At 55.0% G+C, this 57671-nt stretch carries 52 protein-coding genes, 1 tRNA gene and 4 pseudogenes (2 of these 57 cut by a window edge); 29 read left to right on the top strand and 28 right to left on the bottom strand.

The features are described from left to right. On the top strand, positions 1–686 hold the 3' portion of the coding sequence (locus IPM58_09390; protein ID MBK9307279.1) for a glycosyltransferase family 4 protein. The gene continues 403 nt to the left of window position 1, outside the view; the window shows 686 of its 1089 coding nt (coding positions 404–1089); its start codon lies beyond the left edge, outside the window; its stop codon occupies positions 684–686. A gap of 269 nt (positions 687–955) precedes the next feature. Here IPM58_09390 and IPM58_09385 read toward each other — a convergent pair whose 3' ends face one another. From IPM58_09385 to pyrF, 3 genes are all read right to left on the bottom strand, one after another. After that, the gene (locus tag IPM58_09385) at positions 956–1234 is read right to left on the bottom strand and encodes a hypothetical protein (GenBank protein MBK9307278.1); all 279 of its coding nucleotides are present in this window, start codon (positions 1232–1234) and stop codon (positions 956–958) included. 441 nt (positions 1235–1675) lie between these two features. After that, positions 1676–1752, bottom strand: a tRNA-His gene (locus tag IPM58_09380). Positions 1753–1815: 63 nt separating this feature from the next. After that, complete coding sequence (gene pyrF / locus IPM58_09375) at positions 1816–2529, bottom strand: orotidine-5'-phosphate decarboxylase (protein MBK9307277.1); 714 nt, start codon at positions 2527–2529, stop codon at positions 1816–1818. A gap of 85 nt (positions 2530–2614) precedes the next feature. Between pyrF and rpsT the strand changes: the two genes are divergently transcribed. Continuing rightward, positions 2615–2893, top strand: a complete 279-nt coding sequence (rpsT, locus tag IPM58_09370; GenBank protein ID MBK9307276.1) for a 30S ribosomal protein S20 — start codon at positions 2615–2617, stop codon at positions 2891–2893. Here the strand turns inward: rpsT and holA are convergent. The 3 genes from holA to IPM58_09355 are packed head-to-tail and all read right to left on the bottom strand — an operon-like array spanning position 2865 to position 7088. Further along, on the bottom strand, positions 2865–3968 hold the full coding sequence (gene holA, locus IPM58_09365) for a DNA polymerase III subunit delta (GenBank protein ID MBK9307275.1): 1104 nt from the start codon (positions 3966–3968) through the stop codon (positions 2865–2867). The genes rpsT and holA overlap by 29 nt on opposite strands. Positions 3969–3995: 27 nt before the next feature. Continuing rightward, positions 3996–4643, bottom strand: coding sequence for a hypothetical protein (locus IPM58_09360; GenBank protein MBK9307274.1), 648 nt, complete (start codon positions 4641–4643; stop codon positions 3996–3998). Positions 4644–4652: 9 nt separating this feature from the next. Then, positions 4653–7088 (bottom strand): leucine--tRNA ligase, encoded by a 2436-nt coding sequence (locus IPM58_09355; GenBank protein MBK9307273.1) that lies wholly within the window; start codon positions 7086–7088, stop codon positions 4653–4655. A 29-nt stretch (positions 7089–7117) separates the two neighbouring features. Here IPM58_09355 and IPM58_09350 point away from each other — a divergent pair, with 29 nt between their 5' ends. Next, the gene (locus tag IPM58_09350; protein ID MBK9307272.1) at positions 7118–7816 is read left to right on the top strand and encodes a class I SAM-dependent methyltransferase; all 699 of its coding nucleotides are present in this window, start codon (positions 7118–7120) and stop codon (positions 7814–7816) included. On the opposite strand, the gene IPM58_09345 is transcribed toward IPM58_09350, so the two are convergent. Continuing rightward, positions 7813–8490: an HAD hydrolase-like protein gene (locus IPM58_09345; GenBank protein MBK9307271.1), complete on the bottom strand. Its 678-nt coding sequence runs from the start codon at positions 8488–8490 to the stop codon at positions 7813–7815. The two genes, IPM58_09350 and IPM58_09345, sit on opposite strands and share 4 nt — an antisense overlap. Before the next feature lie 83 nt (positions 8491–8573). On the opposite strand from IPM58_09345, the gene der reads away from it, so the two are divergent. The 9 genes from der (at position 8574) to IPM58_09300 (ending at position 20097) form a co-directional block, all read left to right on the top strand. Next, positions 8574–9956, top strand: coding sequence for a ribosome biogenesis GTPase Der (der, locus tag IPM58_09340; protein MBK9307270.1), 1383 nt, complete (start codon positions 8574–8576; stop codon positions 9954–9956). A gap of 167 nt (positions 9957–10123) precedes the next feature. Then, entirely contained in the window at positions 10124–11278 is a 1155-nt protein-coding gene (locus IPM58_09335) for a hypothetical protein (protein MBK9307269.1), read from the top strand. A gap of 61 nt (positions 11279–11339) precedes the next feature. Beyond that, on the top strand, positions 11340–11966 hold the full coding sequence (locus tag IPM58_09330) for a sigma-70 family RNA polymerase sigma factor (protein MBK9307268.1): 627 nt from the start codon (positions 11340–11342) through the stop codon (positions 11964–11966). 16 nt (positions 11967–11982) lie between these two features. Continuing rightward, on the top strand, positions 11983–12288 hold the full coding sequence (locus IPM58_09325) for a zf-HC2 domain-containing protein (protein ID MBK9307267.1): 306 nt from the start codon (positions 11983–11985) through the stop codon (positions 12286–12288). A 33-nt stretch (positions 12289–12321) separates the two neighbouring features. Then, the gene (locus IPM58_09320; GenBank protein MBK9307266.1) at positions 12322–14022 is read left to right on the top strand and encodes a hypothetical protein; all 1701 of its coding nucleotides are present in this window, start codon (positions 12322–12324) and stop codon (positions 14020–14022) included. Between the two features lie 253 nt (positions 14023–14275). Further along, on the top strand, positions 14276–15544 hold the full coding sequence (locus tag IPM58_09315) for a helix-turn-helix transcriptional regulator (GenBank protein ID MBK9307265.1): 1269 nt from the start codon (positions 14276–14278) through the stop codon (positions 15542–15544). Between the two features lie 513 nt (positions 15545–16057). Next, on the top strand, positions 16058–16891 hold the full coding sequence (locus IPM58_09310; protein ID MBK9307264.1) for a thioredoxin domain-containing protein: 834 nt from the start codon (positions 16058–16060) through the stop codon (positions 16889–16891). 32 nt (positions 16892–16923) lie between these two features. Further along, positions 16924–18402: a hypothetical protein gene (locus tag IPM58_09305; protein MBK9307263.1), complete on the top strand. Its 1479-nt coding sequence runs from the start codon at positions 16924–16926 to the stop codon at positions 18400–18402. 48 nt (positions 18403–18450) lie between these two features. Next, positions 18451–20097 (top strand): M23 family metallopeptidase, encoded by a 1647-nt coding sequence (locus IPM58_09300; GenBank protein ID MBK9307262.1) that lies wholly within the window; start codon positions 18451–18453, stop codon positions 20095–20097. A gap of 198 nt (positions 20098–20295) precedes the next feature. Here IPM58_09300 and IPM58_09295 read toward each other — a convergent pair whose 3' ends face one another. Together IPM58_09295 and IPM58_09290 are read right to left on the bottom strand one after the other, a co-directional pair. Further along, entirely contained in the window at positions 20296–20763 is a 468-nt protein-coding gene (locus tag IPM58_09295) for a hypothetical protein (protein ID MBK9307261.1), read from the bottom strand. Between the two features lie 438 nt (positions 20764–21201). Then, positions 21202–22047 (bottom strand): GIY-YIG nuclease family protein, encoded by an 846-nt coding sequence (locus IPM58_09290; GenBank protein ID MBK9307260.1) that lies wholly within the window; start codon positions 22045–22047, stop codon positions 21202–21204. Between the two features lie 614 nt (positions 22048–22661). Between IPM58_09290 and IPM58_09285 the strand changes: the two genes are divergently transcribed. Both IPM58_09285 and IPM58_09280 read left to right on the top strand, forming a co-directional pair. Then, a complete protein-coding gene (locus IPM58_09285) occupies positions 22662–23411 on the top strand; it encodes a leucyl/phenylalanyl-tRNA--protein transferase (protein MBK9307259.1) in 750 nt (249 codons plus the stop codon). A gap of 53 nt (positions 23412–23464) precedes the next feature. Further along, positions 23465–23785, top strand: a complete 321-nt coding sequence (locus tag IPM58_09280) for a rhodanese (protein ID MBK9307258.1) — start codon at positions 23465–23467, stop codon at positions 23783–23785. Between the two features lie 107 nt (positions 23786–23892). Here the strand turns inward: IPM58_09280 and IPM58_09275 are convergent, their stop codons facing one another. From IPM58_09275 to IPM58_09235, 9 genes are all read right to left on the bottom strand, one after another. Beyond that, the gene (locus IPM58_09275; protein MBK9307257.1) at positions 23893–24813 is read right to left on the bottom strand and encodes an SDR family oxidoreductase; all 921 of its coding nucleotides are present in this window, start codon (positions 24811–24813) and stop codon (positions 23893–23895) included. A 36-nt stretch (positions 24814–24849) separates the two neighbouring features. Continuing rightward, the gene (locus IPM58_09270) at positions 24850–25623 is read right to left on the bottom strand and encodes a TlyA family RNA methyltransferase (GenBank protein MBK9307256.1); all 774 of its coding nucleotides are present in this window, start codon (positions 25621–25623) and stop codon (positions 24850–24852) included. Positions 25624–25678: 55 nt separating this feature from the next. Beyond that, positions 25679–25936: an exodeoxyribonuclease VII small subunit gene (gene xseB / locus IPM58_09265; protein MBK9307255.1), complete on the bottom strand. Its 258-nt coding sequence runs from the start codon at positions 25934–25936 to the stop codon at positions 25679–25681. A 57-nt stretch (positions 25937–25993) separates the two neighbouring features. Beyond that, positions 25994–27295, bottom strand: coding sequence for an exodeoxyribonuclease VII large subunit (locus IPM58_09260; GenBank protein ID MBK9307254.1), 1302 nt, complete (start codon positions 27293–27295; stop codon positions 25994–25996). 161 nt (positions 27296–27456) lie between these two features. Then, a complete protein-coding gene (locus IPM58_09255) occupies positions 27457–28236 on the bottom strand; it encodes a TIGR00282 family metallophosphoesterase (protein ID MBK9307253.1) in 780 nt (259 codons plus the stop codon). Beyond that, positions 28233–29813, bottom strand: coding sequence for a ribonuclease Y (rny, locus tag IPM58_09250; GenBank protein ID MBK9307252.1), 1581 nt, complete (start codon positions 29811–29813; stop codon positions 28233–28235). Before rny ends, IPM58_09255 begins: the two co-directional genes overlap by 4 nt. Positions 29814–30350: 537 nt before the next feature. Then, on the bottom strand, positions 30351–30647 hold the full coding sequence (locus IPM58_09245) for a cell division protein ZapA (protein ID MBK9307251.1): 297 nt from the start codon (positions 30645–30647) through the stop codon (positions 30351–30353). Continuing rightward, positions 30640–30894, bottom strand: coding sequence for a cell division protein ZapB (gene zapB / locus IPM58_09240; GenBank protein ID MBK9307250.1), 255 nt, complete (start codon positions 30892–30894; stop codon positions 30640–30642). Before zapB ends, IPM58_09245 begins: the two co-directional genes overlap by 8 nt. Before the next feature lie 66 nt (positions 30895–30960). After that, positions 30961–33267, bottom strand: a complete 2307-nt coding sequence (locus IPM58_09235; protein ID MBK9307249.1) for a transglycosylase SLT domain-containing protein — start codon at positions 33265–33267, stop codon at positions 30961–30963. A gap of 155 nt (positions 33268–33422) precedes the next feature. Here IPM58_09235 and rlmN point away from each other — a divergent pair, with 155 nt between their 5' ends. The 4 genes from rlmN to larE all read left to right on the top strand — a co-directional run bounded on the left by rlmN (position 33423) and on the right by larE (position 38147). Next, complete coding sequence (rlmN, locus tag IPM58_09230; protein ID MBK9307248.1) at positions 33423–34484, top strand: 23S rRNA (adenine(2503)-C(2))-methyltransferase RlmN; 1062 nt, start codon at positions 33423–33425, stop codon at positions 34482–34484. Between the two features lie 42 nt (positions 34485–34526). Then, positions 34527–35909 carry an insulinase family protein gene (locus IPM58_09225; GenBank protein MBK9307247.1) on the top strand — a complete coding sequence of 461 codons (1383 nt, stop codon included), beginning with the start codon at positions 34527–34529 and terminating at the stop codon, positions 35907–35909. Between the two features lie 81 nt (positions 35910–35990). Next, positions 35991–37313: an insulinase family protein gene (locus tag IPM58_09220; GenBank protein ID MBK9307246.1), complete on the top strand. Its 1323-nt coding sequence runs from the start codon at positions 35991–35993 to the stop codon at positions 37311–37313. Positions 37314–37337: 24 nt separating this feature from the next. Beyond that, complete coding sequence (gene larE / locus IPM58_09215) at positions 37338–38147, top strand: ATP-dependent sacrificial sulfur transferase LarE (protein MBK9307245.1); 810 nt, start codon at positions 37338–37340, stop codon at positions 38145–38147. Positions 38148–38170: 23 nt separating this feature from the next. Here the strand turns inward: larE and atpF are convergent, their stop codons facing one another. The 4 genes from atpF to IPM58_09195 all read right to left on the bottom strand — a co-directional run bounded on the left by atpF (position 38171) and on the right by IPM58_09195 (position 40027). Further along, entirely contained in the window at positions 38171–38677 is a 507-nt protein-coding gene (atpF, locus tag IPM58_09210; protein ID MBK9307244.1) for a F0F1 ATP synthase subunit B, read from the bottom strand. 76 nt (positions 38678–38753) lie between these two features. Further along, the gene (gene atpE / locus IPM58_09205) at positions 38754–38987 is read right to left on the bottom strand and encodes an ATP synthase F0 subunit C (GenBank protein ID MBK9307243.1); all 234 of its coding nucleotides are present in this window, start codon (positions 38985–38987) and stop codon (positions 38754–38756) included. A gap of 37 nt (positions 38988–39024) precedes the next feature. Next, positions 39025–39774: a F0F1 ATP synthase subunit A gene (locus tag IPM58_09200; GenBank protein ID MBK9307242.1), complete on the bottom strand. Its 750-nt coding sequence runs from the start codon at positions 39772–39774 to the stop codon at positions 39025–39027. Positions 39775–39805: 31 nt separating this feature from the next. After that, the gene (locus IPM58_09195) at positions 39806–40027 is read right to left on the bottom strand and encodes an AtpZ/AtpI family protein (GenBank protein MBK9307241.1); all 222 of its coding nucleotides are present in this window, start codon (positions 40025–40027) and stop codon (positions 39806–39808) included. Positions 40028–40255: 228 nt separating this feature from the next. Between IPM58_09195 and IPM58_09190 the strand changes: the two genes are divergently transcribed. The 3 genes from IPM58_09190 to IPM58_09180 all read left to right on the top strand — a co-directional run bounded on the left by IPM58_09190 (position 40256) and on the right by IPM58_09180 (position 43372). Then, a complete protein-coding gene (locus IPM58_09190; GenBank protein ID MBK9307240.1) occupies positions 40256–41671 on the top strand; it encodes an anthranilate synthase component I family protein in 1416 nt (471 codons plus the stop codon). A 4-nt stretch (positions 41672–41675) separates the two neighbouring features. Continuing rightward, positions 41676–42563: an aminotransferase class IV gene (locus tag IPM58_09185; GenBank protein MBK9307239.1), complete on the top strand. Its 888-nt coding sequence runs from the start codon at positions 41676–41678 to the stop codon at positions 42561–42563. A gap of 173 nt (positions 42564–42736) precedes the next feature. Continuing rightward, positions 42737–43372, top strand: a complete 636-nt coding sequence (locus IPM58_09180) for a lytic transglycosylase domain-containing protein (protein ID MBK9307238.1) — start codon at positions 42737–42739, stop codon at positions 43370–43372. Here the strand turns inward: IPM58_09180 and nadB are convergent. After that, positions 43305–44939 (bottom strand): L-aspartate oxidase, encoded by a 1635-nt coding sequence (gene nadB, locus IPM58_09175; GenBank protein MBK9307237.1) that lies wholly within the window; start codon positions 44937–44939, stop codon positions 43305–43307. The genes IPM58_09180 and nadB overlap by 68 nt on opposite strands. A gap of 2 nt (positions 44940–44941) precedes the next feature. Further along, positions 44942–45403, bottom strand: a complete 462-nt coding sequence (locus tag IPM58_09170; protein MBK9307236.1) for a hypothetical protein — start codon at positions 45401–45403, stop codon at positions 44942–44944. Between the two features lie 147 nt (positions 45404–45550). Here IPM58_09170 and IPM58_09165 point away from each other — a divergent pair, with 147 nt between their 5' ends. The 4 genes and pseudogenes from IPM58_09165 (at position 45551) to IPM58_09150 (ending at position 48218) form a co-directional block, all read left to right on the top strand. Continuing rightward, a complete protein-coding gene (locus IPM58_09165; protein MBK9307235.1) occupies positions 45551–45646 on the top strand; it encodes an AURKAIP1/COX24 domain-containing protein in 96 nt (31 codons plus the stop codon). A gap of 30 nt (positions 45647–45676) precedes the next feature. Further along, positions 45677–45895 carry a hypothetical protein gene (locus tag IPM58_09160; protein MBK9307234.1) on the top strand — a complete coding sequence of 73 codons (219 nt, stop codon included), beginning with the start codon at positions 45677–45679 and terminating at the stop codon, positions 45893–45895. Positions 45896–45989: 94 nt separating this feature from the next. Continuing rightward, a complete protein-coding gene (locus IPM58_09155) occupies positions 45990–47720 on the top strand; it encodes an ABC transporter ATP-binding protein (GenBank protein ID MBK9307233.1) in 1731 nt (576 codons plus the stop codon). A gap of 220 nt (positions 47721–47940) precedes the next feature. After that, positions 47941–48218 (top strand): annotated as a pseudogene (locus tag IPM58_09150) (winged helix-turn-helix transcriptional regulator). Positions 48219–48340: 122 nt separating this feature from the next. Here IPM58_09150 and IPM58_09145 read toward each other — a convergent pair. The 4 genes and pseudogenes from IPM58_09145 to IPM58_09130 form a co-directional block, all read right to left on the bottom strand. Then, positions 48341–48744: pseudogene (locus IPM58_09145) on the bottom strand (arsenate reductase ArsC). Next, a pseudogene (locus IPM58_09140) lies at positions 48741–49562 on the bottom strand (arsenical-resistance protein). The pseudogenes IPM58_09145 and IPM58_09140 overlap by 4 nt, the downstream one beginning before the upstream one ends. A gap of 663 nt (positions 49563–50225) precedes the next feature. Further along, positions 50226–50654 (bottom strand): hypothetical protein, encoded by a 429-nt coding sequence (locus IPM58_09135; GenBank protein MBK9307232.1) that lies wholly within the window; start codon positions 50652–50654, stop codon positions 50226–50228. A gap of 66 nt (positions 50655–50720) precedes the next feature. Continuing rightward, positions 50721–52735, bottom strand: a pseudogene (locus IPM58_09130) (PhoX family phosphatase). A gap of 227 nt (positions 52736–52962) precedes the next feature. Between IPM58_09130 and IPM58_09125 the strand changes: the two are divergent. From IPM58_09125 to IPM58_09110, 4 genes are all read left to right on the top strand, one after another. Then, positions 52963–54066 (top strand): hypothetical protein, encoded by a 1104-nt coding sequence (locus IPM58_09125; protein ID MBK9307231.1) that lies wholly within the window; start codon positions 52963–52965, stop codon positions 54064–54066. 100 nt (positions 54067–54166) lie between these two features. Next, positions 54167–54817, top strand: coding sequence for a hypothetical protein (locus IPM58_09120; protein MBK9307230.1), 651 nt, complete (start codon positions 54167–54169; stop codon positions 54815–54817). 1070 nt (positions 54818–55887) lie between these two features. Then, positions 55888–56271, top strand: a complete 384-nt coding sequence (locus IPM58_09115; GenBank protein MBK9307229.1) for a CBS domain-containing protein — start codon at positions 55888–55890, stop codon at positions 56269–56271. A gap of 175 nt (positions 56272–56446) precedes the next feature. Next, positions 56447–57671, top strand: the 5' portion of a protein-coding gene (locus IPM58_09110) for a CYTH and CHAD domain-containing protein (GenBank protein ID MBK9307228.1). It continues 284 nt past the right edge of the window; the window shows 1225 of its 1509 coding nt (coding positions 1–1225); its start codon is at positions 56447–56449; its stop codon lies off the right edge, out of view.

Raw genomic sequence — 57671 nt, 5'->3', positions numbered from 1 at the left:
CGCTGATCTCGATCTCGGAATCCCAGCGCCGACCACTTCCCTTCTCAAATTGGGTGGGGACCGTACACCACGGCTTACCGGATCTCTATCGTCCACATTACACGCCTGGCCAATACCTGGCCTATCTCGGTCGCATCTCTCCGGAAAAGCGCCCAGACCATGCCATCACGCTGGCCAAACGCGTAGGGATTCCGCTCAAGATGGCGGCGAAGGTCGATCCGGCCGATGAAGCATACTTCCGTGCTGAGATCGAACCCATGATACGCCACCCCTTGATCGAATTCCTGGGTGAGATTACTGATGAGGAAAAGGATGAGTTTATCGGTAATGCGATCGCGCTGGTATGCCCATACGACTGGCCCGAACCGTTCGGGATCGTACTGATCGAAGCACTAGCGTGTGCCACACCGGTGCTCGCATATCGCCGCGGATCAATCCCTGAAATCATCGAGCCCGGAATCACTGGATTCATCAGTGAGACACTCGAGCAGATGATCTCCTCAGTGGCCGACCTGGGAGCAATCGATCGTCGGGCCTGCCGCAAGTCGTTTGACCGCCGCTTTACTGTGAACCGGATGGTACGCGACTACGTGAGGATTTATGAGGAGGTGGCGCGCAATAATCACATCGTCTCTTCTTCACCGCTCCGCAGCGACACGCGAAGCTCCATGCCTCTGGGGAGGTGATGGAGAGACCAATACGGTTGGCCCGCCTCGCGAATAAATACGGCGATGCTTGCATGAGGCCTAGCAAGTGATAGGGACTTCGGGGAACCGAGGAGGATCGATAGCCTTTTCTAACCGATGGGACTCACCCTGTTCGGCTTGTGAAGTCGCTTTGTAGAGCAATTCCAGAATGAATAGCTGATACGGCTCGCGCTGTTCAGCAGTGATCTTCTACCAACGACCAAAATGATATGATCTCGGCTGAATAGAAGATACGGGAGGCGGACTGTTCACCAGTAAAACCATTTGTCCCCTGCTTGCATCATGCGACTTGCCACATCGACATGACCCAACTCTGCTCGAGTTTCTTCTTGTGTGTGGCTACGGTCTGTAAGTCGTGACCACCCCACCCTTAACTTGTAGCCTTTATGGAGCTTCTCATGCCGAACCGTGAAGGTGTGATACAGACTCGGGTGAGATTCCTCCGTAATAACACAACCGGGAAACTTACTCTTGAGATAGGCTCGAATGACGGCAAGATTCTTCTTAATAACCTGTTGCTCCGTCATGAGCTCTAGAGTCGAGTCACTTTGTAGCATGCAGCTAGGCCGAGCAAAAAGAACGGGTCAAAGTATGGAGCCGAACGTGCCTGGTCAAAGTTCTTATGGTCGTCATCGCCATGATGACGGTGTGTATCATCGCATGAGCGATACTTCTAAGCAAGCCGAACCACTTTTCCCATCTTAAGCGAGACCGCGACAACTGCGCGTGTTCATAGCGTATGGAACGAAACGACTATACGGTGCGGTCCGGCAGGGTGCCTACAGGCGACTAGCGAATCAGACCTATTACTACACCGCGCTCACATCAATCAGAGTGATCCTCCCTGGAGCATAATGCAGCTCCTGGGATATTGAAACGAACATAGGTGGGCGCATAGATAGACAAATGCTGGAACCAGCGGGCTTCGAGATATGCGTGATTTGGTAGCCACAGCGGAGGAGATTACATGGGGTGGATGACGGGTTTCGAACCCGCGACCTCCGGATCCACAATCCGGCGCTCTAACCAACTGAGCTACACCCACCACGAGGGATTCGAAGAATCGTGATCTTAACAAAGCGCTGATTGTTACCGCAACCGACTTGCGTCACCCCCTTGTATCAAAAGCGGCCTGCATTTCTGCAAGAATGGCGGCAACGGTCGCCGATGGGTCGGCTGCATCACGAATGGGACGGCCGATTACAAGGTAGTCCGCGCCGGATGCGATCGTTTGCGTAGGGGTGGTCGCCCTGGCATGGTCATCAACGCCTTTGCCGGTCGGTCGGACGCCCGGTGTCACAATCGCGAACTGCGGCCCAACTTTTTTGCGAATAGCTGAAGCTTCTTCACCGGACGCTACGACGCCATCACAGCCTACTTCGGTAGCCAGCAGAGCCCTGGCCGTGACAAGGTCTTGGACTGTCCGCTGAATTCCCATTTCTCGGAGATCCTGACCGTCGAAATTCGTGAGCACGGTCACCGCCAGCAACTTCAGCGATGAGCCCTCCCGCCCTTGCACAGCGGCGGTAAGGGCCTTGCGATTGGCGTGCACGGTCAAGAATTCGACTCCCATCGAAGCGACCCGATTCGTCGCTCGGCGAACCGTCTCCTCGATATCGAGAAACTTCAGATCAAGAAACACCCGCATGCCTCGCTCGACAATCCGCTTGACGATCTCGGGACCTGCCGCCGTGTAGAGCTCAAGGCCGACCTTGACGAAGGAGATGTGCCCTTGGAGCCGGTCTAAGAGCCTATCCGCTTCTGTCATGGAAGGCACATCCAGTGCAAGGATCAGCCTGTCCCGTGCCGCAATCTTCACCATACCCATGTCCCTTCTTCAGAGCCGATCCTTGACGATCAGCGAAGTCTTATGATACAAGCTATCCTCTTTTTTACAGGAGTACTCCATGCCACAGGTTCACAAATCAACCATTCGGCGAGCTCGCCAAGCCGAGCGACGGCATGAGCGGAACCGCTCGACCCTCAACGCAGTAAAGACACTGATCAAGAAGGTCCAATCGGACGTGGCGGGGAAAAAGGCGGACGAAGCTAAGACCAGCCTGCAAGAAGCGGCGTCGGCGATCGGGAAAGCCGCCTCCAAAGGCGTACTTCATCGAAATACCGCATCTCGCCGGATTTCTCGCTTGGCTCATCGCGTCAACGCCCTGTCGGGTTCCGGCTCTTAATCGTTCGAACATTCGATACCACCCGGGTACGTGTTCGTTTTGGCGGAGCCTGGGGCCGCATGTCAGGTTGACTCTGCTTGCCAGCGGTCTCCTCACAGAGTGTCAGCAGCAAGCCTTCCAGCACCATTCGTGGGCGGCTAGTACTCCCTCCTTTAAGTTTCGCATCTGTGTCCAGAAAGCGCCTCAACGCATTCTGAAGATGTGCCTCGGAAAACCGCTCGAGAAAGGGACGCACCTTCCGCGGATCCATGCGCAGACTCCGAGCGGCCTCCCCCTCCCGACCACCCTTGGCGAGCAGATCTTTGACCTTCCAAAGTCGGCGATATTGCCATGCAAGAGATCCCAGAATGCGAAGCGGGGCCTCTCCAGCTTCAAGATTGCGCGCGAGGATCGAGAGAACTCGCCCTCGGCTACCTTCGGCGATCGCCTGCGCCAGGTCAAAGACAGACGCGCCTGGATCTGCCCCTCGGAGCAGGTAGACATCGGCAGCTGTCGCCGAACGAACGGACGGCACATACGACGCAAGCTTTTCCAATTCGCGGCGGAGTCCGTAGAGGGAGGTTCCGGATACTTCTCGCAGTATGTGGACCGCTGATTCCTCAAGCCGTACCCCAACCCGTCGTGCTTCTTGGGTTATCCATGAAGGCAACTGAGCATCACGGAGCGGTGAACAATCAACGACCATCGCGGCCCGCGTGAGGGTTTGAGAGAATTTGAGGCGACCATCCAACTTTGAGCTTACAAAGACCAGTGTCGTGGACTCCACCGGAGTCTGTAGACAGCCGAGTAACAGCTCACCATCCCGAGCCGTCAGCTTCTCCGCCGACTTTACCACGACGAGCCGACGTGGGGAGAAAACAGGTACCGCTGCCACACTGTTTCGAATATCGCCTCCACTCGCTTCATCGCCGTAAAACAGTTCGTAGTTGAACTCGTCTCCGCTGTTCCCAAGCACCGCGTGCTTGAGCACTGCAATCGCATAGTCACGGAGCAGGTCTTCTTCGCCTACGACGAGATAGAGCGATCCCGGTGCCTGTTGGCTGAGCGCCGCCTCCAGTTGTGTATGGGTTACCATCGAGGCCATCGAACGATACATACCATGTTATTGAGGCTTAAGATCCGTCTCAGATGACTGCTTCGTCAGAGCCCCGGTCTCAAGTTGCAATAGAAATCTCGCCGCCAGGTCGGCCGCCACGAATCGGCCCGCCTGCTCTATCGCTCGGTTTTGCAGCGCGCGATTGAATTGAAGGTCAGGCGTCACAAAGAACTCCGAGGATCCTTTTGCCAGCTGCGTCCAGACCACTTTTCTGGATCGGACGTCTTCTACGAGAACCTGGACGACCACCTCGGTTCGACTTTCTAACGTCGCGGTCTGAGAAAAACTCAGCGTCGGCACGATGACCGACAGGATCCGACCGGTCAGCACGAGATCCGCGGTTTCAGGCTCAGAGACGACCTGCGCCCCGCTGCCGGCTGAAAATTCATCGCGAAAATAATTGGTGTATTGCATTTCGAGATTCGGCTCGAAGCTGTTGTTGACCAACGTCCTGATGATGAGACGTGGTGGAGGTTCGGTCAATGTCGAAGCAGTGGCTCCTCCGATGGTCGGCCCGGCTCCGTCTACTCGAAACTGATAGCCGCAGGAGGCGAGCGTCGACAGCAGGAGTGCGGTGATGAACGTGCTGGGAATAAGCACAAACGGTCTGCTTCTCTTTTGAAACCTGCTCTTTTCATAGTCGGCATTCAGCACTCAGCACTCCTAGACGACAAAATTGAGCAATTTCTTGTCGACGTAGATGACTTTCTTTGGTTCTTTTCCCTGGAGCCACTCTGCCGCTTCTGTACGGGCCAACCGTTCAATGTCTTCGCGAACCGCATCGATCGGCACTTCGATCTTGGCTCTCAAGCGGCCATTGACCTGGATGGGGATAGTCACACGCTCGCTGACCGTCAGCGCCGGATCATAGATCGGCCACGGCTGCTGCGAAACACTCGGTTGGTGTCCCAATAGCTCCCACAGTTCTTCTGCCAAATGCGGCGCGAACGGCGAGAGCAGCAAGACCAACGGCTCGATCACCCCACGAGGTCGTTGCTGAGCTTTCGTCATTTCATTGGTAAAAATCATCATTTGCGATATCGCCGTATTGAACCGTAGCGCTTCGATATCTTCGGTCACTTTCTTAATCGTCTGGTTGAGCAGCCGCTCATGGTCGAGGCTGGGGGTGGTTGAGACGACAGCACTGGACAGCCGACCTTGCTCATCAACCATCAGTCGCCAGACCCGTTCCAGAAATCGTGTCACCCCTTCCACACCTCTCGTGCTCCAGGGCTTCATCGCTTCGAGCGGACCCATGAACATTTCGTAGAGCCGCACGGCGTCTGCGCCGAATTGATCGATCATCTCGTCCGGATTGACGACATTCCCACGCGATTTTGACATCTTCTGGTTGTCTTCACCCAAGACAATGCCCTGATGCACCAACTTCGTGAACGGTTCCGGTGTGCTGACGACCCCAATATCGAACAACACCTTGTGCCAGAATCGTGCATACAGGAGATGCAGAACCGCGTGTTCGCTTCCACCGATGTAGAGATCTACCGGCATCCAGTATCGTTCTTTCTCCGGATCAACGAGCTGCATGGAGTTCTTGGGATCGATGAATCGTAAGTAATACCAGCAGGAGCCAGCCCACTGCGGCATGGTGTTGGTTTCTCGTCTTGCCGGTTTGTTCGTGACAGGATCGGTCGTCGTCAGCCACTCGGTCAAATTCGCTAAGGGACTCTCGCCGGAACCAGATGGCTTAAAGTTATGCGTCTCCGGCAACACAAGCGGCAGCCGCTCTTCCGGAAGCGGGCGCGCGTCCCCGTCCACCCACACGATTGGGAACGGTTCACCCCAATACCGCTGTCTGGCAAACAGCCAATCGCGTAGTTTGTAGTTGACCGCTCGCGTACCTTTACCATGCTTTTCCAGCCACTCAGTGATCTTTGGGATCGCCTTGTCCGGTGCAAGTCCGTTCATCGAAAAGGTGTTATCGCTCGTCGCCGAATTCACAACTGTTCCACGATTCGTGCCGGTGAAGGCCGCCTCCTGGACATTTCCTCCGGCAATGACCTCTCGAATCGGCAGCGCGTATTGCCGCGCGAACGCCCAGTCCCGTTCGTCATGGGCGGGCACGGCCATGATCGCGCCAGTCCCATAACTCATCAGGACATAGTCTGCGATCCAGATCGGCAATCGCTCTTGGTTCACAGGGTTGATGGCATACCCTCCGGTAAACACACCGGTCTTCTCTTTTTCCAACTCTTGCCGTTGTAAATCACTTTTCTTCGCCGATGCCTCGCGATAGGTCTGCACGGCGGTTTTCTGCTTGTCGCTCACGATCGCCTCGACCAGTGGGTGTTCCGGTGCAAGCACCATATAGGTTGCGCCGAACAACGTATCGGGTCGTGTCGTGAATACGCGGATCGCGCCCTTCTGATCGGCGAGCGCGAAATCAACCTCTGCGCCGATCGACCGGCCGATCCAATTTTTCTGCATCTCCAACGTGCTGGTGGGCCAATCAACGAGCTTGAGGTCCTCCAGTAATCGATCGGCATACGCGGTGATTTTCAGCATCCATTGACGCATCGGCTTGCGAATGACGTCGAAGCCGCCGACTTCGCTCTTGCCATCGACGATTTCTTCATTCGCCAGCACGGTGCCGAGCGCCGGGCACCAGTTCACGGGAACTTCCGCCACATAAGCCAACCCCCGTTCGAAAAGCTTCAGAAAAATCCACTGTGTCCAACGGTAGTACTGCGGATCGGTCGTGCTCAGCTCTCGCTCCCAGTCGTACGAGAGTCCTACTCTTTGCATCTGGCGTTTAAAGGTGGCGATGTTATCCGCCGTCGTCTTTACCGGATGGATTCCAGTTTTTACGGCATACTGCTCTGCCGGTAGACCAAACGCATCCCACCCCATCGGATGCAGCACGTTGAACCCCCGCATCCGCTTGTACCGAGAGACGATATCGGTGGCGGTGTACCCTTCCAGATGGCCGACATGAAGCCCGGAACCGGACGGATAGGGAAACATGTCGAGGCAGTAAAATTTCGGCCTCGCTAGGTCATCGGAAGCCCTGAATGGGCGGTGCTGTTCCCAATAGGCCTGCCACTTCAATTCAATAGCATGATGGTCGAATCCTTTACTCATCGGCGGCTGATCTTTCCAAGCATTAAAAAATGACGAAGGACTCTAACACAGACCCCCCGGGGTCACAAGATTTCCGACCGGCTGCGGTTTGCTATACTGCACCGTTGATGGGACTCTACGCCTCTCATATCTTCCCTCGCCTCATGGACTATGTGATGCGCGGCGAGAAATTTCAGCGATTGCGGAGGGAGCTGCTGCAGCAGGTGTCCGGCGAGGTGTTGGAAATCGGGATTGGAACTGGGCTCAATCTTGCTCACTACGGCCCCAACGTCGTGCGGGTGCGCGCCGTCGATCCCGCCACTATACTCTCCGCACGTGTCAGGGAACGTCGTGCAACCGTACAGTTTCCGGTGGAGATTACCCATCAACGCGCCGAACAGCTTCCCTATCAAGATCAGATATTCGATACCGTCGTCAGCACATGGACGCTCTGTACGATCCCTGATCCGACACTCGCACTGCGAGAGGTACGGCGTGTCCTTAAACCAGAGGGGAGGCTGTTATTCTTGGAACATGGTCGGAGCAAAGACCAAAAGATCGCGGTGTGGCAGGATAGATTGAACCCCATGCAGAACGTGATCGGCTGCGGCTGCAACCTCAACCGGCAGATTGATCGGATGATCTCTCAATCCGGCCTCACGATCACGCACCTTGATCGATTCAGCATGCAGGGTGTGCCAAGATTAGCCGGCGAGATGTATCAAGGCACGGCCGTCGCACAACGCTAGCCCGTCGACCGACCGTTCATCAGCGGCGAAAACTCCGTGATGGAAAGAAACTGAGGCAACGTAGATGGCGGAAGTCGCGAACTCGACTTGGCGCTGTGAACCAAATACGCCACTCCAAATTCTTTTGCCGCGATCAGACAGCCTTCGTCGTCATCCATAAACAATGAGCGAGATGGATTAAATCCCAACAATCGCTGACAGTTCGGCCAATACTCTGATCGCATCTTGAGAGCGCCGACCTCAAACGCATCCACAATCCGATCGACATGGCGATCCAAGCCCGTCTTGGCGACTTTGATCGACACCCCGGCTTCATGCGCATTCGTCACAATAGTCACGCGTTTCCCTAACCTCCTCAGGTGCCGGAGAAACTCCTCGGCACCGGGCAAAAATCCGATCATGTGATCGAGTTCCTTGTGCATCGCCACCACATCGATGCCGACCTGTGTCGTCCAATAATGGAGATCGGTCCAGGCCAGTTCGCCCTCGACCGACCGGTACATCGACATCAGTCGCTCTCGGGCTTCCGCAAACGAGATGGCGTGGAGCGTGGCATATCGACAGGGTAGTTCCTCCTCAAAAAAGAAGTTGTCAAAATGGCGATCCAGCAACGTGCCGTCCATATCAAGCAGCACATCATCAATTTGGGACCAGTCAGGAGCGTGCTGAGTCATAGGGCATAGTATAGCGGAACGACCAACGGGAAGACGAGGCGAGTTGTGTTTGAGAAAAATCCTATGTTACGGTCCGTCCGATCATGCCGCGCACCAAATCCAACCCCCAGCAGGAGCCAGCCCTTCCGGGACTGCCACCAGAAGGCAGCCCGCCTCCGCTCGTCGCGATCATCGGCCGGCCGAACGTGGGAAAGTCGACGCTGTTCAACAAGATTTTGGGCCAAAAGATCGCCATTGTGGACGATGTTCCAGGCGTGACACGCGATCGCAACTATGCCGACGCCACCTACCGCAATCGAAAGTTTCGTCTGGTCGATACAGGGGGGCTGGATCTCTCCGCTTCGGACAGCATGTTGACCTTGATCCGACGGCAATCAGAACTAGCCATTGCCGAGGCCGATATCCTCATTATGCTCCTCGACGGGCGTTCAGGCTTGACGCCTCCGGACCATGAAGTGGTGAAACTTCTGCGCGGCGTGACCAAGCCGCTGTTCTATGCCATCAACAAGATCGATACGCCAAAATCGGAACCTTTATTGGCCGACTTCTACCGATTGGGGACCGACCAACTCTATCCCATATCCGCCGAACATGGCCTTGGAGTGGCCGAGCTGCTGGATGCCATCTACCCGCTGCTGCCCCCTGCCGAGGAATCGGAGGAGCTGCAGCAATTACCCCGCATTGCGGTCGTGGGACGGCCGAACGTCGGCAAATCCACGCTGGTGAACGCGCTGCTCGGAGAAGACCGTGTCGTCGTTAGTACTGTTCCTGGAACGACCCGTGATCCCATCGACTCACTGGTCACCCACCAGGATCAACGCTATGTTTTCACCGACACGGCAGGGATCAGACGGCGTGGCAAGATCGATCGCGGAGTGGAAGGGTACAGCGTGCTCCGATCGCTCCGTGCCATCGGTCGGTCGGACATTGCGGTCCTGCTTTTGGATGGGCTGGAAGGTGTGACCGAACAGGATACCAAAATTGCCGGAGCCATTCTCAAGCAGGGGCGCGCCTGCATTCTCTTGATCAACAAATGGGACTTGCGCGCCGGCGATGAGACGGCACGGCAGGAGTATGAGCTCGAGCTCCGCCGCCGATTTCCGTTCCTGGTGTGGGCTCCCATCCTCTATGGATCAGCCATCACACCCGAATCACTCCGACGCCTCTTCCCGCTTCTGAGAGACGTGCATGCCATGTTTACGAAACGAGTCCCCACCGGCGCACTGAATACCTGGCTACAAAAGATCCTTGCTATCCACCCCTTGCCGGTGCGTAAACACAAGCCATCGTTGATGACGAAAGCGGCTTTTATCACGCAGGTGGCCACCAAACCGCCGGTCTTCGCCTTATTTGTCGGACATCCGGGAGACATGACGCCTGCCTATCTCCGGTATTTGGAGAATCAACTCCGCGAGACCTACGGCTTCACCGGCACACCGCTCCGGATCATGGTCAGGAAAAAATAGCTGACATCATTTCTCTTAATCAGCACACGCCGTAACCCTCCTTCCAAAACGTTCTTTCGGGTTGACTCCACGGGGAGCACATGTTATTCGCATAATTGAGTAGGATTTTGGGGCGATCGCGATCACCAATGGCGAGTACGACCGAATCAGATTTGAAATCCTGGACGATGATTCGACGGTCATTGATTCCCCAAATAGTCTGCACCTTCATCCTCGTGGGAACACTGACAATGGGAACCACGAGCGTGGCGGAAGATCGCGTCTTTCAGGATCCATTTAACCCCGCTACTGGGCAACCCGAGACATCCGGTAAACCCCGCATACCATCTGATCCAGTGCTGCCTGCTCACCCAGACTCGCCTTCAGCGAAGGAGCCACCACTCGAGTCGGAGATCCCTGATCAGGCAGAGGAATCGGCTGAGCCAGATTCCTCCATCCTGTTCGAGGAAGAAGAAACGGAAGAAATCGAGCCCGAGGTTTCTGCTCCAGAACCTGAGCCCAATCCATCAATCATGCTGACGGGCCGCGTCTGGCGAGCCAAGCCCGGCATCGTCTTCCTCAAGACCCCGGTTGGGCTTTTATCCCTGAGTTCGAAAACCACACTCAAAACCATCCCGGCTTCACAGGAAGTGTCCTTTGTCATCCACAACGACCATCTTGTAGTCGATATTGTGAAACGAACCGACGGGACACTCGTTCACCGCTACCTGAGCGGGCCGCTCAATCTGAGCCCAGACGATGACACGCAACTGTTAGGATGGACACCTGAAGGCGAGCAGGCCTTCCACCTGGGCAACCAAGCACAGGCTCTCGCAAACCGGAAAGACGGCGATTCCATCACCGTAGAAGTTGATGGTAATCATTCGGTTCTCGGTGTCCACGATCTGCAGTTCGACCTTCAGGTCGGGCAGATCGCACCGCGTGGATCTAACACACGCCTCTTGCTGACCGGCACCATCTCCAAACTCAAGTCCAATTTTATTTTCTTTCGGACTCCGATCGGGATCGTCAACGTCAACGCCAAGATCGGCATCAAGAATGTGAAAGTCGGACAGACCATGACCTTGTGGATGCATGACCACCACGTCGTCGCGGATCTCGCTCCATCCAACGATGCGGCTCCCATCCGGCGATTCGTCACCGGCCCTTTGGAATTCGCCACCCCGGATCGATCGAGTGTCCGGCTCTGGACGCCAGAGGGAGACCAGACCTACCCGACCGATCGAGGGAAAGGCGCGCTGATCGGGAAAAAGGAAGGAACACCGATCACCGTAGAGCTCAACGGGGCCGGCGATGTCGTCCAATTCCACCTGGTGAAGTAGCGTCCGCACCTCTTTTCTTCGTCTTGACTCTCTTTTCAATCCCCCCGTAGACTGCCAGGCCATGCGCACATCCACTACTGATCGGTCTTCACCGCCGTCCTCACTTCATGCACGAGCGGCCAAGGTGTTCGATACGCTCTATCGTGATCATGTGGACCTGGTCTATCGGTTTGCGCATCGATTATGCGGCGAGCGGGAGGCGGCGAAAGATTTGGTGCAGGAGACGTTTCTGAATGCCTACCGTGGATTCGAGAAATTCCGTGGTGATGCCCAAGTCTCAACATGGCTCTATACCATCGCTTCCCGGGCCTGTTTACGTATGCGGCGGAGACGAAAGGGCGCTCCTGAGCGAGAATTATCGCTCGAAGAGTTCGTCCCCACATCGGAGGGCGAGTTTCGTCTGCAGATTCCGATCGACGGCCTCAGTCCTGAAGAAGCGCTCCAGAACAAGCAGTTGCGTGACGCGCTCGATACAGCGATCGATCAGCTGCCGAAAAAGTATAAGATGGTCTTAGTGCTTCGAGACATGGAAGGCCTGAGCGCCAAGGAAGTCGGAACCATTATGGGGTTGAATGAGCGAGCGGTAAAATCGCGCTTGCACCGAGCCCGGCTGTTTGTCCGTCGCCATCTCAGCGCCAAAGGGCTCGGCCAGGAGATGACTGACCACGAACACGCGTTATCGGGATAGCGGAGGAAACGGTTCTATGGCAAAGCGCCACACTTCCACCAAGCAGACACGGTCCTCGACAGCTCAGCATCAGCATGACCATGAGAAGGGCCGCTGCTTGAACATTCTCCGCCAGCTGTCGGCCTATATCGATGATGAACTCGCAGGAGACATTTGCAGCGAAATTCGTCGGCATTTGGGCAGCTGTCCCAACTGTGAAGTGTTCGTCTCTTCCCTACGTCAGACCGTCTCGCTCTGTCGCCATCGCCCGAGCCCGAGCTTATCGACGGACGATCGGGCCATGATGCGCCAGAAAATCCTGAAAGCTACCCAGATTCGGTAATCCACAACGTCTCAATTTCATTCCATCATGATCATGAACCCACTCCTTGGAATTCTCATCCTTTCGGGATTATTCACGGCACTCGATACGACCGTGCCGACTCTTGCCACCGCAGCCTCCAAACCCTCGCACCAGGCGAAGAAGGGGGGAACTGCCAGGAAGGCCGTCGTCGATACCGCCCTGCGATATGCCAACGCTATCGCGCAGGGTGACACGGTCACTGCGGGACAACTAGACTTCGCCTGTCAGTACACATTGCTGACCGCTCCCGCTGCTGAGCCAAAACCAGCGGCACCAACCAATGCCTCGTACGACGACTGTTGGCAGGCACTCACTGCGGGTCATGCATCGCTCTTGCAGCGATCTGACATTGGAATGAACGTCCTCTGGCCAAGCACCGGTCCGCTCGTGTTTTACGGCGATGAGCTGTCCCGCGCACCTGCCTCCGCATTTGTGATGGATATTCTCGGGCTCACACCTCCCGGAACGGGCCTGCACCTCGCCGTCACAAACAGCCGTATACTCCCAAATGGATCCTTCCGACTCACATCGAACGGGAACGTCATCGGCGTTCCGACCACACTGGTCGAGCTAACAGTCCAGTATCAGGATCCGCTCACCGCTCCCATCACCTATGGACCAGATACGGTCCAGTGGACAAGTACAATTAAGCGAGAACGGCGTGCAGTTAAATCCATCGTGACGCAATGGGTGGTCTTCAGCGGACTCAAGCGGCACGGATTTCCACACGACACCGCCGTGTTTCATCTCCCAGTAGAAACCGCACCTGAAGCACCAGGCATGGTTGCAGAGAGAATCCCGTTCACGACCGAGACCAGTCGCGGCCTTCCCGACTCCATCGTTTGGTGGGGCCCTGACGACCAACCCGGCACGCTCACCGCCGCTGCCGCTCGCGCCGCTTCATTTCCTGAACTGCGCGACCGTGTCGCCCTGCTCAATCGCATCCTCATCATCGACCCGAATCAAGTGGATGCGCTGACTGTCCTCACCAAGAATCTGTACGGCATCTTGCTACGAGAGGCGGCTCAGAACCATAAATTGGCCGTCAAGGATCCGGCGCTCTCCCTCACAGTCAACGAGTTTTATTGGACCATTGCTGCCGCTTCGACCCGTCTGGATCTCTCCTTAGGGATGGAAGTGGGCGGCTTCTCCCAGCCAACGCCGGCAGACCTGCTCTATCGATTGCTGCCCGCGTTACAGACACTCGCAAAGCTCCATCCTGAACGGTTGGATAACCGGTTTCGCCTAGGCATGGCCTATCGTTGGAATAATGACCAAGTTCCGATGATTGACACATTTGAGGCATTGATCAAAAACATTCCGGCTGAGCGCAAAACACCCAGGGCTGAGGGCCTGCTCCAACTCGCCTGGTCTCGCATCAATAAGGTGGCCTGGAACCGGATTTTGCATGATCCCGACAGCGTCCGCGCCTATGAAGACGCGCTCGCCTCGGCGGAGCTCGCGGAATTGCCGATCGACAAGTTTCTCGCGCACTACACCATGGCCTACAGCATGATTTTTATGCCGGACTATGGGGAAAAAAGTCAGATGCTCCAGCACCTCACCGAGGCCAAACGCTGGTTCGACGAGATACCCGGAAAAGACGAGGCGGTCTGGCGGTATTTCCTCGCGAGCGATGGACTGAAGGCCGTGCTCGACGCCGATCCGATGTTTCAACCCATCTTGGCCTCCACTGAACACCCCTCGGAGTAGTAGCCTACTCGCTCCTCAATTTGATGGACACACGATGACGGTGACCTTGCACCGCCCTTAGCATCACGAACTCGCATCGGATAAACAGCAGTCAGTCCATTGCTGTCCATACGGAAGAGTTGATTACTTGGGAATAGTGACTGAGAAGTGTGGTTTCACCGAATAGGAATTGATGTCAGCGGGTGACACTGAGACGCTGTCCATTGTATACATCACATATTCCGACCTGTAGAGGAACGAACAACTCAAACCCATGAACACGAAGGATTGGGTGGGGCTCATTGAGGAGGTGTACAGGCTCGAGGATGACGACGACACCTGGCTGAACCACGTACTCGAGCATGCCGCATCGCTAGCAAGTCGAGGCTTCTGGCCTACCATCGGTACCTATCAGTACACCCCGAGAAACCTGAAGCTTGTACGAACCGCTGCGTTAGGACCAGAGCATGCACGGGACATTCTCGCAGCAAGCATGCAGGTACAAACTCCCACCGTCAGTCATTTCTTCCGCAGCGGGCCGGCCGTCACCTCTCTCAGCGAAGCCTTATTCACACGTGAACCAGGTTTGGCGGCTGTTGTTCAGCAGATTACGAACGGTGTCGTGCACGACAAGCTGGCAGTCAAGGGGCTTACGGGTCAAGGTAGCGCACTAATCCTGTGCTGGCTGTTCTCGAAACCAATTATACCGACCGTGCAGGAGCGACACCGCTGGCAATGTGCAGCCAGCCATCTGGGCGCCGGGCTTCGGCTGCGAGAATCCGTACAGACCCTAAACCTTGATTCCCTTCTGGTGGAAGCCATTTTTGACACCGCCGGCAAGCTCCACGACGCCCGTCAGGGAGCAGAACGTCAGACGGCACGTGCCGCATTGCAGAGAGCGGTCCGCCGCCTCGACCAGCTTCGAACCCGCCAAGGTCGTAGCAACCCTGACCGTGCGTTGGCAGCCTGGGAGGGCCTTGTGCAAGGCCGCTGGTCGCTCATCGACCATTTCGATTCTGACGGTCGCCGGTTTGTTCTTGCGATCAAGAATGACCCCAGATTTCCTGATCCACGCGGCCTCACCCTGCGCGAGCGCCAAGTCGCGGAATTCATCGGCCAAGGGCATAGCTGCAAGGAGATCGGCTATATGCTCGGGATCTCACCCTCCGCCGTGACGAACTGCACAACGCGTGCAGTTCGCAAACTGCGTTTGTCATCGCTCACCGAGCTTGCGGCATTTTTTTCGCCCAACGGACCACGAGCCACACTGGAAGAATATGGAGTGCATGGCGACAGATTGCTGATCGGCACCTATCCGCTCCTTCCTGCTGATCAGATTATGAACCTGACAGACGCCGAACGAGCGATACTGGCGGCGTTGTTGGCAGGCTCCACAAACCGAGACATTGCCCAACGCCGTAACTGCAGTGAGCACACCGTGGCTAATCAAGTGCAGGCGATCTTTCGCAAAGTCGGAGTGCGTTCACGCAGCGAACTGGCCGTGCGGCTGCATAGCGATGCGCCAGACTGCACCAACGCATAGTGTCGCCTATGGCCTGCATGTGTAAAACTAACTATAGCGTCCTCTCACGTCTCCTCGTATTCTTGCCAGCCTGACAACAGTAAGTCTGGTTCTATTTGTTCTTCTGGCATCTCTAGGAAGGCCAGGCGCAATGTATGCGTGTGCTGAAAAAACTATTCATGGGCTGATCAACAAGATACTCATGTGGGGAGTACAAAGGTAGGTGCTCTCCATTCCACCAAGACAAAGTTCATCAGCCTAATCCTGATTAGGGGGAGGGCTGGTCTATCCAGAACATATTTTTTTAATAACCTGTCAGTATCTGATCAGATACACCCCTGTATCTCATATTTGTAGGTATTAGTGTCATCGAATGTTTCAACCTAACAACCATCGCCATTTTGATAGCGTGACTTTCAGGAATAACTCTTGCTGAGTGTTCGTACCTCGTAGAGGTTCCTGAACCGGTTACCGTAAAGAGCCACATAGAGGACATTCTATCGACGATTATCGGCGGTTAAGGAGGTGCCTATTATGATGTCTATCTGGAGAACGTTTTCACTCTTGGCTTTTAGTCTAACAGCATCAATTGGAATTCTCGCGAGCAGTACCGAACAGACATGGGCGCAGGCGTCTGATCTACAGTCACCGGCCACTGACATCAAAGCTTTGGTCGAAGAGACATTACGACAACATCCAGATCTCATCCTTCACGCGTTGAAACAAGATCCGGTGATGATTGCGGACCTCGTAGAACGCGGAACCGAAATTCGAAAAGCAAAGCTCGAGGAAGCGCAATGGCAGGCAGAAATGGCGAACCCAAAAGTTGCGACGGTTGCGGAAGATCGTCCTATTCGCGGAGCGCGCAACGCGCCGATCACTGTCGTGGAGTACAGCGATTTCGAGTGCCCCTATTGCAGAGCCGTATCCCCGACACTGCAGGAAGTGCTGGTAGCGTATGAAGACAAGGTCCGTCTCGTCTACAAACACAATCCATTGAGCTTCCACGCCACGGCCGAGCCAGCAGCGCGCTATTTTGAGGCCATCGCACTGCAGAACGAAGACGAGGCTTGGCGATTTCATGACCTGGTGTTTCAGCAGCAGCGTAACTTGTCTCGCGGCGTCGAAGCCGTGCAGGAAATTGCTGCGACACTGAACATCGACCACGCACAGCTCGAACGCGATTTACAGAGTGACGCAGTGACGCAACGTATTACAGCTGATCGAGCGGAAGCAGAACGGTTCGGCTTCGACGGCACACCCGCGTTCGTGATCAACGGCGTGTCATTAGTCGGCAATCACCCCAAGCGAGACTTCGATCGTATTATTAGGAAAATGCTGCCAGAACCACAGGCAATGGCACAGTAGGCTTGTCTACTTATACTTAGGAGGGTCCCGTCATGAAAAGGCTGAAGCACGTGGTCAGCATCTGTGCGATCGTAGCGCTTGTCTGGCTCTGCCCGCTTTCATCGGTTTGGGCGGGTAACTTCGATGCGAACATTCACTTTCATATCAACACGCAGCGGTACACTTACGACGAAATCGTAAAGTGGCTGCGGGTCAACATCGAGATGGCCGAGTCGCTCTATAGCAATAACCCGGCTTTGGTCATCCACCCGACGTTTGTGCAGGAGAATCACACCGCAATCAAGATTCAGACGGATTCCAACGGGAAGAATTTTAGTTATCTTGGGTTCGATAATGTATCTGACCTTGAAAAGTTTATGGACGACAACTTCGACAATCAGGCTCGTACAAAAACAGACGGGCATCTCACAGTGCTTGTCGTCGACACGGTCGTAAAGAATGAGGAAAAGAACAAGGGCTTGTGCGGTCGAGCGACCTTTCCTCACTGGGTCAATCCGTTCAACCGAAAGCGGGGCATCATTATAGCTACCTGCGTGGTGGCGGATACCGACCCGAAAGTCCTGACTCAGCGATATCTACTCGCACACGAACTTGGGCACTTTTTCTCACTCAAGCACACCTTCGAGCCTTATGTGAATCTGAATCCCCTTAGTGTGTCGAACTGCAACAAAGAATTCGGTAATCACATAAAGTGTAATTCCTGCCAGGGTCAGGTTAAGCCCGATAGTGCTGGTGATCTCCGTGAATGCAAAGGAATTTCAAATGTCATGGACTATTGTACGTCAGGAATTGGCAAAGAAGTCCTAAACGCCTGTCAATTGAGCCGCGCTGCTAAGCAGCGCGAACGATACCTAACGAGCGACGGGAAGACTGATTATCAGGCTATGGCCGGCTTGCGTGGCGAAGGACAGTGTGAAGCCGATGCTGATTGTGAGGACGACGAGTTCTGTACCGCTGGGGTGTTGGATCTAAAGCGGAATGTCTGCAAAGCAAAGAAACCGTTAGGCAGTAGTTGTACAGATAAACGGCAATGCGCCTCCGACCGGTGCAACCTTGGTACCTGCAAGGTTGCCGATGAATGCCAAGCGGATTCGGATTGTGGGGCCGGTAACTATTGCGGTGAGCCTATTGCGGGACAGCGCACGTGCAAGGCCAAATTGAGCGACGGTTCTGTCTGTACTAAGGCCGATCAATGTCAGGCCGGTCGATGCAAGACCGGATTCTGTTCTGCACCAACATCGGCATCGATGGGCGAATCGTGCCGTTTCGACGACGAATGCCGAGAGGGGAAGTGCACCGCACCTGTCGGTGGACTGACCAAGGGAACCTGTGTCTGTAAGAAAGACTCGGACTGTGGCTCCGGGAAATGGTGTGATGGCGGAGTTGACGCCAAAGTAAACGCCTGCCGTCCCAAACTGGATAAGGGCGAATCGTGCGCAGGCGTTGCCGGGAATGACCACAAATGCAAGTCTGGCCAATGCTCGGGTTTCCCGAAGTATGTGTGTAAGTAGTTCGAGATATGGCCTGGGTTTGGCAGGCTGCAGAAAGGACGGGGTGTCATGAGATCGATACAATCAAGCTGCTGGGTGCATCTTCTAGCCATACTCTGCCTGGCTACACTGTGGACGCTCGATACGACCTCCTCAGGCCACGCCGGTAGAGAAGCAGAGAACGGGACGCCCATCAAGCCTTCCGAAAAGGTCCGGAAGGGGAAGGCAGCGTCAAAGGCTGGCGTGGGAGAGAAAGTTACGCCTCATCAAACTGAACTGCTTGATCGTTGCGAGGCGGAGGCCCAAGTGCTCTATAAGCCTTGCATGAACAAGACCGGCGATGACCTGGAGGAATGCCTTCGAAAGTACGATGCGGCTGTGAACGCGTGTGTGAATCCGGGGCCACCCCCGAAGGGACAGGAATCTCAGAATGTCTACCGAATCCCCTATGCCGATGGTACGAACGTAAAAGTTGGCCGCGACTTTGTCACTCATAATCCATTTGGTCGCATTGATATGCACGGGAAAGGTGGTGGTACGCATCGCATCGTAGCTGCCGCTGATGGATTCGTTCGATATATTCAGGACGGTCGCACCAAGAACCAATGGCCCGAACGATTATTTCGCAATACGAGGGATTGTCTCAACAACTATGTATGGATTGAGCATGTCAATGGTGAATGGGCTAAGTATTCACATATGGAGTTTGGCAGTACAACTATTAAGGCAAAGCTCAAGGAAGACCAATGGGTTGCTGAAGGGACTTATCTTGGGGACGAGGGAAAAGTTGGATGTGCCTCACGAGATCATCTTCATTTTCAAATATACAAAATAGGAACGAATCCTGAGATAGATCCAAACCATGGAGATTTTGACTACCACGTTAATGACGAGGGAGAAAGAGTTAAATTAGACGATCCTGACCATCGGAACCCTCGATTCCGCGATCTCGAGGGGAACATCTTCACCCTCAAGGACGGGGAAACCTACGTCGCAGGTGGCTTGCCAAAGTGTCGCAAAGACACGGAATGCCCTTCAGGGTATTTCTGCAATGCTGGAATTGATCTTGATAAAAACCGATGTATGCCTCTCAAGGCCGACAATGACACATGCGATGTAGCTGGAGGCGGACATCAATGTAAGAGCGGGTTCTGTAAATTCGGCCGTTGCTACACACCCCATTCAGTATCGGCAGGCGGTACTTGCTACACCGACGATGCCTGCTCGGTAGGGAAATGCAGTGATGTCGGAGGCTTAAAGGGAGTCTGTGTTTGCAAAGCGGATGCAGACTGCATCGAGGGTAAGTACTGCGACCAGGGCGCTGACCTGAATCTGAACCAATGCAAGAATAAGAAAGCCGATAACGAGAGCTGTGATCTGGTGGGTGGAGGGCATCAATGCAAGAGTGGATTTTGCAAGTTCTCTCGGTGTTACACACCGAATTCGGTTGAGATAGGCGATATCTGCTACAACGACGATGCGTGTAAGGAAGGCAAGTGCGGTGCCGTGGACGGCGCAAAAGGCAGCTGTGTGTGCCAGAAAGATTCCGATTGCGGTGCCGGAAAATATTGTGATGGAGGGCTCGATACCAAAGTGAATGCGTGTCGACCGAAGCTCAATAAGGGTGAAAAATGCGGAAAGGCCGGTTCACTCGGCAACGATCACAAATGCAAATCAGGGGAATGTTCAGGGTTTCCAAAATACGAGTGCAAATAGCTGAAGAAAGGGGAAATCCGATCACTGGCAACACTCGGCATAGGCCCCACGTAAGGCTGTAGAGCGGAGGGAGCACACACTACCGTAGAGCTGTCCTCTGCCCTACCACATTGACGCTGGCCGTAACCGAATGAGATAGGACTGTAACAACGAAACGTCTCGCACGCATGTCTTACGGACATCCAGTCGACAGAATAGCTAGACATCGGCTTTCATATGAAATTGGCCTGATGACTTGATCTCCTTGAATGTCTCATTCCAACTCCTTCTGTATCCTGATCCGAGCCACACCGCTTGCGAAATAACGCCGTCACACACATACCGCCCACAGTAGCGAACTAACCCTGCTTCCATGATGAGTCCGGTGCCTCCCGTAATATCTCGGATTCCCTGTGTAAGCCCGAGCACTCCGAATGCACGATCAGCAGTCGAATCAATAAGGATCGAATAAATTTTGGTATCGCGAAGATAGACCCACTGCCGTACTTCGATCCCTTCTAGAGCCATGACAACCTCCCGATCCAACCTGACATTTCGTGCTTCAAGTTGCGTAATCGACTTGCGCAAGATGGCCGGTTTACCAACAAGCTTCGCACGCGCCTTTGCAAGCAACGGAACGACACTCCCGGTGATGCGATCTTCCTGCTCACCTAAGACCTCAAGCATCAAAAGCTTCTAGCCTTGGATGAACCGCTGCGCGTCAGGAGGAGCGAGTTACATTGTCATGCCTAACGACGCCGCACTCCTGCGGCGTCCCTTTCGAACGATAGGCTAGGGCTATAGCACACCGTGCTCTATCTCATTTAAGTAAAGAGAATCGGGCACTTTGGCGTCAGCTCTTCTTGAGATTTCTTATAGTTCAGGAGATTCGAAATAACGTCGAGCCTTGTCCAGCGAGGACCACTCCGAGAAGTGAACGATCTTATCGGCATTGTTGTCATCGCCCAGCAACTGGCAGCTGAGTTCTCCGGCCTGTTTCTCATGTCAGCTGCTTGGTCAGAAATTGTCTTCCATGCCGGATACGCTTCGACCTCATGAATGATTAAGACGTGTTGCGTGCAAACACCTTTATGAATAGCCAGAACGTCCGCGTTGAACTCGTTGCTATATCGATTCCAACTCTTTGAGGCTCTTTCCATCCTTGTTCTTCCACGCAGTGAGTCCGTTTGCGCTCCCGCCGTGTATAACAGCAGCCGCCGCGCTGGGACTCGAAAACTCAATGTCCTTGGTGAATAGGAGATGATCCGAATTCTCTTTTAAGGCTCCTTGGTCTTTCAGTTGTTGCCGCATGTTAATCGGCCAAGGGTATTTCTGCGCAGAAGGACGCTCTATTAAGACGGCTTGGGATCCAGCAAGAACCACGATGCCATTTGGCGTGAGATGGCCGGTAGCCCTAAATCCTTTAATTTCACAGGATAAGGTCGCTGTTTCATTTCGACCCGTTCCAGTTGAAGTGGTTGGTACCAGCACTTCAACACCGAGCACGGGCAACAGTTGGTGAATTTTCTCAAGGAAGATTTCCATATCTTCACGGTCGGACTCGGGCAGCTTTGACCCACTACCTTGGTTATTTTTGACCTCGGCCCGACCCGCCTTTTTCGCCTGCTCGATGAGGCGGCCTTCAAGATAACGGATGTGCGCCTTCGTTAGATTCTCATCTTTGCTGATGAAGAAGGCGATATGATTCCAGAAGTCTTTATCGAGGTGTCCTTTTACTCTTTCTCGGATGGACTCAGCTTCGCCAATATAGACTGCAGCTTTTCCCGTTTCTGGATCAATTCCAGTAAGGAAATAGACACCGGAATTCTGTGATTCCTCTCGAGCAAGTACGCTGTCAAATTCACTTCGAGGGCCAGCGACAGCTTTACCTGTCCAGTTTGACAATTCAGCCGTTCGGAGCCGTTTGGGATCTCCGTGGGCAAGGAAGATTTTAATCGTTGCACTTGGCATGAAATGAATCTGTATAGCTGTGTTGGGGCGGATCCGCATAAGGAATCGGATCTGCCAATTCCTATCCGTCTAACAAGCTGCTACTAGTCGCGAACAGTACGCCATAACTGTCATTGTTTCAATGAGTTGCGGCTGCAATACCATTTCTCACGGTTTCATGTGCGGGTCGGCGTAAATCTCCCTTTGAAAGATGCTCACTCCCCTAATCCACTGCTCACACAGACGTTGAGCAGCTGCTTTCAATTAGGTGATCGGCTGATTTGGGTCGATAGTTGTCACTAACTGACAGGTTCAGTCTGAACTACGACACCCCCTTCATCGTTCTTCAAGTATAGTCTCTTGGCTTCACTTTACGTATCGTACGGGGCGATGTTCCGGTTGAAACAGGTCCAACACGGACACGGCTTTACCCTGAATTGCGCCGGATTGCGTTTCACACCGCTTAAAACCTTCTTAAACTGTGCTGTTTCCGTCGAAAGATTGCGCCGGATTACGCCAAATTTTGCTTTTATGTCACTTTCAGCGCAATTGTCGCCATGAGATAACCAGGAAACCATCCGGGGGACTCCTCCCAGCATGGCCTTTCCGCCGTGCTTCACGTATCGTACGTCGCGATGGTTCGCTTACACCGGCACAATCTTCGCTTTCCACCAGTTGAGCAGGCTTCCCCAGAAGGTCTGCTTGCCGTCGGCGGGGATCTCCGTCCTGAGCGTCTCCTCGAAGCGTACCGACAGGGTATTTTCCCTTGGTACAACGACGATCAACCGATTCTCTGGTGGTCGCCGGATCCCAGGGCTGTATTGTTTCCTGAGAAACTTCATGTCCCGCGCAGTCTGAAACGAAGCCTCCGCCCGAATGTGTTCACCGTCACACTCGATACCAGCTTTCGGTCTGTCATGGAACAGTGCGCGGGACCACGCCCGCAATATCCTGAGGGAGGGACTTGGATCACGGGAGAGATGCTGGAAGGATACACCCGCTTGCACGAACTCGGCTACGCCCACTCAGTCGAAAGCTGGCGGGATAACCAGCTAGTCGGTGGCCTCTACGGTGTGGCGGTTGGCGGGGCGTTCTTTGCTGAGTCGATGTTCACGAAGGTCGATGACGCGGGAAAAGTGGCGCTGGTCAGGCTTGTCCAACAACTTCAAGCCTGGAACTTTCGCATTCTCGATTGCCAGCAGTCCTCTCCCCATGTCACACGGTTCGGTGCGGAAGAAATCCCACGGTCAGACTTTATCAAACAGCTCGCTGCTGCGCTGAAACTCCCAGACCGACTGGGACGATGGGAGTTCGATGCAGATACTGCGCAGAAAGAGGAAGACGTGAGGGGGACAGGTCGCCTCAAGCCGGACAAACTGCGTTGACAGCCCTTTCCGCGGTCGCTTATGATTTACCTCAACTAGGAGGCGAACATCACATGAGCTTTGTCATTACACCGAAAGAGCTGAAGGCTCGGATCGATAAAGGGGATACCCTGGTACTCTTGGACGTGCGAGAACCGTGGGAGAATCAACTCGCCAAGCTCGACAACTCCGTACTGATCCCGCTCGGCACCTTGCCTCAGGCTCTCTCACAATTGGATCCGAACACGGAGATTATCGCCTATTGCCACCATGGCATGCGCAGCGGCGATGCAACAGGCTTTCTCCTTCAGCAGGGATTCTCGAACGTCAAGAATTTGATCGGGGGGATCGACGCGTGGTCCGTCCAGATCGATGGCAGCGTGCCTCGATACTGATCAGATTAACGGGCTGGTGGGTTCACATCAACGAAGACCATTGAAGGACCTACCGCTCTGGCTGAGAGGCCAGCCCAACCACGCTTGTTACGGGAAGTTCGGCCTGCCTATTTTTTCCCCTGGAAGAATTCGACGGTCTGCTTGAGTCCCTCCGCGAGGTCGACCTTCGTCTCCCATCCCAATTCCTGTTTGATCCGGGAGGGGTCAATCACACTCCGAAGCTGCTCCCCAAGTTTGGCCGGCCCATGGACCTCCTTAGCCGGAGAACCAGTCAGACCGGCGAGCATTCCAAACAGCTCATTGACCGAGGTCTCCACACCCGTTCCAACATTGTAGACTCCATGCGCATCTTGCCCCATCGCGACAAGGTTGGCTTGGGCCACGTCTTCCACAAACACGAAGTCGCGTGTTTGTCGGCCGTTTCCATTAATGATGGGCTGCTCATTATTCAACATTTTTTGGATAAAAATGGCGACAACCCCGGCTTCCCCCTCAGGGTCTTGTCGTGGTCCATAGACGTTGGCATATCGCAGGCTCACGACTGGAATTCCACTCGTGCGTTGGAAGTAGGAGAGATAATGCTCACCGCATAGTTTACTGATGCCATAGGGTGACAACGGGTTGTTGACGTGAGATTCCGCGGCAGGGAACGTCTCTTGCTCGCCATAGATCGCTCCTCCGGACGAGGAAAACACAACCTTTCTGCACCCGTATCGCACCGCCTGCTGCAACACGTTCATCGTTCCCAGGACGTTGACCTGCGCATCAAACACCGGGTTCTCGACCGAATTGCGGACGCTGATCTGCGCGGCGAGATGAAGGACCACATTGGGGCGTTCGTTCCGAAACACCCGTTCCAATCGCCCGCTGGTAATATCGGTCTTGTAGAGGCTCGCCGCACGGTTGAGATTTTTCCGCTTCCCCGTGGCCAGATTGTCGACAACGACGACCTGATGCCCTTCTTCCACGAGTCGGTCCACGACATGAGACCCGATAAACCCTGCGCCGCCCGTGACCAGTACTTTCATTGGCCCTCCTCGTTGAGCTGTCGACCGTAGCCTTTCCTACATACCATGAAACGGGGTACGGTACTCAAGAATAGCCAACATTTCTTCATTGCCTTTTTTCTTGCCTTTAATGGGTGACGGGACCACCTGATTCGGCTGGAGTCCCATCTCCGCCGCAAAACGCAACACTCGCTGAACCACCTGCTCTCGCTGCTCCTCATCGCGCACCACGCCGCCCCGACCGACCTGCCCCTTACCCACTTCAAACTGAGGTTTAATCAAGGCGATGATGTGGGCCTGCGATCGCAGAAACGGAAGAATGGGCTGGAGCACCTTTGTCAGCGAGATAAAGGAGACATCGATCACGGCCAGATCAACCGGCTCAGGGACAGCAGAGCGCGCCATATACCGAATGTTGGTCCGCTCGATCAACACCACGCGTGGATCTTGTCGAAGTCGCCAGTCGAACTGCCCATATCCAACATCGACGGCGTAGACTTTCGCCGCTCCTCGTTGTAACAAACAGTCGGTAAATCCTCCCGTTGAACACCCGACATCGAGACAAACTCGCCCCTGCGTCGTAATCGATGATACGTCGAGAGCCGCCGCCAGCTTTTCCCCGCCTCGGCTGACAAACGGCTGCCGTTCCTCCGTCAGCTCAATGAGGGCATCGACGGGAATCACTCTGGATGGTTTATCGACAACCACGCCGTCCTTTTTGACTTTCCCGGCTAGAATCATGCGAGCGGCACGATCTCGACTTGGTACCAAGCCTCTGGTTACCAGTACCTGATCACATCGATCTTTATCGCGGCGTAGGTTTGTACCCATGCAGAATGAGGAGGGAGTGAATGCGACGCACCCGGCGTCCACACGGATGTCCTAGTTACGGCTCCATGGAGGAGGCCTTCTGGTCAATATCCTCCGACGTGAAGGCACGCAGCTGTTTCTTGCCGTTTTTGTCTTGAACGAGAACTTCCACCTTTTTTTCGGCCTCTTCCAACACTTTCAAACAATTCTTTGAAAGTCGGATACCCTCCTCGAAGATCTTTAGCGACTCATCGAGCGGCAGATCTCCCTTCTCCAGTTCACCGACGATGACTTCCAGTCTAGCCATCGCTTGCTCAAATTTGACTCCAGCCACAACGTGCTCCTTTATGTGACAATGAGGACCGTATTATATCGAAGTTCCAAGGAGCATTTATACCGATGAATCCGTCACCACATCCTCCACGGTGCAGCGGAGCTCCCCATCAACAAGCCGAGCCCGGATCGTGTCACCGATGGAGACTTGTGCGACTCGTCGTATGGTCGTCCGATCCGGCATCGTTTCAAGCATGCCATAGCCCCGAGTCAGGATGGCCAGCGGACTCAAACTGTGCAACCTAGCAAGATAGGCATGAATGCGTTGCTCGTATCGCGTGAGGTCGTGTGTCATAGTCCCCGTCAACCGCAGCCGTAGTTGCGGGACCAGCGCCATGCCATAACGGACCCGAACCTCAGGGCTTGCCGCCTCTAACGCTTGCTTCCATCCCTGTGTCTGTGCCGTCATCTGTCTCAACGTGGCGCGTATCGCTTCGCGCATAGAGACCAGAGCCCCATCCACACGCTGTGCTTCTCTCAGAATCCGAAGCCGGATCGATGCCAGATGAGCCACCAGGAGATCGAGTTGTTGTTGGTGGTCAAGACATTGCGACATCGTCGCTTGGCGGCAACGAGCAGCAAACATTTCAAGACGCTCCACGATCTCCGCCAACACCGGAGCAACCATTTCTCCTGCAGCCGAAGGTGTTGGGGCCCGCACGTCGGCCGCAAAGTCGGCAAGGGTGACGTCTGTCTCATGCCCAACGGCTGACACGATAGGAATCCGTGATCCTGCAATGGCGCGCACGACCACTTCTTCGTTGAAACTCCAGAGGTCCTCTATCGAACCACCACCCCGCCCGACGATCATGACATCGATACCGCCAAGTGTATTGAGCGCATGAATGGCCCCTGCGATTTGCTCACCGGCTCCGGCCCCTTGGACTTGCACCGGCGCCACGATAATTCTCAGGACCGGGCAACGACGATGGAGGACGGTGAGCAGATCTCGGACCGCTGCTCCGGTCGGTGAGGTGACGATGCCGACTGTCCAAGGGAATGCCGGTAGCAGTCGCTTGCGCTGTACATTGAACAATCCCTCTGTCTGAAGCCGACGCTTGAGCTGCTCAAACGCCAATTGGAGGGCGCCTTGTCCTTTCGGTTCAAGGTGGTCCAAGACAAGTTGGTATTCGCCTCGAGGCTCATAGACCGAAAGCCGTCCACGTACAACGACCTGCAGCCCATCCTCCAACCCAAATCGCAGCCGCATGGCAGCTGATCGAAAGATGACCGCTCGAATCTGGCTTGATCCATCTTTTAACGTACAATAGAGGTGCCCGGAGCCCGGTGCGCGGAGGTTCGAAATTTCGCCTTCCAGCCAGATCTCCGGAAAATCGGCTTCAAGGGAAGCCCGAATCATGGTGGTGAACTCGGAGACGGTCAGAACCGACCGTGGAGATCCGGCAGGAGCAGATGGGTATAGGGAAGAGAGCGCGTAGGTATCCGTGTGGCCTCTCCTTCCTCATCATTCGCGAAGATCGATGCGTCGCCACCAATCCTCACCCGGGTAGGTATTCCCGGTTAATCGACGAGGCGAATTCGTTCAAAGGCGATGGCCTTCCCCAAGCGGGGATCGAGCTCGAGCAAGACTGCGCAGAACACGGACGGTCCTGACGCCACTTCAAATCGCCGTGGCATCCCGGTCAAAAACTTTTCGATCGCCAACTCTTTCTTCACACCGATGACCGAATGAAGCGGCCCCGTCATCCCGATATCGGTGATGTAGGCAGTCCCTTTTGGAAGGATCTGTTCATCTGCCGTCTGTACATGGGTATGCGTCCCCACGACCGCCACGACCTCCCCATCGAGGAAGTGCCCCATGGCCATTTTTTCAGAGGTGGCTTCTCCATGCATGTCCACGATGATCGCAGACGTCTCCTGCTTCAAGCGTGACAAGACCCGTTTCGCTGTCTGAAATGGGCAATCGATCGTCGGCATGTATACTCGGCCCATCAACTGCAACACCGCCAATCGCTCCCCTCCTGCGGTCTCAATCACCGTACTCCCGTTTCCTGGAACGCCGGGTGGATAGTTCGCCGGTCTGAGCAACCGAGGCTCACGAGAAAAATAGCCGACAACTTCTTTCTTATCCCACGCATGGTTGCCGGTTGTGATCACCGAGACTCCTATTTCAAAGAGTTCCTCGGCCAACTCCGGCGTGATCCCGAAGCCTCCGGCAACATTCTCCCCGTTGGCGACTACCGCATCGATCTGATGCTGTGCGATCAAGCGTGGCACGACTCGAGCTGCAGCTCGGCGACCGGGCTCCCCCATGATGTCGCCGATACAAAGCACCTTCATTTGGCGTACTCCACGTAGCGACTCTCTCTGATGACGGTCACTTTGATCTGCCCAGGGTACGTCAACTCTTGCTCAATCTTCTTCGCCAGTTCGCGCGAGAGTTGAAACGATTCGGCATCGGTAATGTCTTCTTGTCTGACAATGACCCGGATCTCTCGGCCGGCCTGGATGGCATATGCCTTCTGCACGCCCTTATGCCCGGTCGCCAGCGATTCGAGTTTCTCCAGCCGCTTCACATACGACTCCAGCGCTTCGCGTCGTGCACCGGGACGCGCAGCCGACAGGGCTTCGGCAGCCGCCACCAGCACACTCTCCGGACAAATTGGCTCAACCTGTTCATGATGCCCCGCGATTGCATTGACGATCTTTTCGGATTCACCGTACTTTTTGGCGATCTCAGCCCCGAGCATGGCGTGCGGTCCTTCTTCCTCATGGCTGACCGCCTTGCCGATATCATGGAGTAACGCCCCGCGGCGTGCCAATCTGACATCGAGTCCAAGCTCCGAGGCCATGATGCCGCAGATATAGGAGGCTTCACGCGCATGGTACAGGTTGTTCTGTCCGTAGCTCGTCCGATATTTCAGGCGTCCCAACACTTTGATCAATTCCGGATGAAAGTCCGAAAGCCCGAGCTCAAAAATAATCTTCTCAGCCTCTTCGTACATGAGCTTGTCGATATCGACTTTGACTTTCTCCACAATTTCCTCAATGCGCGTGGGATGGATGCGTCCATCATGCATCAGGCGTTCCAGCGAGACTTTGGCGATCTCGCGTCGCAATGGATCAAATCCTGAGATAATCACCGCCTCGGGAGTTTCATCAATGATCAGATCAATGCCTGTCGCCGCCTCAAGCGCGCGGATGTTTCGCCCTTCTCGACCGATGATTCGCCCTTTCATCGCATCGTTCGGAATAGGCACCACCGAAATCGTGGATTCCGACACATAATCCCGAACGACACGCTGAATCGACGACGTAATGATTTCCCGAGCTTCACGCTCCGCATTTTCCCGGGCCTCTTCAATCGTTCGCTTGGCAATCCCCACGGCATCCAGCCGAGCCTGCGACTCCATTTCCACGATTAACTGTTTCTTGGCTTCATCCGCCGTCATACCAGCCACGCGTTCCAGCGCCTCACGATGCTCACGCTCAGCTTTCGCGCAAGCTGATTCCTTGGCTAAGAGCCCCTCTTCGCGTTTCGTAAAATCGGCTTCACGCTTGCGTGCCTCATTTTCCCGTCTTTCCAGCGCAGTGACTTTTTGGTCAAACCCTTCCTCTCGTTGAATCAGCCGTTTCTCCAACGTCAGCAGTTCGCCAAGCTTGGCTTTCTGTTCTTGTTCGAACTCGGATCTTGCCTTGAATGCGAGATCCTTGGCTTCGAGTCTCGCTTCTTTCAGCACATTCTCAGCCTCGCGTTGTGCATTCTGCACAACCTGTTTAGCCAGTCCTTCCGCTTCGGTTTGTTTGGCACCGACCATCCGGCGACGCAGAAGCTCAAATATTCCAGCTCCCACCACGGCGCCGAGAACCCCAGAAAGCAAGATGTAGATGACGATTGAGGTTGAAATGGAAGTCACCCCCTTTTAAAACCCATCAGGTGGCTGTGCGAAACCTGACAGAAGGCCTACGCACTAATCGAACACAGCAGGCACAATATGTAGATATGGGATGAAGACAGAGGGAGGCGTAGGAAATCGCGAGTGACTCAGTCTGGAAACACAAGAGAGTTTAGGGGGACCATCTCCATCCTTACCCTGTTTCCTGCTCTGCCCCTCCACCGTTGCTGACCATCGGTTCCTAGGTGCATATGAGCGTCATGTATCGAAACAGCTATGGATGATCGATGCTCGCTGCTTCCGGCCGGCGCATTCCGACTGACATCGTATCGGACAACTGGTCGATTCGCAGAAACCAGTTGATCGATCAAGGTTCGTATCATCAGTACCCACCGGACCAGTTCTTCGTATCCCCTCAACGTCGATTCTCTCTTCTTCTCACTACATTCGTTTCCGGTACATACACAATTTCGCGAAAGTATCCTTCCCTCTGGCCCTCAATACCCTTACTTATCTGCACGATAACAAAGGGACTCTTTGAAAGCAAGGCGAATCCTGCTATCGAAAGAGCGATGTCGGCATCTGCTCATCGATAGATTCCATCAAGGTCGCCATTCGTCGTTCGACATCGGCTTCTCCTTGCGCCCGTTTCTTCTCGGCCTCAAACAGCCTATGGGCAAGGTTGATAGCCGTCAGAACCGCCAGCTTCGACGGTGTCGTCGTTTTCATTCCCTCCGCCAAATTTTTCATCTGATCATCCACAAAATTCGCCAACCTCCGGATATAGGCATCGTCACCATCTCCCGCGATCGCGTACCGTTGACCATAAATTTCAACATCGATAATCCTAGTCAATGGCCACCTCCTTGGGATCTTCGACGCATTCGAGCAGTTCAATCTCGTTCAGGACTTTCTCGATTCGAGACCTGATATCGACCCGCTCCTTTTCCCATCGGGTATTAGCATCATCCTGTGCCGCCAATTGTTGACGGGCCGTTCTGATTTCGCCTTCCAAGACGGCGTTCTTTTGCTTGAGTTCCTGAACCAGCTTTACCAGGTCACGAATTCGAGTCTCCAGTGCATCAAGTCGATCTAACGACATGGCAGTTCCTCTTGGTTGGACCTAATAGGAGTATGGATCGCACTATAAAAACTTCGTAACACCCTGTCAAGAAACGGTTTTTTGCCTCCCGTCCAGACGAAGGTATTCCTTGTAACTTCGAAGTACCCGTTTGACGTATTGCCTGGTTTCCCGATAATGGATGAGCTCAACAAACTCATCTTCGCTCCGACCATCGTACGTGTCCGCCCAACTTCTGACGACCATCGGTCCCGCATTATAAGCGGCAATGGTCTGGACCAAATTGCCGGAAAACTGCGTAAGGAGTTGCTCCACATACCGAACACCGATTCGGATGTTCACTTCCTGATCGAAGAGATCTTCCCTGGAGACAGGTGGAAGCCGGTGCTGTTGAGCCACGGCACTGGCAGTAGCCGGCATCACCTGCATGAGTCCGATCGCTCCGACACGAGAAACCGCTTTCTGATCATATTGACTCTCCTCCCGAATAATGGCCGCCACAAGAAATGGATCCACACCCTTAACCGCCGACCCTTGAATCGTGGGAATTAACCCGGTCGGATAGGCGACGCCCCAGAGGCCGTCCGCGACCTCTCCACCCGTCCGCTCCAACTGCTCCCGAAATCGAGAGCGCACAAGGCGCAAGGCATGATGGTACGCACCAACCTCATTCAACATGATCGATAACGCCGCCAACGCCTCAGGATCCTGACCGTACCGGTCCGTCAAAACCGCAAGTTCCCTGACGGCATCCCGTTCGAGACCAAGCGCCCGCAGTTCTACCGCGCGCCGATAGGCCGACTGCTGCTCGATATCCGCTCGATTTTTTGCATGATTATCCTGGGCTGAGGCCGCGACTGACTCTGCCATCGGCTGAGTCGAAGAGACAGTCGCAACACCGGCGCGTCCATGTTCGGCCCGACTCGGGGTCACCATGTCCACTTGATCCCCCACAAGTTGGCAATAGTAGGTATGGGGGAACTGCTGACAGAGTTGCGCAAACACTTGCTGGGACTTCGCCGCTTCAACATGGCCGTAGGAACGGGCAATCCAGTAGAGCGCTTGTGGCTCCAGCTCGCTCCCCTTCTGATCGACGATCTGCTGCCACGCAGTGATCGCCTCTCGATAGCGGGCCGTTCGGTAGAAGACCCACCCTTCCCGCCAACGCGCTTCCGCCCGTTGTGAAGCCGGCTCTCCCGATTTGGCTGCACGTCGATATTTGACAATCGCTTCGTCGTACCGTGCATGATCCTCAAGCCAGACTCCACAAAACACGTTGATTTGACCTTTTTGTTCTGGGCTCAACTTTCGTTTGTGTACTGTCCGGCAGAGCTCCAAGAGCTGTTCTCCGAGCCCTTGCCTGAGATAGACCCTGACTAACCAAACCGTGGCTTCGTCGGCCCGCGCCCCTTTCTCAGCCGCGAGTTCATGGAACGTCTCGCGCGCTTGGTCGTAGAGTTTGAGGCGAACTTGGGCAACGCCCAACTTCAGCTTGGCATCCCTTCGATGGGGGGAACCGGGGTGTTGCGCCAAGAACTTCTTCAACTCTTCAATCGCCTCCACATGAAGCGACTGCCCAAGGAACGCCTGCGCCCTGGCATAATGCTCGTCCGGCGACGCTGCCCAAGGCTCACCTCCTATATTGGCCGCAAGCAGCACCTCGGCTTCCTTTGCCTCCTTGGTATAGGGGAACTTCGCCCAAAGCTGCTTGAGCACTTCTCTCCCCTCGTTCAGTTGATTTTCCCGAAGGGAACAAGAGGCTAACCGCAATTTGGCTTGCGCGACGTGCGAGCTCTTACCATTGAGCGCAGCGGCCTTTAGCAGCCAAGAAATAGCTTCAGGGCATCTGGAAGCTTGATACCAAGCTTCCCCGGCACGAAACGTCACTTGATCGGCCAAATTGGAGTCAGGAACAGCTTGGAGCACGCTTTCAAACATGGAGGCCGCCTCCTTGGGATCGCCCAAATGCAGCAAGGCTTCTCCGATCCAAAATCGAATATAGTCGTCGAGTACGGGAAGGTCCCGTTGCGCGGTCCGTAAGTAGGAAATCGCTGCCGCAGGGTTCTGATCGATCGAGAGGACGCCGGAGAGTAAGACGGCACGCTTCCCCCACTGTGAAACCGGATATTCTTTTATGACCTTTCGCAGACGTTCCAGTTTCAGCGCCATAACTTGATCCTTCGTGAAGGATAGGCCGGGTCGCTCTTTGGCGAAGACCGCTGCCGCGAAACACTCTTCTGCAGAAAGGCAGGGCTCAGCCGTTGACTCTTGAGGTTTGCCACCCTGCGAGGTAGAAGCATCACGAGAGACCACCCCTCCAAACACAGGCGCCGCTCCGCACACAACCGCCAGTGTGCAACCGATGATCAGGTAATATGTGGTCGAGGTTTTCACAGATACCTACCGACTTCCATCTCGCTTCATTATATACAGGGCCGCCCACAATGGAAGAAGTTTCGGACCGCCTGATCAAGAGAGCTCCATAGGCGGGCAGGTTCACGCTATGATAGGCTCTACCCTCCTAGAGAATTGGAATTCTGGTTTGATTCATGGCGGATCCGACTAACCAGCCACCACTTTTGGCCTTCACTGAATCTCAGATGGTGAAATTTGTCCGCGCCCAGTCCTGGCCGGACTATCGAGCCACGCAAATCATGCGCTGGCTGTACCAACGGCGAGTGCGGGTGATCACCGAGATGACGGATCTTCCCCTACATGCTCGCGCGATGCTATCGCAATCCACATCAGTCGGACGCTCTCCCAATGCGACGGTTCTGTCCTCACAGGACGGAACGCGCAAGATGCTATTTGCGCTCGATGACGGCATGGCGGTTGAATCCGTACTGATCCCTGATGACGAACGGCTGACGCTCTGCGTATCGACACAAGTCGGGTGTCAGTTGGATTGCAGCTTTTGCCTGACCGGAAGGATGGGCCTCAAGCGCAACCTCAAGCTCCATGAAATCATCGACCAAGTCTTGACTGCACAAGATCTGCTGAGTGCCGGAGAGCACTTGACCAACCTTGTGTTCATGGGAATGGGGGAACCGCTGGCCAATCTGGACGCACTGAAAGCCGCGGTCAACGGGCTGACGAACGAGCCGTGGGGTCTCGGGTGGTCGCGTCGACGCATTACGGTTTCGACAGCAGGACTGGCATCCCGCTTGGGAGAAGTGGCCGCCCTTGGCGTGAATCTCGCCGTTTCGCTCAATGCAACGACCGAGGAGCAGCGCCGAACGTTAATGCCTGCCGCAAGCGAACTCGCCTCTCTCAACGCCCTCCTCGCCGCCTGCCGACGCTATCCACTCGCCTCCCATCAACGACTGACATTTGAATATGTCCTGCTTGCCGACGTCAATGATCAGCCACCCGACGCCCGGCGACTTGTTCAGCTACTGAAAGGGATTCGCTGTAAGGTCAATCTGATTCCGTTCAACGAATTTCCCGGCAGCCAGTTTCGTCGCCCGTCGCAACAAAGCGTGCTCCTGTTTCAGTCCCTCCTTCGGAATGCCGATCTCGATGTGTTCGTGAGAAAGAGCCGCGGGCAAGACGTGTTAGGCGCGTGTGGTCAACTCGGCAACCTCTCCGTCGATCTCCTTCACGAATCTTGACACCTATCGAACCTCGTTGTTAGCATGCTCAACGCTCCTATCATGAAGAAGTCGACTTCTCAATTGTCCTGGTATACCTGCCTAGCTGGAGCCTTGTTCATCTCCAGCCTCTCCACAATTGGCCTTGCAGCCGAGCCGAGCGAATACATTCTTTCCAACGGAATGAAGGTACTGCTCGTTGAAGTTCCCAAGGCGCCGGTGGCAACGGTCCAGGTGTGGTACCGAGTGGGATCCCGAAACGAAGTGATGGGCCGGGCCGGACTCTCCCACATGCTCGAACACATGATGTTCAAAGGCACGGTGAAATATCCGAAAGGGTCCTTTTCACGAATCATCAGGAAGAACGGCGGGGTTGATAATGCATTTACCAGCCATGATTTCACCGCCTATTTTGAAAATGTAGCGGCTGATCGTGTCCCCCTGGCGTTGGAACTGGAAGCCGATCGTATGCAGGGCCTGACGCTGAATAATGCCGAATTCCAAACCGAACGCGAAGTGGTGAAAGAGGAGCGGCGTCTACGATCCGAAGATGATCCTCAAGGGGCGCTGGTTGAAGCGCTCTTTGCGCAGGCCTACATGAGCCATCCCTACCATTGGCCCGTCATCGGCTGGTTCGCCGATCTCGATGCGATGACCCTCGAAGACTTACAACGGCACTACGATACGTTCTACTCGCCGAATAATGCGACGCTGGTCGTCGTGGGTGATATCAATGCCGACCAGTTGCTCCCAACGATCAAACGGCTGTTTGAACCGATCCCGAGGGGGCCGTCCCCTAAGCAATCCCTCCGGCCGGAACCGGACCAACGGGGCGAGCGCCGGTTTCTGCTGAAGCGCGAAGCCCAGGTGCCGTTTGTCATGATGGGGTTTCGCGTGCCCAACTACTCCAGTGACGATTCGTACGCGCTGGATGTCCTCGAGTCGATCCTGTCTCGCGGGAAAAGCTCACGACTGTATCAAAGCCTGGTGTATGAGCAGAAGAACTCGTTGTCCGTCGGTGCGGAGTATAGCTTGATGCAGACAGACCCCGGCCTGTTCTACTTCTACTCCTTGGTGAATCCCAGTGCGAAGGTCGAAACAATCGAAGTCGCCTTGCAGCGAGAGATTACACGCCTTCAAAGCGAGCCGCCCTCCGACGAGGAACTGCAGCGAGCGAAGAACCAGATTGAGGCCTCACGAACATTCGAACAGGATTCGAATTTTCGCCACGCCATGTTGCTGGGAGAGGCGGAAATGGTAGGGGCCGGTTGGCGACGGATTGATCAATTCGTCGAGCGCATACGGGCTGTCACCGCAAAAGACATTCAGCGTGTGGCCAGGCAATATCTGACTGAGGACAACCGTACCCTTGGCATTCTCGTTCCGTTACCGCCGAAGTCTCCCGACGAGTCAACTCCCGCGACCGTACACGAAGGAAAATCTTAGGTGACCATGAGGTGTGCGCGACACAATACGAGGCACCGTTGTTTCACCATGCCATCCATATGCCCTGGAGTAGGAGGTGGCATGTATCAATGGCTCCTCTGTATCGGGTTGCTACTGTGTCAAACGACGACGGCACTGGCTGCCGATATCTCTCCGACAAGATTGATAACCCCCAATGGAATGACCGTTCTCGTACTGGAACAGCATTTCCTACCCATCGTCGAAATCCATGCACTCGTCAAGGCAGGCTCGGCCCAAGACCCCCCTGACAAGGCAGGCCTGGCAAACCTCGTGGCCAGTCTCCTCGACGAAGGCACCACGACCAGAACATCCAAACAGTTGGCTGAACAAATCGACTTTGTCGGTGGTTCATTGGGAGCCCACGCCGGAGAAGACTTCAGCACGGCTTCTGTACGGGTTCTCCAGAAAGACCTTGATCTCGGATTGACGCTCCTTGCTGATATTCTTCAGCACCCGGTTTTCCCCAAACATGAATTCGAACGAGTCCGTTCACAGATCCAGGGGGAGTTATCCAGCGACAATGATGATCCTGGGCAAGTCGCCATGAAGGCGTTCAACCAACTGGTGTTCCAGCATCATCCCTATCGGTGGCCGGTAAACGGTACCGAGGAAACGCTTCGAAAGATTACCCTAGCAGATGTGCAGGGCTTCTACGGTAAAGAGTATCTCCCCAATCAGATCATTCTTACGATCGTCGGTGATGTGACGGCAGAACAGGTAACCGCATTAGTTCAAACTCATTTTGGATCATGGAAGAAGGGACCGGTCCAACCTCGATCGGCCAAGAAGCAGGCTGCAATCGATAAAAAAGTCATGCAACTGATCGAGAAGGACCTGACGCAATCAACCATTGTGATCGGCCATCTCGGGATTAGCCGAACGAATCCGGATTTCTATGCGGTGACCGTCATGAACCATATCTTGGGTGCCGGAGGGTTCTCATCGCGGTTGATGGATTCGATACGAGACAAGAAAGGACTCGCATACGGAATCATGAGCCATTACGATGCTCGGGCGATGCCGGGATCTTTTTGGGTCAATCTCCAGACTCGAACAGAAACCACGAATCAAGCCCTCAATGGTGTGCTTGCCGAAATGAAGGCTATTCGTGAGGCCCCAGTGACCGATCAAGAATTGGCCGAGGCCAAATCATTTTTGATGGGGAGTTTCCCCTTACGACTGGACTCCACGGCGAAGCTGGCACAAGTCTTGGCGCAAGTAGAATTTTTCGGCCTGGGGTTCGACTACTTCAGTCAGTACCCACAGTGGATCGAACGGGTGACGAAAGAAGATGTACAGCGCGTGGCACGACAGTATCTTAATCCTCAACATTACGCGCTTGTTGTGGTCGGCAGTATTGCCAAGGCCAAGATTCGCCATTAAGAATGTCTGATGGAGCCGCATACCATGCAAGATTCCCTTCTTCACCAGAAGCTGAGTCGACTTCAGGCCCTTCTGAACGAAATGGGCTCCGTAATGGTAGCCTATTCAGGCGGCATCGATAGCACCTTCGTTCTCAAAGTTGCCCACGATCAACTTCACGAGAAAGCGATAGGAATCACGGCCGTCTCACCGACATTCCCATCGATTGAGCTGGAAACCGCTGAGCGAGTGGCCAAAGAAATCGGCGCCCGCCATGAGATCGCGAAGACGGATCAGCTCGCCATTGATGATTTTGTAAAGAATGACGCAAATCGTTGCTTTCACTGTAAGACTGATTTGTACCAACTTCTCGGAGGCCTGCGGGAATCGCGGGCGGCAGCCTATGTCGTTGACGGAACCAATCTCGATGATCTCGGTGACGACCGCCCTGGAATCAAAGCCGCGCGTGAGTGGGGAGTCCGTAGCCCCCTCGTCGAGGTCAAGCTTTCGAAGGCTGATATCCGCACCCTTGCCAAGGAGTTAGGGCTTTCGAACTGGGACAAGCCCGCCGCGGCCTGTCTTTCCTCACGAATCCCACGTGGAAATATGATTACGGTGGAAAAGTTGCATTCCGTTGAAGCTGCGGAAGTGGTGTTGCATCGAGAAGGATTTCGTCATTTCAGAGTCAGAAACCACGGTGATGTGGCGAGAATCGAAGTCGCCAAAGAAGAACTGCCTGGGCTCATTGAATCAGATCGATGTGCCAGAATCAGCGCGGAACTGAAGGAACTGGGGTTTAAATTCGTAACCGTGGATTTAGAAGGGTATCGACCGGGTGGAGTCACACTACGCTGACTCCACCCTCATACTACGATGCACTATCGTTGGTATGACTTGGAAAGCGCTTCCAGGGCCTCGTCTGCGAACTTTCGTTGATCAGCTTCAGTCAAACTCCTCTGCACGACTTTCTCCGCCACCATGAGCGCCAATTCCGTTGTCTGAGTCCGGATGTCTTGCACAGCTTTGCGACGCTCCTGCTCGATTTCACGCGTGGCATCACCCTTAATGCGCTCTGCCTCTGCCGTCAATCGCTGTTCATTTTCATCAAGAAGCCGTTGCGCGCGTTCTTTTGCGGCCGCAAGAATGGCTTCCGCTTCTTTACCAGCCGCACTGAGTTTGGCTTCGTATTCTTTCAACCGGCGTTCGGCTTCCGATCGATGATGTTCTGCCTGCTCGAGGCTATCCTTGATTTTCTTTTCTCGCTCTTCCAGAACACTCAAGATTCCAGGGAACGCGTACTTATAGAGGATAAACAACAAGATCCCGAAGGACACGATCTCCCAAAAGATCAGAGAAGAAAAAAAGTGCGATTCAAACTGCGGCATGTCAACTCCCTAAACGAAAGAAGGGTAACAAGATCGATTTAGTCGGGGCGGCGCCTACGGGCCGCGAGTATTCCCCTTATCCCTTCCGAAAGCCCATGATGATGAAGGCGATAACCAAGCCGTAGAGCGCGATGGCTTCCACCAACGCAAACCCGATCCACATGTACTTTGTGACTCGAGCTTCTGCCTCAGGCTGGCGTGCGACTACTTCAATCATTTTTCCGAAGATGAACCCAATTCCAACGCCGGCCCCGGCAAACCCTGCCGCTGCACAACCCATTCCGATCAACCCTGCTGCTGCTGAATCCATTATGCCTTACTCCTTCCCTTGTCTAAACTCGCATACGCTAATGCGCGTGCTCGTCATGGCCGTGCAAATGAAATGCGTCTCCTAGGTAGACGCACGTCAAAATGCTGAAAATATAGGCTTGAATGAATGCGATGCCGAATTCTAACCCGTAGATCGCCACCGTAAATGCAAAAGGCAACCATCCGATCAATAGTCCACCACCGATCGTCAGGCTGAACAGAACGGCGAGCATCACATGACCGGCCGTCATATTGGCAAATAACCGCACAGCGAGCGACACAGGCCGTGCCACCTGGCTGATGATCTCGATCGGAATCATCAAGGGCACAAGCCACCCTGGTGTCCCAGGCGGAACAAGAATGCCCAAGAACTTCGCCCCGTGCAACATGAACCCCAAGACCAAGCTGATCCCGTAGACGAGGAATGAAAATACCGCGGTTACGATGATTTGGCTCGTCACGGTGTAGCTACCAGGAATCAAGCCGATGAGGTTACTGAACAGAATGAACAGGAAGAGTGTGGCGATCAGCGGGAAAAAGCGCATCCCCTCCTTCCCCATCGTGTCCAAGATCATGCTACGAATGAAATCCACCATCATCTCTGCCAAACTCTGGAGTTTGCCCGGCACCAGCTTGCGTGAAGACCCTGCCATGATCATCAGGACTGCCGCGACGGCAATGACAATCCACATAAAGACCACGGCTTTATTGATGGAAATATCTAATCCACCGAGGGAAATCGGAACCCAATTTTCTAGTTCGAATTGATGAAGCGGACTCTCTTCCACGATGCTCCTGTGTCGTCGCTATCGACAGTAGTTATGTATTCGTCCACCGTTGAACCGACCGATACGCATTCCTCATACCTGCAACGAGGCCCAATACCAGGCCGCCGATCATTCCCCACGGAGTTGAGTCGAACAGGTATGCATCACAGACCCACCCCAACCCTCCCCCGACAATCAGGGCAGCGAGCAGATCGGTTGCGATCCGAACTGCTTGACCGAGCCCCGCGTATAAGGGATCTTGTGAAGGGGCCATTCGAGACCCATGAGAGGCGAGCGCGCATACACACAACTCTACCGTTGATGGGCTCGCAATTTAAGCAAAACTCCACTTTGAATGTCAAGCCGTTAGAGCCTACCCCACCGAAAATCTCTGCAGTGCGGTATAGTGGATTCGCGCTGTTCACAGGGAAAGTGACCGTCCATGCTGCCAACTACCTGCTCATCGTCTTCGTTCCTACATGGGTCCCCTTCACCTCTCATCGTGACACGGCCCCTTCCTCAAGCGAACCCCTTTGAACTGTATTCTAGAATTGCCTCGGCACGATCCCCTTCCTTTCTCTTGGACAGCGGTGACGGCGACCGAGCCATGGGACGATATTCCTATTTTGGAAGCGATCCCTATCAAATATTAACTGGAACGGCCGATCAGTTCGTCCAACGTTCGACGCTGGGCCGCACAGAATCAGGATTCGGTCCCTATCAACATTTAGGACAGCTTGTAAACAGCCAGCGGATCAATCGTCCTCCCGGAAGTCCACCATTTTTTGGTGGCGCTGTCGGCTATTTCAGCTACGACCTCGCCCGACAATTCGAAAAACTCCCATCACGAGCTCCTCAGGACATGATCAGTCCGGATCTGGAATTCGCATTTTTTGACGTTGTGGGAGCCGTCGATCATGAGCTGGGCGACCTTGTGCTGATGTTCTGCCCTCCACTCGAACGATTCTTGGGCGAGCCTCGAGACAAACTGTTTCGTGAGGGGACAGATCGTCTGGCCGCTTTTGACGCTCGATTAAGCAGAGCGGTCTCAGCTCAATCTCAATCCCTCGCACTGGAACACCTTACGTTCACACCGGAGCAGTCCCCATCGACGTATATGCAAAGTGTCCGACGTTGCCAGGAGTACATCGCGTCGGGCGACATCTACCAAGCCAACCTCTCACACCGTTTTAGAGTGAGCGGTGAGACCTTGACCCAGGAATCATTTCTGGCCGACTTATCACTCTATCGTCGTCTACGGACACTGAATCCTTCTCCCTTCTCAGGGTTACTACGCCTCGATGCCCTGCGCCTCATTAGTTCATCGCCCGAACGGCTTGTTCGCCTCGATGGTTGCCGGGCCGACACCAGACCCATCGCCGGAACCAGACCACGTGGGAAAACAGTGGCGGCCGATAGGGAGCTGGTTGCGGAACTGCGCGCGAACGTCAAAGAGCGAGCCGAACACATCATGTTGGTGGACCTTGAGCGCAATGATCTCGGCCGCGTCTGCCGGTATGGTAGCGTTCGCGTGGACGAGCTCATGACGCTGGAACGATATTCTCATGTCAGCCACTTAGTCTCCCAAGTCTCAGGCACTCTGCAGACCCATGCAACCGGCTTCGACCTCCTGAAAGCCATGTTCCCAGGAGGAACGATCACCGGCGTCCCCAAAATTCGCTGTATGGAAATCATCGAGGAATTAGAACCGGTCCGACGCGGTCTGTATACCGGATCGATGGGCTACCTCAGCTGGAGCGGAGACCTCGACTTCAATATTCTGATCCGGACAGTCGTCGTGACAAACGGGATGGCCTCTCTTCAGGTCGGAGCCGGGATCGTAGCCGATTCGAATCCGGCGCGTGAATACGAAGAGACCATCCATAAAGCTCAGGCTTTTTTCAGCGCATTTCCCTAACGCGATGTGGATCTACCTCAATAACCGGTTCGTTCAAGAGCACGAAGCGGTGATCTCGGTTTTCGATCATGGATTTCTGTACGGAGATGGTGTGTATGAAACGCTCCGCTCCTACGGCTCCCGCCTCTTCATGCGCGATCAACATCTATTACGATTATTCCGCTCAGCCGAAGCCATCGGACTGGCGATCCCAATTCCCTTGAAGGACTGGCCCGACATCCTCCACGAATCCATGGCTCGCAACGAGGTCGGGACTGATCAGCACGATGCCTACCTCCGCATCACAGTCTCGCGGGGAGTCGGGGACATCGGTCTGAATCCGGCGCTGTGCCCTTCGCCGACTGTTGTCGTCATGGCCAAACCGCTGGTACGTCCGGCATCAGGTCTGTATGAGAACGGCGTCAAGATCATTATTGCCTCGACCAAGCGGAACCTGCCAAGCGCACTGCCGCCGCAGATTAAATCCATTAACTTTTTGAACAACATCCTGGCCAAACGCGAAGCCATTGCCGCAGGCGCATTCGACAGCGTCCTGCTCAATTGGGAACACCACCTGACTGAATGCACGATCAGCAACCTGTGCTTCGTCACGGAGGGCAGACTCCGAACTCCCGCCCTCGAATGCGGCTTGCTTGATGGTATCACCAGAGGGATTGTGATTCGGCTGGCTGAGGAACTCCACATCCGAATGGAAGAAGGACATTTTACCGTCGACGCGTTGTATGGAGCAGACGAATGTTTTCTTACGAACACGAGCATGGAAATCATGCCCGTATCCATGGTCGACACGAGGAAAATCGCGAGCGGGAAACCAGGCCCGGTGACATTGAAGCTAAGGGCTCGATTTCTCGAGACATATGAGCGTTTTTTGGAACCTATTGGGTCTGATTAGCCGCTGATCTGCCTGTTGTTCCGCCACCCTCCCACCGTTTCTCACGGCATAAGGCTGCGTTTCCTTGACAGGCTGCTACAGGCTGCTATCGTTTGACCATGCAGAACGACAAATTTCGACTCGCCTCTTCTCGCAAATGGACCGCCCTGGTAGTCCCCGTTATGTTTGGGAGCATGTTCGGCAGTAGCCTGATGACTGCGGTCCCTGGTCTCCATGCAGAAATCTATCAATATATTGATGCAAAGGGGACGATATCACTGACGAACGTCCCATCTGACGCTCGATACCGCCGGGTTGACCTCCACCCAAACCGTCTGCACCCAGTCATCTCAGAACGAGAGTTAGAGCCGATGATCAGCCGATTTTCACAGGAACACCGTATCCACCCCGCTCTTATCCGAGCCGTCATCAAGGCTGAGTCGGACTTTGACCCCGTCGCGGTATCTCGCGCTGGAGCAGTTGGATTGATGCAATTAATGCCGCAAACGGCAGTACGACTCGATGTGCGTGATCTTTACAACCCTGAAGATAACATCGGAGGAGGGACTAAATACTTGCGACAACTCCTTGACCGATTCCGAGGAGATCTCCCCCTTGCCCTCGCCGCCTATAATGCCGGAGAGCATGTGGTCGATCGCTATCGGGCAGTTCCACCAATCACCGAAACTCGCCGATATGTTCGCAAGGTTTTACGATACTATCGAACGTTTCTTGCAAACGATCTCGCCTCGACCGGTCATGTCATCCCATCTTCGGAGAACGTCGCGAGACGACCTTCCCCTCTTTCGATGATCCCAGCTGGCCAGTAACTTGTTCGGATAGGAGAAGCCGGCTGTGTAGTTTCCAGCCAGGTCGTTGAGGTTTCGCATAGTCGGCGCGGTAATGCGCCCCGACGCTATTCTCTCTCCAGAGCGCGGCTTCCGCCACACAGTGGGCCACTTGCACCATGTTTTTGACCTCCAGGTCGGCCCGTGTCGCAAACGATTGAGAAACCAGCTGTTCCCACCGGGCAAGTTGAGCCGTGGCTCGGGTCAGCGACTCTCGGGAACGGACAAGCCCCACTTGACTCCACATCGCTCGCCGCAACGAGTTTCGTAACTTTTCAGCATCGTCCAACCGACCGGCTCCACCGCACCGCAACCGTTCACGATGGGCGGTCAAGTCTGGTACCGAACAACGTGAGGCCCAGGTTATCGCCGCAGCACCGGCCCGCATCCCAAACACCAATCCCTCCAAGAGAGAGTTACTGGCCAAGCGATTGGCACCATGCACGCCACTGCAAGCGACTTCACCGGCCGCAAAAAGACCCGGCAGAGTCGTCGCCCCGTTGATGTCGGTTGAGACTCCACCCATCATGTAGTGCGCACTCGGCGAGACCGGAATCCATTCCTCCGTAATGTCGATATCATGACGTAAGCAGGTTGCATAGATGGTCGGAAACCGACGCTTCACGAAATTTGATTCTAGATGGGTCACATCCAGGTAAACATGCCGTGCTCGGGTCGCCGCCATCTCCGTCCAAATAGCCCGTGCCACGATATCTCTCGGTGCCAGGACCCCACGCGGATGATAGCGTGGCATGAACGCTTCACCCTTATTGTTGCGCAGTTCCCCCCCTTCTCCTCGCATCGCCTCGGACAACAAAAAAGGAGGGCTGGAGGGCAAATACAGCGCCGTCGGGTGGAACTGCACGAATTCCATATCGTGAAGTTCTGCTCCTGCGCGAAATGCCATGGCCATCCCATCGCCTGTCGCATTGGGCGGATTCGTGGTGCGAGCAAAAATCTGACCGGCTCCGCCGGTCGAAAGGAGGATGGCCTTTGCGGGAAGAATGAACTGTTCTCCTGAATTTTCATCCAGCACGACGGCGCCACAGCAGCGCCCCTCTTCCACCACAAGGTCGACGGTGAAATGGTAATCCAACCGAATAATCTGTTTCTGCCGGATCACCTGTGCGAGCAAGGCACGTACCATTTCGTTTCCCGTTGCATCACCTCGGGCCCGGAGTATCCTACTGCGGCTGTGTGCGGCTTCCCGCGCAAAAGCAAACTTCCCACCCATTTTGTCGAACCTGGCGCCCCACCGGATCAGCTCCTGAATCCGATTCGGCCCTTCCTCCACCAACACGCGCACCGCTTCACGACGACAAAGCCCATGCCCAGCTTTCAACGTATCCGTAAGGTGAATCGCAACATCATCTTCTTCGCTCAATGCCACCGCGACCCCACCTTGGGCAAAAATGGAGTTGCTCTGAAGGGGGTGTCCTTTGGTGAGCACAATCACTCGACCCACGCGGCATAGCTCCAATGCGGCACGGAGCCCGGCGACTCCACTCCCAATCACGAGATAATCCGCCTCTGGAATGGTTTGAGACATCGCTATCGCGGTGAGGCTTGTGGGGAAAGAGGCTCGGATAGCAACTGCTTCGTCTTCATACCGAATGGCAAATCCCCCTCGACTGCGCGCAAAAGGATCGAGGGTGTCTCGGCCCAGTGCAATCGTGCGTGGCCGCGCTGCCGCATTCCGGCATCATCGGCATCCTTCTTCCAGGTCCCTTGCCAATTGACGAAAACATCGATGTCATCCTGTTCAAGCATGACTCGTTCGATCTTGAACTCAAGCGTGATGGCATGAAACGTTTCAAAATCCATTTCCACCTGTCGCTGGAGCTCCTCCATCTGATCCGACGACACCAGCTGGGAATGGAAACCGGATCGATCCTGTCCTTCATACGCGCGCCGCAAGGATTCCAACGCCTGGTCCAGGTTGAGCAGACGGGCGTGCTCTTCAGGATACTGAATCGTTTTGGAAGGACAACCGGCACTCACAAGAATGAGCATCGTAAGCCATGCGAGGAATGAAATCGGGACCCGGCTGCACTTGTGAACATCCATGGGACGGCAGTATACCATACGGATAAAAAGCACCGTGAGCTTGCATTTTGAATGGAAAGCTTTTAGACTCTGGCCCCTTGGGAGATACGAAGCATGTCTAGCGTTCTAAAGAAGCGCCGAAAGAAAATGCGCAAGCACAAGTACAAGAAGCTGCGCCAGCGACAGAAGTTTCTTCGCCGAAAAAGCTAAACTCAGCCTGCGTGACGGGAGGAGGGTATCGTGGCCGAGGGCAAGAAAGTCCGTATCCGTGTACGGACGGTCAATTGCACCTATGTCGGAGACTTCCTGGTCCCTCCGATGCGGAATCGTGTCTCCGACGCGATCAACGAAGAAGCACGCCTGTTTATCAGCCTGACTGATGTCCTCATTAACGACAAGGATCGGTCGGACTTCGTCGCAATCAATAAGAACTTGATCGAATCGATTGCTCAACTCTGACCACTTCCTCCTGTCCCCCGTCAATCTACTACTATTTTCACAGAGAACCGTGAGTCGGCGCAATTTCGTGGTCGAGATGACCATCTGAACACTCATGTTGATTTTCAAGCGATTCCTTCCATATGTACGACCGTACCTGGGGCGTCTAATCCTTGCAGGCCTCCTCGTGTCCGGAGTCGCCGCCGTCAATCTTGCCTTGGTCCGACTGGCTGGCACTCTCTGGGACATCGTGACGGTCCAGCATGATGCCGAACAAATGACGCGGTCGATCGGGATGTTTTTGGGGTTGGTCGTTCTCCAAGGACTCTGCTCCATGGGCCATAGTTATCTGACGGCCTGGGTTTCTCAGCATGTCATCGCCGATTTCAGAAAACATCTCTTCGCCCACCTCCAGACGCTGACGCTCAGCTTTTTTTCCCGTCGGCGCACGGGGGAATTACTGTCCCGATTGATGTCCGATGTGACGGTCATTCAATCCCTCGTGACAGAAACCCCCATTGACGCGGTGAAGCAACTGGTGACGTTCGTCGGAGGCATTACCTTCTTGCTCCTCATGAACTGGCAACTCTGTCTCCTGATTCTGATTCTGCTTCCATTGCTCGTGGTGGTTTCCAAACTGTTTGGACACAGACTGAAATCACTTTCAACATCGATTCAAGACCATACCGCCACGCTCAGCACCTTAGCCGAAGAAGTGATTTCCGGTATCCGCATCGTCAAATCGTTCGTGCAAGCGCAACGGGAAAAAGACCGCTTTGCCGACCAGGTCGATCAGACGCTTCGTCTCACACTCAGTCGAGCCGGGATCATGGCCGTCTTTATTCCCGTGATCAGCCTCATGACCTTTTCATCGGCGACCGCCGTGCTGTGGTACGGAGGTCGGCAAGTCATCGATGGCACCGTGACACCGGGTGATCTGTTCGCCTTCGTCTTGTTCGCCGGCATTCTGATCGGGCCCTTCAGCGCAGCCGCCCGTGTCTTTACGCAGATCAAGGAAGCCCAAGGAGCCACGCAGCGCGTCTTCGAAATACTGGATGCCCAGTCGGACATTGATGATCGCCCAGACGCACAGACACTCGTCACAATCGAGGGCCATGTGCGGATGGAGAACGTCACGTTTGGCTATGATCCTCGATATGCCGTGTTGTCCAACCTCTCCTTTGAAGCCAGACCGGGCGAACTCGTTGCATTGGTCGGACCAACCGGCGCCGGCAAGACGACGGTGATCAATCTCCTGCACCGCTTTTACGATCCACTAGAGGGCCGCCTCACTATCGACGGAAGAGATCTTCGAGACGTGCGGCTTGAGAGTTGGTACCGACAGATTGCGCTGGTCCCGCAGGAAACAATCCTTTTCGGCGGCACCATTCTCGACAATATTCGGTATGGGATGATGGCTGCAGGCGAAGCGGCTGTTCGCGAAGCCAGCGAAGCCGCTCATGCACATGACTTCATCACCGCATTGCCGGATGGGTACCAGACGGTGGTTGGGGAGAAGGGAGTCAACTTATCCGGCGGACAGCGCCAACGGATCGCGATCGCTCGAGCGATTCTGAAAAATCCTCGGATTCTGCTATTGGACGAAGCAACCTCATCGCTGGATACCGATTCCGAGCGCCTGGTTCAAGAGGCGCTCCAGCGCCTCATGAAAGGCCGCACCACCTTCGTGGTTGCCCACCGACTCTCAACGATTCAGCGTGCCGACCGGATCCTGGTGCTCGACAAGGGAAAACTAGTCGAAGAAGGCACCCATGCGCAACTACTAGAACGTAAGGGACTTTACCACTACCTGTACACCATCCGCCTGCACGAACCGACCACATGAACGCATTGTGGAAATTCTCGCTCCTGCGTCTTCATCCTATTCGCTGACCAGCATTATTTCCCCACCTCTACCAGATAGGCCATAGGCAGTACGTCACCGTAACGCGCCTGTAACACGAACCGCATATGCTGACTGACAGGATGAAACGAACAGTGAGGGTAGCTGCGTGAGTCGAGTCACCGATCAGCAACCCACATCCCTGGCCTATGGTCCTCTTCACATGGATTTGACCAGACACGAAGTCACGGCCAAAAACCAGGAAGTACCTCCCGCAGCTAAAGAATTCGGGCTATTGGAGCATTTATTGCGTCATCCTGGACGAGTGCTGACACGAGAAGTGCTCCTCAACGAAGTGTGGGGGTACAACTATTACGGAACGACGCGAACCGTCGACGTCCATGTTCGCCGATTGAAAGTGCAAATCCCAGTCTCAACAACACCATCATTTCTATCAAGTCACTCGGCTACAAACTCTTGGATCAGCCTCCAACCCAATAAAGTTCCCCCATCTTTTCAGATGACAAGCACAACACCCACCAGTCTCCCCTTTATCCCACTTTTCCCCGTTCTGTGCTCATTCAACTTTCAGCACCGATATTGATCCAGACTCCGCCGAGTGATCAGTAGCTTGCAGCCACCCTTAGAATCTGCTCACCAATCTCATTGCGTACTCGCTGAAAAACTCGCACGCGTTCAGGATCGGGCCCTTGCGCATGGGCAGGGTCATCAAACCTCCAATGCAACCTAACGTCACCCCTTGGTTCCGTCGGGCACATCGCTTGGGCATGATCACACACCGTGATGACATAGTGGAGCCGTCGTCCCTGAAATTCTGCAACGTGCTTTGATCGGTGACGAGAGATATCGATTCCCACTTCCGCCATCACCTCAATGGCTTGCGGGTTCACCCCGACCGGATTGGTCCCTGCGCTCAGAACTTCAACCCGATTGCCTGCCACCATCCCTCCGCCATCTGGCTTCGGCAAGAGTTGCCCGTGCACAGAAAGGGAACGGTGGGTGTCATGCCGGCCGCTTCACTGGAAACCAGGTTCGGGTGCGATTACAGAGGCACAGACGGAAAGCATGACCGGCATCTCGACCAGTACTCCAACCACGGTGGCGAGTCCGGCACCAGACTCCGGTCCAAACAGGGCGATGGCGGTTGCGACTACCAACTCGAAGAAGTTGCTCGCGCCGATGAGTACCCCCGGCGCTGCGACCGAATGTGGCACCTTGATCCACTTCATCAAGGCATAGACCAAGGAGGCATTGAAATAGACCTGGATCAGAATGGGGACGGCAATCAGCGCCACGTGCCACGTCTTGCCACTGATACTGTCGGCTTGGAACGCAAACAGGATCATCAACATCGCGAGCAACCCAAGGATGGTGATCGGGGCGGACCGCGGAAGCAACCGATCTTCGCGCCATGCTCGCCCCCATCGCGTGATGAACCAGTGCCGCAGTGCCAGGCCGATCATGAGTGGAATCACGATAAACGTTAAGACGGAATAGAACAGGACCGGAAGCGGGACCGTCAACGCGGAGGCACCGGTGACCAGAAATCCGACGATGGGGGCGAAGAGCACCGGCATGATGAGATCATTCACGGAGACTTGGACGAAAGTGTACGCAGAATCCCCGTCGGTCAAATAGCTCCAGACGAAGACCATGGCGGTACAGGGCGCCGCCGCCAAATAATGGTTCCGGCTATAGAGCCATCCAGGAAGAGAACACGAGCCGAAAACATACCCAGGCGAAGATGGCCATCGAAAACGGCTTGACAATCCAATTCACGAAGAGGGTCACCAGCAATCCTGTCGGTCTCTTCCCCACTCCCATCTTTTCGTTCTACTCCCCGTCATAGGTTTTCAGACATCACCTATTCTTGCTAAGACAACGCTCATGAGGAGGCATTCATGACCTCGCTGAACATTTAACCTGCTCGTAACCTCACGGTAACCGTCTGGCGCACCAGGTGCTGTACGATTTCTCCATGAAAGTATGGGCATCTGTCTGTGTAACCGGTACGACATATCGGAAGATTGATCACACGGGCTACATAACTTACAAGGCATGTTGAGCCCGTTCAGACGAAGAAGCGTCCATTGTCAAAAAAGAGCCTATCTCAGTCTCAAGGGAGCCATACTGCCCTCCCATTCAAGTCCCTGGCTCCCTGACGTGTGCCCTTTCTCTCAAAGGAAAGGGCACGCGCGAATGCTGTCCGAAAGCAATAGGGAGATGAAGGAGGCGGTTATGCAATGCGCACGTTGTCCCGGTATGAGCATCCCTGAGGTTATCGTTGAAGGAGGAGCGAGAATCGTTGCGATGCGTTGTGTTCACTGCAGGGACGTCATCGATCGTATCATCCTTATGAACCGCCGTCGCTGAGGCATAGACACCTCAGACGGCCGTCACGCTCTCTTGGTAAAGGCCTCGGCCGATCTGGAGCAGCCCAGCACAGTAATAACTCAGAGCTGATTGCCTAGGTATCACCTACTTGGACTAAAACGTTGCCTCACACAGACCATCAGAATGAGAACGGAACAGCACCAATGCCACATCCGGCACGTAACCCTCAATCCCCCGCACCTGCAACCAAAACCCTTTGGTCTTCGGTTCTTCATCGATCGTAAATATCTGCCGTGATGACTTCAGACTTTCGAGCAGGATGTATTGCGCCATTTTCCCGAGCAGATCGTCCAGATTATCCGAGCGGTTAAATCTAAAGGCATACCCGTTATCGAGACTCCGAATCTCTTTCACATACTTGAATAACTCGCCGACCACCATCTGCCGACGTAAGACCTTGGCCGGATGACATAGCGAGGACGCTAGAGATGGCTGTGCAGAGGATTGGGCTTGCGACAGGCGGAGATGTCCAAACTCCTGTGCTCTCCAAGACAGTAGTGATTGAGGTACCCGAGGCTGCATATCATCCTCCTTGCGTGGCGGGCCCTTGGAGTTGCATTCCAACGGCCCGCTATATTTGTAGTCGTCTTAACTTCCGATCATGCCACCGTCGTTTTTTGTCACGACAATCAGCGCTGACCGTGGCCGACCGCCGTTTGGACCGTCCGGCCACGAACTGAATTGCTTCGGGTTGTTCGGGTCACTAGGCTGATCATCCGGCCGCTCTCCTGGATGCTGAATCCCGACAAACATCGTCCGTTGATCCGGCGTCATGAATGCGCCGGTAATTTCGCACTGATTCGGGCCGACCAAGAACCGCCGAGTCTCTCCCGTTTCTGGATGTACGGCCAGCATTTGGTTATGACCAAAGTCCGTATACGCACCGGCATTGATGGTGGAGGTCGATACATCGGTCTGAATCCAGAGCAAGCCGCCGGGATCGACATATAGACCGTCCGGCGAACCATACTTGTCGCCGAGAATCGTCGAGCCGTGGATCGGGCTCGTTGGGTCGCCGCAGAGGGCAAAGAAATCCCAGCCGAATGTCGGTTCAGTCCAATCCTGGAGATGACGCCAACGGATGATATGTCCGTAGTTATTGATGGCTCGAGGATTAGGCGCGTCTACCGGAGGACGTGCGGACCCGGCGTCTGTAGTCCCGTCCGGATTATTGACCGAGGGTGGAGTCGTCCCGCGCCGGCTGTTGTTGGTCAGCGTTGCCAACGCGGTCAGATGCCTTGGGAACGTATCGATCCACTCAGGCCGATCCATCATAGTCGCCCCCACGGCATCGGCGGCCCCGCGCGTGTTGATGAGAATGTCGTTGAGCGACCACCCGGCTAACCTGGGATTGTCCGGCGTCAGCGGCAACCATTGGCCGGTACCATCCGCATGGAACTTGGCGACGTAGAGGATGCCGTCATCCAGGGGATTCATACCCTGCGCGCGCGCCTGCCTCCACGGCAAATTCGAGACATAGCGGTAGATGTATTCGTTTCGTTCGTCGTCGCCCAGATAGACGACGACTCGACCATTCTTGGCCTCCTGCACCTTTGCCCCTTCATGCTTCAGACGTCCTAAGGCCGTGCGTTTCACCGGAGTTGAAGAAGGCATCAACGGATCAATCTCGACGACCCAACCAAACCGATTCGGTTCATGAGGTTCCTCATCCACGCGAAATCGTTTGTCAGTCGTGTGCCATAAATAGCCGAACCCCTCCGCCGTAATACCGTACCGCTTCTCCAGATCAGTTTGCGTCCCATTCTTCCTGAAATAGCCGTTGAAATTCTCCTCGCAGGCGAGGTAGGTACCCCAAGGTGTGACGCCCATGGCACAGTTGTTGAGCGTCCCCAGCACACGCGTGCCGGTCGGATCCTCGCTGGTCGCCAGCCGTGGATCACCCGCCGCAGGTCCACCAATGTCTATCGGGGTCAAACCCGTAATCCGACGAGCAAACCGAGACGGTCGCACGACATCCCACTTACCCCGACGACCCCGCATGTCAAAATGGGAGCCCGCCTGCATAGTGACCTCGATAATCGATACCCCATGAGCATTCAACGATTTGTTGGTCTTCTCCTGCGACCAGTTATTCACTCCGTCAGGGAACAGCAATCCATCGTCAGTGTATTCATTGTTCTGAACAATCAACCCGTACCGGGATCCAACAATCGGGAAATAGACAAGTCCATCATTGTGCATGCCCCACTGGCGCGCCTGATCATCGGCGGTGTTGCTCGCATCCTGTTTGAACAAGGGGCCGTTCGAGACGGGATCGCCCCACGCTATCAACACCTCGGCCGTATATCCGTTCGGTACCACAACCTCGTCGATAGCAGAGATAGGCACCGCTTCGAACCCGAGCCTGAGCTTTCGGCCCCTACGTCCTTCTCCCCCCATTTCGGTGTCTGCTGTGTACTCGTTCTCTTGAGCTCCTGCAGGAGAACCCTCACAAGCGCTTCGGCCCCTCCGAGTGACATAATCGCTGCCGTAGCCAGACCGCCGGCCAGGAAGCTGCGCCGGGATAAACGCATGTTCACAATTTCTTGGAAATGTTCATTGTCAGAATCATGACTTACGTCCTCATCATCAATGATCGACATAGCTTCTCCTCCTCCCTAGGTCCGAATAGATGGATTGCTACCTCCGTGGCATCAGAACTCTCTAGGCCGGGACACATTCTCACCCAATCGTTACCGATCGATGAAAGTCTGGTAACGGATTCGTTAATTGTTGCCGGGCCGGATCGAATCCTCGGGGGAGCAGGTTGACCTGTCGAGAGGAGAGATGTGAAACTTGTTAAAGTAGTTGGGTGGTAAGGAATATCGTCATGCAGGAACCTGTGACTATCACCAAAGGCACCTGTTTTGCGCTATTTGCGTACGATATCGGCCTCTCCATCAACCTGACTGATGCAGAGCGACGGGTCATCGCCGGGACAGAACGAGGGCGCTTACGTCATAAGGCCAGAGCGCCTCAATATTTTGAGTATCGACCGGCCCCATTGCGGCTGGTTCAAGAAGGGAGCGTTTTCGAGCTCAGTCAGTATCAGGCCAGCCCAACGGTCGAGGTCATGGTGTACGATTTCGGAGCGGTCACCATCACCTATCGCTTTCCCCTTGACGGTCCCTATGCTCGATTATTGGATCTGAGCGAGTCGCTCTACGAAAACGACCGACTACTGACCGAGTCGCGCACCCGCGTGGAGCAGTTGGTCCACGCACTGGGCCCAGCCATCGAGCGGCCGTCCATTGCGGATGACGTAGAGGACTACATTATCTTCTCGATTGAGTCCGCTGTCCCGGACATCCCTCCGTTATGGAAAAATAACGAAACTGATTTGGCTCAGATTCTGCGGGCCGAGCGGACCCCATTCTCTGAACAGGAAGTTGCCGATGCCGTCTCCTGCCGGATCTCGTTTGGGCAAGAAGACGCAGCGATCATCGACTGGCATTCCGCCGTGCTATTCGGGAAAGAGATGGACGACGTTCGCGCGGTACTGGAGTTCGCCAACGTCGAGCTGCTGGAGATGCGGATCTTGGATGAACAACTCGATCGTGCGCTGGACGAGAGCTATGAATCTTTGTCCCGAACACCACGACTCTTATCGTTACCCGGCTCTCACGAAAAAGACGTGACCCATATCGCCCAACTGCAGGTCGACAGTGCCTTGCTCTTCGAGCGCGTCACCAATACGCTGAAGCTCCTGGGCGACCAATACCTCGCACGCGTGTATCGTCTGGTTTCGCAGCGCTTCCATTTAGAAGCATGGGACGCAAGTATTCTTCGCAAACTCCAGACCTTGGAAAGCATCTACGGTAAGATGTCGGACCGAGCGGGAACCAGGCGTATGGAGGTGCTTGAATGGATCATCATCATTTTGATTGCCCTTTCCATTATCCTCTCCTCGCTCCCACTTGGGGCAGCCCATTAAGTAGTAATGCGTCCGCCCATCTGGTTGGCGATTCTGTCTTCTCACAGATCAGCATCCAGGAGTCGGTTAAAGGTCAGGGACCCATCACCCTCTGAGGAAGATGAACAGGCCTACGCTACTTCACTCATTGCTCTGGTGCTCTTGCACACTCTGTCTCTTTCTGATCTCGATAGGTTCTCCAACCGTCGCTACAGCAACTCCTCCATCGGAGGTCGCAATTTGGTTTGAAGCAGATCTGGCCGTCGCTTCCAGCCAACTAAGTGGTCGGAGAGAGATCCCGCTCGACACACAGGAGATCGTCATCAGCTCCGGAACGAACGGTATCAACGCAATCGTGGTGACGTCTCGTCGACTCCTAGGGTTTTCAAGCCGTGCCCTAACCTGGACTAAAATAGAGCTAGACATCAATGAACAGATCTTGGAGCGTCAGATCCTGCCGACCTTTAGCTTCATCAGAACGGATCGGCATCTGTACGGATTTCGCGGGGTCAACGGCCTATGGCTTGAAGAGGCTTTCGGTGTGCGCGAGAGGGTTCGGCGTCTATATAGCAACGACTATGGAGCGGTCTTCATCACCACTGAACGACTGGTCGGATTCGCACCACTCCTCGGCAGCTTCGCCTCGAAGCCGTTGGATGTCCACGAACAGATTGTGGGAGTCGATAACGAAAACGGGCTCATCCTTGTTTCCACCAACAGGCGCACGTTGGTCTTTGGTAGCCGCTTGAGTGGATGGGAAGAGTTCGAATAAATGGCCTCCCCATCGCCGCCATGGCCGATCGACGGATCCTCACGCTGGACTCTCCAGCCTCGGTTAGGCTTGTCGCCGTAACCCGTTTCCACACAGGCAGGTGAAAACATGCCGCAATGGCTTCTTCTTATTCTAACACCTAGCTAAACGCCCACACACTCGACCTTCACCACCACACCATCTTTTTACACGGAATTGGCACCATCGTAACCACGCAGCAACAGTGCTTCGATAGAATCGCGTACGTGTACGTGAACAATAGGCGACCAAGTCCAATGCGAACAAGCCCAACCTGGGAGGGAGGTGAGGAGCCATGACGACAGGACTCATTGAAGTGGCGCTGCTGAGCGCCATTCTGACCGTGACCTATACGATGGTCGCTTCCTGGCGAGAGAAGTAGCGGCCAATCGGATCGGGCTCAGAAAGGAGGGATATTCGACCGTGTGTGGCACTAGACAGGCGGGAGCCGGAACAGGGGCAGAAATGCCCCCGGCTTTCGCGTGGAATCGTACGCCGGAGGTTCAGGAACATCTCCCTCAGCCACTGTGAATAGAGCCGTGACCGTCAGGGTCGGCTTGCGACCGGCATCGATCTGATCACCTCCTCATGGCTCACTCACCGCGCGTCTCCCATCCACCGCGTCTTGTCTTATCCCATGAACAGGCCGTGAGCCATGACCACCGTGCGGCGGCGGCGCGCAGGACGGACGGCGTCCGACTGATCCCGCTCAGGGCAGGCGCGTCATCGGCCCAGCTTCACTCGGACAAACAGGCCGCAGAGGCTGATCAGGATGAGTGCCACGCGGACCATGAGCGGTCTCACGTGTGTAGGCCAGACCTGTAGTTCGGCAACCATGGGGGCATCCCTCCTTCCGTTTCAACACAGGGGAACCGCTGGAATAACTAAAGAAGGATGTACCGCAGCGATGTCACGGCCTCATTGCCGAATCGTTAACACTGGGTGACATGGCGCTCCTCGACAAAGTTTACCGACCTGTAATGGTCAGATAACATCAAGGCAATGGGCTCGGAGTAGGGTGAAGCCACGACAACTATTACAAGGAGGATCTCATGGTGACAGTCGGGAACTTAATGCGGAAGGACATGGTGACGGTGGACGTGGGCACCTCGGTCGTCGAGGCGGCGAAGCTCATGCGCGCGTGCAACGTGGAGAGCGTGCTGGTTTCGTATCAGGGCCAGATCATCGGCCTGGTGACCGAATCGGATATCGTCAAGAAATTCGTGGGGGCAGAAAAAGCCGTCTACTTCGTGGCGGTGGAAGACATCATGAGCAGCCCGATCCCCGGCATCGAAGAGCGGCGCCCCCTGACGGAAGCCGCGGACCTGATGGACAAGCATCGCACACTCCACCTCGGCGTGACCAACGATGGGGCGCTGGTCGGCATGGTGTCGGTCCGCGACTTTCTCCGCCCCGTGTCCATCGACGAATTCTAGGCTCGCGTCGTTCTTCGTACCTACCCCTTCCCGCTTAAGCTCCCTTATGCCTCCTTCCCCCTCGCCGCTCTCGAGGACGAACACCGCTCGCCTTTCTGTCGACTCGGCGACGGTTGCAATTCCCCCCTCAGGCGTTTAGAAAAAGACGCACTCCTCCCGTCCTAGAGGTCCTACAATGGCTCGATCCCGCGAGGTCTCCTCTCAGCGCCCTTCCGTGCTCTCGGCTCACACCGAACGGGAGCTCAAGCTGAGCATTGGTGATGATTTCCACCTGCCTCGGCTGCCCGGCACGCTGCGCCCTCGTCGGTTGCTGATCTCGACCTATTACGATACGGCGGCCTATGACTTGGCCCATGCCCGGATGACGCTGCGCCAGCGCATCGAACGGGGGAAGAAGACCTGGCAGCTCAAACTTCCGTTGGGCGAGGATCGGCAAGAAGTCGAAGTGCCCGACGAGCGGGCCGACCCACCGGCGTCATTACGCCGCCTGCTCGTGCTGCATCTCAGGCATCGAAAACTTGCCCCGGTCGTCACGCTACGGGTGTGGCGGACCGGGCTGCAGATTCGTCATGGTCAAGTTCCGCTCGCGGAGATCGCCCTCGACCGCGTGTCGGTTGTCCAGCACGGCACGACCATGCAACGCTTTCGTGAATTGGAGATCGAACTCCAACAGGGCGATGACGCCCTCCTGCATACCCTCGAGCAACAGATGCGCGACGCCGGGGCGTCCGACCATGACGGACGGCCCAAGTTCTTTCGCGCCCTCTCGCTGCACCCTCCCCCCCCGGTCCCTCCACCCGACCGGACGGCCTCGGTGGGTGCGCATATACAGTGGGCGCTCGCCCAGCACGTCGAGTGGCTCCTCGCCCATGATCCCGGCACCAGGCTCGGGACTGACCTGGAGAGTCTGCACCAGATGCGGGTCGCGGTACGGCGTGTGCGCGCCGTGCTCCGTACCGCGCGCCCGGTGTTGCTCCCGGCCTGGGGCGCATCATTGGACCAGGAGCTTGAGTGGCTCGGCAAGGTGCTGGGACCTGCTCGTGATCTCGATGTCCAGCTCGCCTATTTTCGGGAGGAATCGACTACATTGGACGCACGAGATCGCGCGCGCCTGGAGCCGTTGATCTCTCACCTGCAAGCGCACCGGAACGCCGCGCAGCAGGTCGTGCTGAACGCACTTACCAGCACTCGCTATCTGGCATTGATCAGACGGCTTCAGCAAGCCGCCCAAGCCCCGGCCGTCATTGAGTCTCCACTGACGGTACGTCAACTCGCCCGGCACGCGTTCAAGAAACTGCGCAAGGCACTCAGACGCCTGCGACCGTCCCCCTCGGATGCTGCCCTGCACGCCATCCGGATCAAGACCAAGCGCGCGCGCTACGCCGCCGAATTGGCGAAAC

Origin of the sequence: Nitrospira sp. (assembly GCA_016715825.1) — a bacterium.
Taxonomy (GTDB): domain Bacteria; phylum Nitrospirota; class Nitrospiria; order Nitrospirales; family Nitrospiraceae; genus Nitrospira_D.
This window is presented reverse-complemented; position numbering and strand designations above follow the sequence as displayed.

What these genes read in the sequence shown, in the direction of transcription:
- IPM58_09385 (MBK9307278.1), bottom strand. Translation starts at nt 1,234, where the DNA reads ATGACGGAGCAACAGGTTATTAAGAAGAATCTTGCCGTCATTCGAGCC.
- pyrF (MBK9307277.1), bottom strand. Translation starts at nt 2,529, where the DNA reads ATGGTGAAGATTGCGGCACGGGACAGGCTGATCCTTGCACTGGATGTG.
- rpsT (MBK9307276.1), top strand. Translation starts at nt 2,615, where the DNA reads ATGCCACAGGTTCACAAATCAACCATTCGGCGAGCTCGCCAAGCCGAG.
- holA (MBK9307275.1), bottom strand. Translation starts at nt 3,968, where the DNA reads ATGGTAACCCATACACAACTGGAGGCGGCGCTCAGCCAACAGGCACCG.
- IPM58_09355 (MBK9307273.1), bottom strand. Translation starts at nt 7,088, where the DNA reads ATGAGTAAAGGATTCGACCATCATGCTATTGAATTGAAGTGGCAGGCC.
- IPM58_09350 (MBK9307272.1), top strand. Translation starts at nt 7,118, where the DNA reads ATGACGAAGGACTCTAACACAGACCCCCCGGGGTCACAAGATTTCCGA.
- IPM58_09345 (MBK9307271.1), bottom strand. Translation starts at nt 8,490, where the DNA reads ATGACTCAGCACGCTCCTGACTGGTCCCAAATTGATGATGTGCTGCTT.
- der (MBK9307270.1), top strand. Translation starts at nt 8,574, where the DNA reads ATGCCGCGCACCAAATCCAACCCCCAGCAGGAGCCAGCCCTTCCGGGA.
- IPM58_09335 (MBK9307269.1), top strand. Translation starts at nt 10,124, where the DNA reads ATGATTCGACGGTCATTGATTCCCCAAATAGTCTGCACCTTCATCCTC.
- IPM58_09330 (MBK9307268.1), top strand. Translation starts at nt 11,340, where the DNA reads ATGCGCACATCCACTACTGATCGGTCTTCACCGCCGTCCTCACTTCAT.
- IPM58_09325 (MBK9307267.1), top strand. Translation starts at nt 11,983, where the DNA reads ATGGCAAAGCGCCACACTTCCACCAAGCAGACACGGTCCTCGACAGCT.
- IPM58_09320 (MBK9307266.1), top strand. Translation starts at nt 12,322, where the DNA reads ATGAACCCACTCCTTGGAATTCTCATCCTTTCGGGATTATTCACGGCA.
- IPM58_09315 (MBK9307265.1), top strand. Translation starts at nt 14,276, where the DNA reads ATGAACACGAAGGATTGGGTGGGGCTCATTGAGGAGGTGTACAGGCTC.
- IPM58_09310 (MBK9307264.1), top strand. Translation starts at nt 16,058, where the DNA reads ATGATGTCTATCTGGAGAACGTTTTCACTCTTGGCTTTTAGTCTAACA.
- IPM58_09305 (MBK9307263.1), top strand. Translation starts at nt 16,924, where the DNA reads ATGAAAAGGCTGAAGCACGTGGTCAGCATCTGTGCGATCGTAGCGCTT.
- IPM58_09300 (MBK9307262.1), top strand. Translation starts at nt 18,451, where the DNA reads ATGAGATCGATACAATCAAGCTGCTGGGTGCATCTTCTAGCCATACTC.
- IPM58_09295 (MBK9307261.1), bottom strand. Translation starts at nt 20,763, where the DNA reads ATGCTTGAGGTCTTAGGTGAGCAGGAAGATCGCATCACCGGGAGTGTC.
- IPM58_09290 (MBK9307260.1), bottom strand. Translation starts at nt 22,047, where the DNA reads ATGCCAAGTGCAACGATTAAAATCTTCCTTGCCCACGGAGATCCCAAA.
- IPM58_09285 (MBK9307259.1), top strand. Translation starts at nt 22,662, where the DNA reads ATGGTTCGCTTACACCGGCACAATCTTCGCTTTCCACCAGTTGAGCAG.
- IPM58_09280 (MBK9307258.1), top strand. Translation starts at nt 23,465, where the DNA reads ATGAGCTTTGTCATTACACCGAAAGAGCTGAAGGCTCGGATCGATAAA.
- IPM58_09275 (MBK9307257.1), bottom strand. Translation starts at nt 24,813, where the DNA reads ATGAAAGTACTGGTCACGGGCGGCGCAGGGTTTATCGGGTCTCATGTC.
- IPM58_09270 (MBK9307256.1), bottom strand. Translation starts at nt 25,623, where the DNA reads ATGGGTACAAACCTACGCCGCGATAAAGATCGATGTGATCAGGTACTG.
- IPM58_09260 (MBK9307254.1), bottom strand. Translation starts at nt 27,295, where the DNA reads ATGATTCGGGCTTCCCTTGAAGCCGATTTTCCGGAGATCTGGCTGGAA.
- IPM58_09255 (MBK9307253.1), bottom strand. Translation starts at nt 28,236, where the DNA reads ATGAAGGTGCTTTGTATCGGCGACATCATGGGGGAGCCCGGTCGCCGA.
- zapB (MBK9307250.1), bottom strand. Translation starts at nt 30,894, where the DNA reads ATGTCGTTAGATCGACTTGATGCACTGGAGACTCGAATTCGTGACCTG.
- rlmN (MBK9307248.1), top strand. Translation starts at nt 33,423, where the DNA reads ATGGCGGATCCGACTAACCAGCCACCACTTTTGGCCTTCACTGAATCT.
- IPM58_09225 (MBK9307247.1), top strand. Translation starts at nt 34,527, where the DNA reads ATGAAGAAGTCGACTTCTCAATTGTCCTGGTATACCTGCCTAGCTGGA.
- IPM58_09220 (MBK9307246.1), top strand. Translation starts at nt 35,991, where the DNA reads ATGTATCAATGGCTCCTCTGTATCGGGTTGCTACTGTGTCAAACGACG.
- larE (MBK9307245.1), top strand. Translation starts at nt 37,338, where the DNA reads ATGCAAGATTCCCTTCTTCACCAGAAGCTGAGTCGACTTCAGGCCCTT.
- atpF (MBK9307244.1), bottom strand. Translation starts at nt 38,677, where the DNA reads ATGCCGCAGTTTGAATCGCACTTTTTTTCTTCTCTGATCTTTTGGGAG.
- atpE (MBK9307243.1), bottom strand. Translation starts at nt 38,987, where the DNA reads ATGGATTCAGCAGCAGCAGGGTTGATCGGAATGGGTTGTGCAGCGGCA.
- IPM58_09195 (MBK9307241.1), bottom strand. Translation starts at nt 40,027, where the DNA reads ATGGCCCCTTCACAAGATCCCTTATACGCGGGGCTCGGTCAAGCAGTT.
- IPM58_09185 (MBK9307239.1), top strand. Translation starts at nt 41,676, where the DNA reads ATGTGGATCTACCTCAATAACCGGTTCGTTCAAGAGCACGAAGCGGTG.
- IPM58_09180 (MBK9307238.1), top strand. Translation starts at nt 42,737, where the DNA reads ATGTTCGGCAGTAGCCTGATGACTGCGGTCCCTGGTCTCCATGCAGAA.
- nadB (MBK9307237.1), bottom strand. Translation starts at nt 44,939, where the DNA reads ATGTCTCAAACCATTCCAGAGGCGGATTATCTCGTGATTGGGAGTGGA.
- IPM58_09170 (MBK9307236.1), bottom strand. Translation starts at nt 45,403, where the DNA reads ATGCTCATTCTTGTGAGTGCCGGTTGTCCTTCCAAAACGATTCAGTAT.
- IPM58_09165 (MBK9307235.1), top strand. Translation starts at nt 45,551, where the DNA reads ATGTCTAGCGTTCTAAAGAAGCGCCGAAAGAAAATGCGCAAGCACAAG.
- IPM58_09155 (MBK9307233.1), top strand. Translation starts at nt 45,990, where the DNA reads ATGTTGATTTTCAAGCGATTCCTTCCATATGTACGACCGTACCTGGGG.
- IPM58_09135 (MBK9307232.1), bottom strand. Translation starts at nt 50,654, where the DNA reads ATGCAGCCTCGGGTACCTCAATCACTACTGTCTTGGAGAGCACAGGAG.
- IPM58_09125 (MBK9307231.1), top strand. Translation starts at nt 52,963, where the DNA reads ATGCAGGAACCTGTGACTATCACCAAAGGCACCTGTTTTGCGCTATTT.
- IPM58_09120 (MBK9307230.1), top strand. Translation starts at nt 54,167, where the DNA reads ATGAACAGGCCTACGCTACTTCACTCATTGCTCTGGTGCTCTTGCACA.
- IPM58_09115 (MBK9307229.1), top strand. Translation starts at nt 55,888, where the DNA reads ATGGTGACAGTCGGGAACTTAATGCGGAAGGACATGGTGACGGTGGAC.